This window comes from Pseudomonas sp. MPC6, assembly GCF_006094435.1.
GTDB lineage: Bacteria > Pseudomonadota > Gammaproteobacteria > Pseudomonadales > Pseudomonadaceae > Aquipseudomonas.
On record NZ_CP034783.1, the window covers coordinates 4,453,595 to 4,510,838 of the forward strand.

Below are 57,244 nucleotides of genomic sequence, written 5' to 3' on the forward strand. Positions count from 1 at the left end.
CCGTTAACGGGAGCAGGGACGCTGTCGAAAAAAGCATAGCCGAGACGAAAGCGCTTGCGCAAGCGCTTTCCTAACTTTCCAAATTCCCTCCATCGACAAAGGAAAGCGCTTGCGCAAGCGCTTTCCTTTGAACTATGTTTGTCGAACAAGAACAACCGATGAGCGGTTTCACCACTTCTCAAATCGGTAGATAAGGAGTCAACCGCTATGCTGAATACCGGATCTGAAAGCCCTCCCCCTGCTCTATTGGAAATGCGCGCCATCTCCAAGTCATTCAATGGCGTACGCGTCCTGCATGACATCGACCTCAGTATCTTCCCCGGACAAATCCACGCGCTAATGGGCGAAAACGGCGCCGGAAAATCCACGCTGATGAAAATACTGTCGGGGGCCTATATCGCCGACAGTGGCACTATCCGAATCGATGGATGTGATATTCGACATTACGGCCTCAATGATGCGAAGCGTCATGGCATCTCGGTTATCTATCAAGAGCTCAGCTTGTGCGCGAACATGAGCGTGGTCGAAAACATCTACCTGGGTAGAGAAATTCGTCGATGCGGCGTTATAAACCACAAGGCTATGACCGAAGGCGCGCAAGTTGTACTAAAGCGACTTGGCGTCACATTCGATCCACACGCGCTAGTCGCTACATTGTCGATTGCGGACCAGCAACTGGTTGAAATCGCCCGTGCAATTCATGCCGATACGCGAATCCTGGTGATGGACGAGCCTACAACGCCGCTGTCTTCAAAAGAGACTGAAAGTCTGTTTACCCTGATTCGCCAGTTACGTGATGAAGGTGTCGCAATCATTTATATCAGCCATCGAATGGCTGAAATATACGCGCTGTCCGATTTTGTTTCGGTGCTCCGGGACGGTCATTACGTGGGTTCGCTGGACCGTGGCACGCTATCGGCCGAAACCCTGGTCCGAATGATGGTGGGGCGCGATGTCTCCGGTTTCTATGCCCATGAGCGTGCTTCGTGTACTTATGAGCAACCGATACTGCGCGTTCGCAACCTGACAGACGGATACAAGATCAAGGATTGCAGTTTCGAACTTTACGCGGGCGAAATTCTCGGGATTGCAGGACTGGTGGGTTCAGGGAGAACGGAACTTGCCCGATTGATCGCAGGTATCGATGCGTACGCCGGGGGACACCTTGAACTGGATGGCGAAGTTGTAGCCATACGCTCCCCTCGCGATGCAGGCAATGCAGGTATCGCCTATCTGACAGAAGACCGTAAAGCCTTGGGCCTCTTTCTCGATATGAGTGTCCACGACAATATCAATGTCTGTGTGTTGGGAAGTGATGCTTCATTGACGGGTGTTGTGGACCGATCGGCTGGAACCGCACGCGTTAAACAGGCCATTCAGGCACTCAATATCAAAGCCTCCCCGGACATCAATGTCGGCGCGCTGTCTGGAGGCAACCAACAAAAGGTTTTGCTGGCTCGTCTACTTGAAATGAAGCCCAGGGTGCTGTTCCTCGACGAGCCTACTTCGGGAGTCGATATTGGAGCCAAAACAGAAATATATAAAATAATCAATGCATTGGCCGCCTCCGGCGTTTGTGTAGTGATGATTTCAAGTGAACTGCCAGAGATTGTCGGAATTGCTGACCGTGTGTTGGTCATGTGTGAAGGAAAACTTGTCGCCGAACTCGGTGGCCGCAGCGGTCTTGATATCACACCTGAAACCATTATCGCGTTTGCCACAGGCAGCGACAGCTTGACTCTAGCCAACGGAGACTTAGTCCAATGACTTCCCCATTGCAACGCAAAGTAGCAAGTGACTTCATCACCCCCAATGCACGGAACATCGCCGGACCTGGCGCACAGGAAAAAATGCGTCAACTGATGAGGGTGGCGGGCATGCTCCCCGTATTGCTGCTCCTGTGTGTAGGCTTCAGCCTGATGAGCGACAGCTTTTTCTCGGCGCAAAATTTTTCGATCATCAGCCAACAAGCCTCTATCAACGTGGTATTGGCATCCGGTCTGACTTTCGTGATTTTGACCGGGGGTATCGACCTCTCGGTGGGTTCGATCCTGGCTGTTTCCGCAGTAGTGGCGCTACTGGTATCGCAGGTCCCGGGGTTGGGCTCCTTGGCCATCCCTGCGGGGCTTGGAATCGGACTGTTGCTAGGGCTCGTCAATGGCGTGTTGGTCGCTTTCGGCAAGCTGCCTGCTTTTATAGTCACGCTGGGCGGATTGACGGCGATGCGTGGGATCGCACGCCTCATTGGCGAAGACAAAACAGTGTTCAACCCCGATCTGTCGTTTGCCTACATTGGTAACGATACGTTGTTCGGGGTGCCATGGCTGGTCGTGATCGCATTGGTCGTCGTGACGCTGTCGTGGCTCATTCTTCGTCGGACCGTTTTAGGCGTACAGATTTACGCAGTGGGCGGCAATCCTGAGGCCGCACGGTTATCGGGGATCAAGGTCTGGAAAGTCCTGCTCTTCGTCTATGCCATATCCGGTTTGCTGGCCGGTGTGGGGGCCATCATGACTTCCGCTCGATTGATGGCTGCCAACGGACTGCAAATGGGCCAGTCCTATGAACTCGACGCTATTGCCGCCGTTATCCTGGGAGGCACACGTTTCACCGGAGGCGTCGGCACCATCGTCGGCACGCTGATTGGCGCCCTGATCATCGCGACACTTTCCAACGGCCTGATATTGCTTGGGGTTTCGGATATCTGGCAATACATCATCAAGGGTGTCGTCATTATCGGGGCGGTCGCACTCGATCGCTTTCGGCAGACCGGCGCACGCACTTGAACCCTGTAAAACCCCTCTAATATTCCAACAATAAGAGACTGTACTCATGAAGAAAACGATATTGGCCGCGGCTTGTGCATGCCTGGCATTTAACACCGCTCAAGCGCAAGAATTGAAATCCGTAGGAATAACCGTTGGCTCGTTGGGGAATCCTTATTTCGTTGCGATGGTAAATGGCGCCAAAGCGCAGGCCTTGCAAATCAATCCAGCCGCAAAATTTACCTCAGTCTCGGCCGACTACGATTTAAACAAGCAGTTCACCCAGATCGATAACTTCATTTCATCGGGTGTCAACCTGATTCTTGTCAATGCCGTCGACCCTGTGGCAATTGCGCCTGCGATTGCGAAAGCGAGAAAGGCCGGCATCGTGGTTGTGGGTGTAGATGTCATGGTGCAAGGTGCCAACGCTACAGTACAGACAGATAACGTCGAAGCCGGCAGGATAGTCTGCCAGTACATTGCCGAGCAACTGGGTGGCAAGGGTAACGTTATTATCCAGAACGGAACGCAAACTTCCGCAGTCCTGGACCGGGTCAATGGTTGCAAGAGTGTTTTCGCACAGGCACCCGCTATCAAGGTATTGTCCGATAATCAGGATGCCAAAGGCTCGCGCGAAGGTGGCTACAGCGTGATGCAAGGCGACCTGACCCGCTTTGCGAAAGTCGACGCGGTATTCGCCATCAATGATCCCCAAGCCATAGGTGCAGACCTGGCAGCAAAGCAACTCAAGCGTAAAGGCATCATTATCGCATCGGTGGATGGAGCTCCCGATATAGAGACAGCACTCAAGAGCGATACACAGATCCAGGCCTCTGCGTCTCAGTCCCCTTGGGGCCAGGCACAACAGGCCGTCACGATGGGCAATGACCTGCTCAATGGCAAAGCCCTGGAAAGCACAACGGTACTGCTGCAACCCTCGCTGGTAACCCGGGCCAATGTCTCGGAGTACAAAGGCTGGCAAGCTGATCATTAACGGTTGAACCCAGCGGTATAAGGATCCTCAGCCTGTGATGCAGGGAATGGCTGCTGCGAGGTGCTCGCAGCAGCCTGAGGAAAGACAGAGCGACGCCTGCTGACGAGAAATCTGGCATGTATACCTACGCAAACACCCTTGTAAGCACAGCGCTACTCGACTACGTCAAGGCACTGCCTGGCGATCGAGTTGTCGTTGCGTTAGCGGGACCGCCTGGTGCCGGTAAATCCACCGTCTCCGAGGCCTTGGCACAGGCCCTTAATAACAGTATGCCGGGGAGCGCAGCGGTCATTCCCGGAGATGGCTTTCATTACGATGACGCGGTTCTCGGATCCTTGAACCTCTTGGATCGTAAGGGTTCCCCCGATACATTCGACGTGGGTGGCTTCAGGAATCTACTGCTGCGGCTTCGTGCGAACAACGAACCCACGGTTGCCGTTCCGGTATTCGATCGACGCCTGGAGATATCCCGTGCTGCAGGACGACTGGTTTCCTCTGAAGTGAAATATCTCATCGTGGAAGGCAACTACCTTCTATTGAACTTCGCCCCATGGTCGTCGTTGAGAAACTGTTTTGACGCGACGATTATGCTGCACGTCGATCGCAAAACCCTGGAGGCGCGACTGCTTGATCGATGGAGGTCATTCGGTTTCGATGAATCGGCCGCGTATGAAAAAGTCTGTCGAAACGACCTTCCGAATGCCGAACTTGTGATGTCAGCCAGCAGCGAAGCCGATTTTGCGCTCACCGATGAACAACCCACTGGCTCTCCTTGAGAAACAATCATGCCGTTGACCAACAGCGGCGCTTGATCTGCTATCCGCCTTGCCACAATTGATTCAATGACAACCTGTAGCGAACCTTTAAAGAGCAAATGACTATGTATCTGGTATGTGGCGAAGCCCTGTTCGATTTCTTCAGTGAAAACGACGCTGGCGTTCAAGCTTCAAAAGTGAACTACAAGGCCGTTGCTGGCGGCTCACCGTTCAACGTCGCCGTGGGACTGCGGCGCCTGGGCATCGATGCAGCACTGTTCGCCGGGTTGTCCACCGACTACCTGGGCCGGCGCTTACGGCAAGTACTGCAGGAGGAAGGCGTGCGCCCGGACTACCTGCAGGACTTCGATGCACCGACCACCCTCGCCATGGTCGCCGTCGGTGCCGACGGCTCGCCGCATTACAGCTTCCGCGGCGAAGGCTGCGCCGATCGCCAGCTGTTGCCAGGGCACTTGCCTGAGTTGGGCGCTGAGGTGCGCGGGTTGCATATCGGCTCGTTCTCGTTGGTGGTGCAGCCGATTGCCGATACCCTGCTGGCGCTGGTCCGCCGGGAAAGCGGCAAACGCCTGATCAGCCTCGACCCCAACGTGCGACTCAACCCGGAGCCGGATATCGAGCGTTGGCGCGAACGCATCAGCACGCTGGTCGAGCATGCCGACCTGATCAAGGTCAGTGACGAAGACCTGAACCTGCTCTACCCCGGGCGCGACCCGCAGAACGTGATCGAGGGTTGGCTGGAGCACCGCTGCCAACTGGTATTCCTCACCCGCGGCGGTCAGGGCGCCACCGTGTTCAGCCGCCGCCATGGCACCTGGTCGGTGCCGGCCCGTGCCGTGGCGATGGTCGACACCGTGGGCGCCGGTGACACCTTCCAGGCGGCATTGATCGCTTGGCTGACCGAGCAGCAGCTGGATTCGGTGGAAGGCTTGCAGCGCTTGAGCCGCGAACAGATCGACGCAATGCTCACCTTTGCCGTCAGCGCCGCCGCCCTGACCTGTGGCAAGACCGGGCCGGACTTGCCTTTGCGGCATCAGTTGGATTGACATCTGGTCAGGGTCGGCGCCGCGGGCACTGCGGTCTTCGCGGGGGTCTCCGGCCTGGCCTGGGGTGAATCTGTCCATAAAGACATTACAGGTATCATTTGATAACTCATCACATTTGCGTATGATATGGATTCTCATTAACAACAAGCCAAATGTGAGTGCACATGTACACCCCCATCTCCCTGTGTTCACAAAACACCGTTCCGCCCCGCGCGCAGCTGGCTGTGCGCCCCCTGGCCCTGGCCGTGCACATGCTGGCAGCCGGTATCGCCTTCGCGGCGCCATCCGCGCAGGCGGCGGAGCAAACTGAGCAAACAGAGACAGGGAGTGCTCTGACCCTGGCCCCGATCGCTGTCACGGAGACGGCCGTTCGCGAGCGCAGTGCGGTCACCGAAGACACGCACTCGTACACGACCGCGGCGGCACGCACGGCCACGCCGTTGAGCATGTCCCTGCGGGAGACGCCGCAGTCGGTCAGCGTCGTCACCCAGCAGCGCATCCAGGACCAGGACCTGCATACGATCCTCGACGTGGTCAACAATGCCACCGGTGTCTCGGTCAACCGCTACGAGACCAGCCGGGCGCAGTTCAACGCCCGCGGCTTTGAGCTCAACTCGCTGATGATCGATGGCGTGCCCACCCTCTACGAACAGCCCTGGAGTTCGGGGGAGATTTTCAGCAGCCTGGCCATGTATGACCGCGTTGAAGTGGTCCGTGGCGCCAACGGTTTGATGACCGGTGCCGGCGACCCCTCCGCGTCCATCAACATGGTGCGCAAGCGCGCCAGCAGCACCGACCTGAAGGGCTCGCTGGAACTGAGCGCCGGCTCCTGGGACACCTATGGCGTCGAGGCTGACGTGTCCAGCGCGCTGAACCAGGAAGGCACCATTCGCGGGCGTTTGGTCGCGGAGAGCAACGAGGGCGACACCTGGATCGACATGAACTCGAACAAGCGCCAGACCGTCTACGGCACCATGGACATCGACCTGACGCCCGACACCACGCTCTGGTTCGGCTTGAGCCGGCAGGAAAGCAACGCCGACTCGCCGATGTGGGGCGGCCTGCCCGTCTGGTACGCAGATGGCGGTCGCACCAACTGGAGCCGCTCGAAGTCGACCTCCGCCAAGTGGAGCAAGTGGGACACCACCTACGAGACCTACTTCGTCAATCTCGATCACACCTTTGCCAACGACTGGCAAGTCAACCTCAGCTACAACCGTGGCGAGCGCACCGGCGACTCTTCCCTGCTGTACCTGTCGGGCAATCCCGGCCGGAACGGCAGCTCAGGCATGTCTTCGTTCCCGGCGACCTACAAGACCGAGACCACCCAGGACGACTACGCCATCCGCTTCAATGGCCCGTTCAAGCTGTTGGGCCGCGAGCACGAATTGGCCTTCGGTTATGTGGACAGCAAGCAGAAGTTCGACGCCGACTCGCTCGACGCGCAAACAGGCTTTGACGGCGTTGCCGATTTCGATGCCTACAGCGGCAACTTCGCCGAGCCGGTATGGGGCCCGCGGACCGACTACGGCTACAGCGAGACCCGGCAGAAGGGCCTCTATGCAGCCACCCGCCTGAACGTGACCGACGATTTGAAAGTGATTCTCGGCGCCCGTGAAAGCTGGTACGAGAAGACCAGTGATGACATCTTCTCGGACGTGAGCAAGGTCGATGTCGACCATGAGCTGACGCCTTATGCAGGCATCGTCTACGACCTCACCGACAACCTCTCGGCCTATGCCAGCTACACGGAAATCTTCCTGCCGCAGTCGGTACGCGACAGCAGTGGCCAGACATTGGAGCCGATCGTTGGCGAGAGCACCGAAATCGGCCTGAAGGGCGAGTACTTCGACGGCCGCCTGAACGCCTCCGCGGCCATTTTCCAGATCAAGCAGGATAACCTGGGCCAGAACACCGGCCAGCTGATCGATCCTTCGAACCCGGTCGGCGGCTTCGCCTACGAGGCCAGTGAAGGCGCGACCAGCAAGGGCTTCGAGCTGGAAGTGTCCGGCGAACTCGCGACCAACTGGAATGCATCGGTGGGCTACACCCAGTTCACCGCCGAAGATGCCAACGGCGACAACGTCAACACGCTGTACCCGACCAAGTTGCTGCGCACCTTTACCACCTACCGCCTGCCAGGGGCTTTCAACAAGCTGACCGTCGGCGGCGGGGTCAACTGGCAGGACTCGATCTACACCTACGCCACCAACCCCGCAGGCAACTCCGAGAAGATCCAGCAGGACGCCTACGCCCTGGTCAACCTGATGGCCCGCTACGAAATCACCGAAAACCTCTCGGCCCAGGTGAATGCCGACAACATCACCGACCAGAAGTACTTCGACATCTTCGATGCCTACGGCGCCCTGACCTACGGTGCACCGCGCAGCATTACGGCTTCGGCGAAGTACCGCTTCTAAGGCACCCGGTCGGGTGGCGCTGCGCTGCTCTGCCCGAGATGAACCCGACGAAGAAAAACCCAACACCGGCCTGGCGCCGGTGTTGTGCCAATTCCCTGTAGGAGCCCGGCTTGCCGGCGAAGGCGTCTTCACGGCCACCGCAAGACTCAAGGCCGCCTTCGCTGGCAAGCCAGCTCCTACAGGGATTTTCAGTGAATACGAAATCGGTGAACCACACCGATCCCCTGTAGGAGCCCGGCTTGCCGGCGAAGGCGTCATCACGGCCACCGCAAGACTCAAGGCCGCCTTCGCTGGCAAGCCAGCTCCTACAGGGATTTTCAGTGAACACAAAATCGGTGAACCACACCGATCCCCTGTAGGAGCCCGGCTTGCCGGCGAAGGCGTCATCACGGCCACCGCAAGACTCAAGGCCGCCTTCGCTGGCAAGCCAGCTCCTACAGTTGATTTTCAGTGAACACAAAATCCGTGAACCACACCGATCCCCTGTAGGAGCCCGGCTTGCCGGCGAAGGCGTCTTCATGGCCACCGCAAGACTCAAGGCCGCCCTCTGCTTGTGCAGCACAACGGCAGCAGGAATTCGCGAGGGTAGGACAAAATATAATGATACGTTATAGAATAACATTAAACGCCCTATCGGTTATCTACCGACAGCGCTATCCACCCCCCTGCCTGCGACTTTCCATGACCCACCTTACCCAAATCCCCCCCACCACAAACGTCAGCCAACGCCTGATGTCCATCGATGCCCTTCGGGGATTGGTGATCATCTTTATGCTGCTGGATCACGTGCGCGAAACGTTCTTCCTGCACCGTCAAGTCGCCGACCCGATGGCCATCGACACCACCGACCCGACGTTATTCTTCAGCCGCACACTCGCCCATTTATGTGCGCCGGTATTCGTTCTGCTCACGGGCCTGTCAGCCTACCTGTACGGCGAAAAGCACCGAGGCAAGCACGATGTGTCGCTGTTCCTGTTCAAGCGTGGCCTGTTCCTGGTGCTGCTGGAATTCACCCTGGTGAATTTCGCCTGGACATTCCAGCTCCCGCCCACCGTGATCTACCTGCAGGTCATCTGGGCGATTGGCGTCAGCATGATTGCCCTCGCGGCACTGGTCTGGCTACCTCGGCCAGTCCTCTGTGTCCTGGGCCTGATCATCGTCGCCGGACACAACCTACTCGATCCCCTGCACTTCCCGGTCGGCTCGGCGATGCACATCCCTTGGGCGATCCTGCATGATCGCGGCTGGCTCGAATTCTCGGACAGCCTGCGCCTGCGCAGCTCATACCCGGTACTGCCATGGATCGGCGTGATCGCCCTGGGTTACTGCATCGGCCCCTGGTTCTCTCGCGCAGCCTCCACCCCCGTGCGTCAGCGCTATTTGCTGCTGGCAGGCGCCGGCGCATTGATCGGCTTCGTCGCCCTGCGCCTGCTCAACGGTTATGGCGAGGCGCACTGGCTGGTCTATGAAAGCACCCCGCACACCGTCATGAGCTTCTTCAACATCACCAAATACCCCCCTTCCCTGCTCTTCCTGTCGCTGACGCTGGGGGTGGGCCTGCTATTGCTTCTTGCCTTTGAACGGGCGCAGCAACGCAAGTGGATCGGCACCTTGACGGTGTTTGGCGCGGCGCCGATGTTCTTCTACCTGCTCCACCTCTACGTACTGAAAGTGATGTACGTGATCAGCGTGGCAGTGTTCGGTGCGAACCAAGGCAACTACTTCGGCTTCGACAGCATCTGGGCGGTGTGGCTGACGGCGGTGCTGCTGGCTGCAACGCTGTATCTGCCAGTGCGCTGGTTCGCCGCATTGAAGGCGCGGCGGCGCGATATCGGCTGGCTTAAATACTTTTAACGGGACACAGGTGGCGGGGGCGCGCGCTGGCAAGGCGTTTGCCCACACCTTTTTTTACGACGCTGACCAAGCAGCTGTCGGCCGCCGCTGCACAGCCTCGGTCGATTGCTGCCCTTCGCAACAGGCAGGAATCGACCAACAGCGGCACACCGACAAGGTGGGTCAATATCTCCAGAAAACCGGAGTTACCAGTACTAACACCGTCAGGATTTCCAGCCTTCCCAGAAGCATTCCCACGGTCAGCAGCCATTTGGCGGCATCCGGTAATGATGAGAAATTACCTGCCGGCCCAATGATCGCGCCAAGCCCTGGCCCGACGTTACACACTGCGGTAGCTGCGCCGCTCAATGCTGTTGTCCAATCAAGTCCAATGAGCGCCAAGCCCAACGCGATGGCGGCAATTGTGATGGTGAAGAAAAACGAGAAGGTCAACAGCGAGCGCAAGATCTCCTCGTCGATGGGATGACCGTTGTACTTCTTCTGAATCACGGCTCGAGGATGGATCAACTGCTTCAAACTACTGACCAACAGGGCGCCAGCAACCTGAAATCGGAAGATTTTAAGCCCGCCTGCAGTTGAGCCTGAACATCCTCCGACAAAGGTCAGATAGAAAAAGAGCAAGACAGCGAAGCTGCCCCATAACGTGTAGTCGCCAACCGCAACTCCGGTGGTCGTGACGATCGAGGTCACATTGACTGCCACGATACGAAACGCATCCCACCATCCGTAATCGCTGTGAAAACACAGCCAGGTTCCCACGGCCAGCGATGTAACGAGCAAGAATCCAATGAATCCGCGTACCTGGTGGTCCTTGATCAGCGCACGCCGATTGCCCCGCAATGAGGCGACGTACAAGGTGAATGGCAGGCTACCCAGAATCATGATAACCACTGCCACCCAGTGAATCGCTGGTTGCGTCCAATGCCCCAGTGAGGCATCCGACGTTGAGAACCCCCCGGTAGAGATCAACGACATGGCGTGGTTGACCGCTTCAAATGGCGTCATCCCGGCGAGCCAGAGTGCCAGGGCGCCGATGCCAGTAAGCCCCAGATAGAGCACAAGAATGTACTTGGCTGCCACATGGGAACGCGGTGTCACTTTCTCCGACCAATCTGAGGACTCTGTCTGGAACAGACGCATGCCGCCCACTCGCAACAGTGGAAGGATCGCCACAGCCATGCCGATAAAACCGATACCGCCCAACCAATGCAGCATCGAGCGCCATATCAACAAGCCGGGAGATGCGCTATCCAGACCGGTGAGTACAGTCGAACCAGTGGTTGTGATCCCAGACATCGTTTCAAAGAATGCGTCGGTGTAGCCGATATGGCTGATAAACACCATTGGCAACGCTGCGAATATGCACACAACCACCCAGCTTGCGGTCGTCAGCAGGTACATATCCCTGGGACGAAGCTGACCAGTATCCGGGCGCCCCCGCACGATCATCAGGAGGCCACAGACGAAGGAAATCAAACTCGACCAGAGAAATGCCGACAGATCGTCGCTACGCCCATAGACCACCAGTGTGATCATGGGAATGGCCATGCATACGGCCAGCGTGATCAGAAAAATACCTAAGATGAAGCCGACAAGCCGAATTGCTGAGAAGGACATAACAGGTGCGTTCCAAATTACCACCGCGCAGTATCGGATGCCCAACCTGAAAGTCCCGTAAATTTTGCGTAAAACTTTTACGAGCAACACCAGCCTTGCCTACTTCGAAATTCATGAAGAGAACCGGGCTGAAGAAGACACCGAGTACAACAACAACCTCCCGCCCAACGCGCTCGTGGATTGGGCCTACGTCGGCATCAAGGCAAAAACCAAAGGCTATGAAGCCGAGATCTCCGGCGAACTGGCACCGGGCTGGCAAGTTCAAGCGGGCTACACCCACAAGGTCATTCGTGATGACAGCGGCAAAAGTTTTCCCAGGACCCGTACTGGCTGGTCGACCTGATGGCGCGTTACCAGGTGAGCAAAAACCTCTCCGCCTCGGTGAACGTCAACAACGTGCTCGACAAGAAGTACTTCACCAATATCGGGTTCTAGAGATCGTCGTACTACGGGAATCCGCGGAACGTGATGGTGTCGACACGCTGGGATTTCTGACGTCCTGCCCTCCTCTGCAAATAGCGTCCGATCAATTGCTCAGGACACTGGACCGTGGTCTTGGGCTCCGGACCGCTACTCAGTAGCTGCAAGATTTGCATGACTTCGCCATACATGCCCGATAGTAGTTCTGAGCTTCTACCGCGATGGACTTGTCGGTGATACTACGGTCCCTGCGCACCTTGGCAGCGGTAGGATACTTCTGGTTGGTCTCGGCATTGCAATCGCCCACCACTTTTCTGTCTTCCGGCGTCAACTCATCAAGTGGTTTGCCTTCACCCGCCTTGGGAAAGACGACTCTGCCGAACACCAACTGTGGTTTCACGCCACCGTGTTTAATCGCCCACGCCTGCAGTTCAGCCTCATCGAGTATTCCCGGATACCTCGAATGCACATTGACCCTGCCTTTATTGGGCACGATATCGATAGTCGCATTGAACATCTGATGCGCGTAGTCATGGAATGCCGGCCGTGCAAACTCGGGCATTTCATAGCGATCGTCGAGGATCTTGAACCCGACACCATTGGTCAATAGCGCCTCCACCGAGACCTGCGCCAGGTACTGATGCAGCAGTGCAGTATCCCGGCGCTCGCGCGCCTGCTCATATTGAAGGAAGACTTGCGGCAGGTTGGGTGCGTTACTGGGGGTTTCTCGCAAGAGCTGACGGGCCCGCAGATAGCCTGGAACCACCGTTTTCATGTCTTCGGGAATATTGTCCTGGACCCTTTCCCGGTCGTTTCGCCATTTTTGCATCGTGCAGCTGTTCTGGCAGGCCTGCTGTTCGGCGAAGGTGCCGTAACACACGCAATCGGCCTGAACCAATACCGGTGCGCCGAAGCAAAGCATCAGCAGCATGGCCTGCCAGAGCTTGTGGGGGATAAGCTGGGGGGTGTGTGAATCGATCATGGTTTCCGTCCTCGCCTCTGCACGAGCGTGGATGATCAGTCCAGATGCGTGGGACAGCGATTGCACTAGACCGGTTGCGGATTTAGAGCGACGAGCCGCAATGTCGCGACGATGACCTTACGTGCAGGAGGTTCGATCCACTCGATGATTGAGTGTAGGTGAAAGAAGGGACTGGCAGATTTTTTAGGGGGCTACTATTTAGATAGGCCCTGTAGCTTCTAAAAGGAGCGCACGATGAACGACGAACAGGTAGCACCCGAGACGCAAGGCGTTACGGTGAAGTTACTGGCAACGGTTGACCTTGGTCCTGAGATTGAGGGCATGGCAGGCCGCCAACTCAGAATGCGTATGGTGACTATCGAGCCCGGAGGCGTCTTTGGCCCGATTCACAACCATAAAGACCGGCCAGGCACCGTCTATATCCTGCAAGGAACGATCACTGATCATCGAAATGGAATTGCCAGGGACTATGCGCCGGGCGTGGGCTGGCCTGAGGACAGGAATACCACACACTGGCTTGAGAACAGGGGAACGGTTCCAGCGGTGGAGATATCGGTTGATATTGTCAGGCAAGAGTGAGCGCTGGGCCAACTGAATTGCACTGGGGTTTATGACTTCCGTACTGGCTGGGCGACTTGATGGCGCGCTACCAGTTGAGCAAAAAACCTGTTCGCCTCAGTGAACGTCAACAACGTGCTCGATAAGAAGTACTTCACCAATATTGGGTTCTACAGATCGTCGTATTACGGAGATCCGCGGAAGGTGATGGTGTCGACACGCTGGGATTTCTGACTTCTTGCTCGCATCTGCAAATAGCGCAGCAGGCAACAAAAAACTCATTCCTGTGGTGCGGTCATCCCCCAGCAATCTTTAACCGAGGCTACGAAACCTGCACAATTGCCGGCTTTTTCTCGACAGGAAGTCCGACCATGCAACGGATTGTGATTCTCGGCAACGCCGGTAGCGGCAAATCCACCCTCGCCCGCGCCCTCGGCAGACGCCTTGGCCTGCCCGTGGTGCACCTGGACACATTGTTCTGGGAGCCTGGCTGGGTCGAACCCGACGCTGAGCAATTCCGTGCGCGGGTCAGTGAAGCGATTGCACCGGATGCCTGGGTTTGTGAAGGCAACTATGCGCGGCGTACATTCGATCTTCGCCTGCCTCGCGCCGACTTGATCATCTGGCTCGATACGCCGAGGCTCATCTGTTTAACCCGGGTGATCGTGCGCAGTGTAATGAACCGCCCTCGCGCTGATCTGGCTGCAGGTTGTACGGAGAAGATTGACCGGGCGTTTTTGAGCTTTCTGAATTTTGTGTGGAATTTTGATCGTGGTTATCGTTCGGGCATTGAGGCGGTGCGGTTGGCTGTGGGGCCACATATTCCTACGATGCATTTGTGTGGTGACCGGCAGATTGCTGCATTTTTTGATGGCTGCATCAGCTGAAACCCTGTCTTGAGTAGATGGACAGCAGCAATCGCCACCGGTGGTAATACTGAGACAACCACGCTCGTATGGGATGAAGGACGAGCAGAATCGCACTCCATCAAGAACGTCCGGTTTTAGGTCGGTTGCAACCCTGTGCGACAGGCAGCAACCGGCCAAAAGCAGCCGGTCCACATTAGTTTAGACAGCGCCTGTTTTCTGAGTACAGGTAAAGACGCAGCCACACACCGCGATACCGGATGCAAATGCTTTAACCTCAGCAGCCTCATTCCTGTCGCATGACGAGAAGCGTGAAAACGAGCCCTCAACTACTCTTGGTATAGACACGCTTCGTGCAAATCCAGTAATGTCTCAGGCGAATTTAGTCTCGTACTTGATCTAGCAAAAAAGGCTGTCCGTCCTTGGTGCACTGCACCTTTATACGCTGATCGAAACGCTGAGTATCTCATGCTAGACACGGAAAGCGAGAGAAGCAAATAGTGCATACACTACGCCCATTCTGGAAGTTGCTTACCAGTTGGCGTCTACTTGTATTTTTATAAATAACGGCTAATCAGAAATGGCAAAAACTTCCAAAGGATCAATGAGAAAGATTGAAGTCTCATGCGTTGCATGGATTGACCTCCTTGCCTACGGTTCTCAAATCAGTGCCTCCGGTTTCAATCCGGCTCATGAATCTGCAAACTCTGCGATTCATCGCCTTGATCGTCTTCACCAAGCAGTAAGTGAGAAGGCAAACCGTTATTTTCCGACTCTTGCAATGAATGATGGAATAATCGCGTACCGCGATCTTTCCCCTCGATCACACAGCGTGACATATGACTTTTTAAATCGAAGCATCGATCTTTTTCACCATATAAACAATATTGACATGAATGAGCTAGGCCACCCTGGGGCTCGTATGGTGGTTGCCCCTGGATTCCGTGTTAGGCGAACCTTAAGCTTTGAAAAACACCTGAACGAAGGCAGAGGAAAAAGGATCAAGGAAAAACTTCGCGAAGGTTCCATAACACCAGAGCAAGCGGTCAACGAAGCACTGAAATCGCGACAGTTCTTCGATTCAACCCCAGAACTTCAAGGTAATTTTGCCTTAACTCGTGCTTATCTTGCTGACGAATCAGGCTCTGCCGCAGGTCTTGGTGGAGCTAACTGCTTTATCGACCTTAGTCTGTTCTCAAACCCGCATCCGGACTGGATTGCCTTCTCAAAAACTATCGAGTGGTCATCACGTGGCATGGCGGCTACCTTTGGCTGTCTCGATAAACTCGATCATGAAAAGGCCTCGTCAATTCAAAGCAAAGGAATTTTGGATGCATTCGAGATTGCTAAGACGCTCAGTGATGACCCTGACATTGAGGTCAAGCTGCGGCAAGAGCAATTCAGAATCGTCCGGTAGTGCAGTAAATTTAATCATTCACTCAATCACTAACTTGAGATGAAAGAAAGCCCACCACTTTACCAATTGTTTCTCCGACTACCTTCGGACTACCACGAGAATGAATAAACGAACTATACAAACATTCCTACAGTACGGTGTGTCGACTATCCTGGCCGAGAAAGCAAATCAAGCGGGGCTCACAGCCTCTAAGGCGCGAGCCCTCAGCCGGAAGGATATGGAGTTAAAGTACGGCTTGTCTGGGAACGAGGCGAAAGCTCTCTCTATTGCTGTCCGGCGCTCTGCAATAGACTCAGGCGTAGTGCAGTTGCTGCTTGAGCGCAGTAACTTCGTTTGCTGCGTATGTAAGGGCGTGAAGAGTCCCGCTTACATCATTCATCACATTGTTGAGTACGAAAAAACACAGGACAACAATTACAAAAACCTTGTCGTTCTATGTCCGACTGATCACGATCTAGCGCACCAAGGAGGGCTCACGCTCCGCCTGACCGACGATCAGATTCGCAGGGCGAAGACTTCCTGGGAAAAGCAAGTAGAATTGGCAAATGCTCAACGTGCCGCGCAGAAAATCGAAGTCAGCGATGACGCAATTGACTACGTAAACGTGAAGCGTATCGAAGAACTCTGTGTCCGACTTTTCAAGAGAATTCCGCAAACAGGGCTAACGGCCAGTCTCAAAGCGGCTGGCATCCTGAAGAAGGATGGCTCGTTTGATCAAAAGCACGTTCAGACTAATCTCTCAGGAGGTCGATACCTCTTTGACTACATTACGCACCAGGAGACAGAGCACTATAAGCAGCTGATGCAGGAAATCGCGAAGGTAGTCGATTTCATTGACTTAGGTGCGGCCGTATCAACGAGGTTGACACAGCTCAAGGGAGCTGAAGGAAAGTATGCCTTCTTCATCGGTGGAGTCCATGCGAAAGGGCCTGATCTACCAATAACCGCATCTACGCCTGCAGTGGTGATGTTCTACTCGCGGAAGAAACATCGCATTGAGTGGATTCTTGATCCAATCTTCTTGATGTCGATGTCCGCTATCGCTCGGATAGGCGGCACGAACCGTTACATCATCTATTGCTTGGTTCGAACGGTGGAGAAACTGGAAGATGGATCGGTGTTGGTGAAGGCGAGCCCCCTTCTTATCGCACAGCCGACAAAGTACGTCGACAAGACTCCTGCGATCAGTTATCAAAAAAGGTACGAGTGATATATCGCAGATGGGCTAGTCGAGGAGGACGTTTGAATCACTCCCATCTGAACGCTGGCAGCTACAAACACCTTGGGGTTGGAAGAAAAACATGTTGCTTGGTTCTCGACCACCGACTAGCGAGGCGATGCAAGGCAACTCGATGTTACTACCTGCTGACCGTGCGGCTGTTGGCTCGTCGTTTAGAAAGAGCATGGGTCTTCATGTGCTAAGAAGGTCTGACTTTGATAATCACGACCGAGCGCAACCGACCCAAAGCGGCCCTTCGCGAAGGGCCGCAATCGGCCAGAAGCAGTCATTCCACGACCAGAAAAAATGGTACGATTCAGATCTCGGTATTAGTGTGTTTTGTGGATATGTAAGCCCGCCAATGCTGACCAAGCGTTTTATTTCTGATTTGAAAGACACCTGGTAAGGCGGCAGGTGCTTTTTCTATCGCTGCATTATAGTCAACCATAAGAAGCAACACGTCGGACTCTGTGTACTTTCTCGCAGCTACGCTCTCTACGCGCTTGAATATTTCATCAATAGTAGTGGCGGAATTTCTATATGCTAAAAGCAACCCTAGTATGTCCGATGAAATTAAGAACACCACTGCTGCTATTAGTGCGCGCGAAAGATCTATTAAAGTTTCTGAAATTAGGGATGAAATCGCAACTCCACAAGCGCAAATTATGGACAGCATTAACACTGTAAATATGATGGTCATGATCTTGGCGCTAAACCGTTGCAGATCACGCGTCCAGTATGCGGACTCTTCTATCAGCTCTGATAGGCGCTTATAGCTTGGGGGTTCTCTGCTTGCGAAGTGATCCTCTTCTCGCGCACGCGGTCGGCCCAATGTAGAAATTTCGAAACCATCAATAATTCGTAATTTCTGTCCTGCGGGAGGAACCTTATCAAGTCCACTTATGAGTAAGACGGCCCGACGGGCCTGATCTCCAGCCGAACGATGTCGTTGCTGGCGCTGACTAAAGTGTACCCAAAGGAGCATGAGCAAAAGGCCAGCCCCAGCTGCGTGTAAAAGATATTTGTTGCCAATTAGATAGACTGAACATGCTGCAACCCAAGCGATTGCAAGCTGGGTGAATATCATTTTTATCTGAATGCGCTGGGCCTCATCTAGCTCACTGCGCTGATGAGTAAGTAAGTGGTCTACGCTGAAGGAACCCTCAACTTTATGTAATACAGATTTTATAAAAAATGTTTTCTTATGTGTATATTTATCAAGGTCATCGCAATGGGCCCTAGCGAGATTTTGCTTTAGCTCAGTGTATTCTTTTACTAGGCCTTGATCTGCGGCAAGCTCGTCTCGAAAAACAAGCATGTCTTGCCCCCATCGATCATTTGGACGGCATATGTGGAGATGAAAGCCATCCGAGTTGTCAGGTTGGCATTTGGTAAGGAAGTATCTCGGCGCCTCCTTATCGTACTCCTTCATGCGATAGCCAATTTTTTTTAATTTTTCTAAAATTTTTTCGACTGTCGACCAATGGTGAACTGAAACCAATATATCGATTATGGGCTTGCTTGGTAGGCCATCGACAGCTGTAGAGCCAACATGGTCGATAAAAAATTTTTCGCGTGTTGCAATTGCGCGAATAGCTTCGGCCTCTCTAGTGAACGTTTCTTTCCAAGCGAGGTCATGTTCGAAAATACTGATCACCTGCGTTGCAGATTCGAAACTGCAACTTGATTCAGGAATACTCATGAAAACACCTTGGTTTGAACTATATTAACTTTCGTGAGCTTTTTCGCCCGCGGCGTACCGACCTTTCCGCCTTTGAATTTACGCCGCAATAATCAACTACTGCCTTCACTTCAACCTCTATGCTTGATGGATATCAGTGGGGCCTGATTGCAGGGTGCCATGATGAATTAATGGTGTCTAGCCTAGCGATGGAAATGAACCGGGGTCTGCCCGGGGTCCCAGACGAGGCGCGGCGATTGATGCTGAACGAATACCAGGACGCATCGAGTGCGGCCTTAAAGGTCGGCTATGAAAACTCTTTCCAGTGAAATCGTGAATGTGCCCGGTTGTTTGGCGTGCGCGCCTAAGCGAGATATCGCGATAATGCGCGGCCAATCCGTCGACGCTTGTTTGCGCAACAACGGCGGATAAACGATTCCACATTTAGATACTTTCCATTTTGACTGACCGTTTCTGGCCGATTCCTGCCTGTCGCCACCGTCGGCTTTGGGCCGACAGTCAACACCGAAAAATCGCGAGACGAAAGCTCTGGAATGCGCTATTCGGCATGAGCGAAGTCTCATGCTCTATCTATGCCGAACCATTCCCCACGTCCGCCGGGGGGCAGCCTCGCTTGGGGAGACGCCTTGAGCATTGCGTACAAGAACTCCTTGAATAATTGCATTCGTCATGCCGGCCGATCCGGCACGCCGGATACTCGTCACATGGCGCTGGCCGAGTGCAGAAATCAGCCGTGCAGCAATGTTCAATCAAGCAAATTAAACACCCACGAAAGGCGCATGTTTAATCGTCCTACTGCTCACTTCCTGAAAGCTACAACACCTTGCGCCGTTGCCTACGGTTACGCCAGAATCCGCCGGCTTGTGCGCCTCTGCCCCGCTCGGTAACTTGATTCCCGTCACTGCCCATCAGTGATCGGGTTTAGCAGCCCGGGGTTATAAGTAAGGTACACAAGCTCTTGTCAGTCAGGCATTCCCATGCCTGCACTTGATGGTGGTTGTGCGCAGGGCGCCTTTGGGCGCGCCGGCTTTGCTAGCTTCCCCGGTCTGCTAACCTGCGTACAGCTGCCTCCCTCTCGTTTAGCAGCAGGAGGGCTGGCACCCAATCACGGAAGTCAGCTTATGTTTAAAGTAACGCCGAACCCGCCAGACACCGATCCGGCATCCCCCTACGAAAGCCCCGACTCAAACAAACTCAACGAAGCCGCCGAAAGCGCCCTCCCCCCCCACGCCCCCTCGACCGCCGACATCAAAGCCACCGCACGCACACCCAGCACCCTGTTCACCGTCGACCCGCACGCCACAACCGAAACCCTCGCGGTCTATCTGGTCGAGACGCTGGCCTCGGTCGACGTGATGGTTCATCACCTGGTGGATCATCTGGACGGCGGATCGCGCCACGCCCTGCTGGGTATTTCCAACAGCATCATGCTCGCGGAAATCACCGCGAACCGGATGCTGGATCAGATCGATCCACCCACTTGAGGCAGAAGCAAACCCGTCCGGTATCGATCTACAACCGTGAGCGTCCACACCTGTCTTTGAAATACAAAACGCCCGATGCGATGCATCGGGCGTTAGGGTGAAACGGGTGTAAACCTATTTCAGGACCAGACAGATTACAGCTTCGTCACAAAAGTCCGAGCCTGATACAGCACAAAGCTGCTAAGCACAATAATAACGGCGACTGCGAGCATGTCGGCGCCCGGAAAACCCCAGAAATCAGACATAGTGCTTCCTTAGTGATAATAGTAAGTGGCAACAACCATCAGGCCAGCGCTGTGTCGCGCATGCGTTGGCGACCAAAGTCGCTGACCCTGAACTTGAACAGCACTCGGCCGGGACCGAAATAGGCCTGATCATCCAGCGTCTCCTCAACACTTTCGATGATGCCGCTGGAGAACAGGTCCGTCAGGGTGACGCGGGTGTTGCCGCGCCAGTAGGCACCGCAAATACCGTATTCACTCATCAGCGCATCGGTGATTTGCCAGTCCCAGATGCCGACGTCCTGCTGATCGTTGATCAACTGGAGAATGCGGCCCTTCATATGCAGCTTATTCATGGCTTGCTCCAACCATCACGAGTTAACAGCATCAACGGCGGTGCCAGGTTTTTTGCTGTCGGTTGATACGGCGCGCACGACTTCGAGCACCTCATCACTTTCGGTGAACATCACAAACCCGCCCGCCACAAACAGCACCAGACCAGCCAGGAAGTTCCACTCGGGAAACTTCAGCGTGAAGGCGGCGAGGAAGATCACCGCAAACAAACCATACAGCGCGGCAATTGCTTGCCCGCGGCCGACGCCAATCAGTGGGAACGACTTGTACCAGGAGACGTAGCAGAACCCGAAAGTCACGCCCGCTAACGTCAGCCAGCCGATGGCCGCCCAATTGAATGTGGCGACCACCAGTTCGACTACCGGTTGATCGGTAAACAAATAGATGGCCGGCAAAATCAGTGCGACCCAATACAGCACTTCGGCGGTAAAACGCACTGTAATGCCTACATCCGGGTCGGCAACGTCGAGCCCGCGACCGGCGATTGCGCCTTCTACACCCCAGCCAATTGCAGCCATTGCACCGCCTAGATAGCCCAGCCAGCCGGCGTCACCGGTGCCGGTGATTTCAGCAATGATGCCGGGTGCATACACCGTCACACCGCCGGCCAGGATAATAAAAATACCCACGGCTGCACGCCGGGTGATTTTCTCCTGGTACCAGAGCCTGGCCAGCGTTGCGCCGATGATGGGGTACATCAATGCGGAGATGGCCGCGAAGGCCCCGCCGATATAACCGATCGCCAGATACGAGCCGAAGATGGCCATCGGGCCGCCAAAGATGGCGCCGATGAAGAACCACTTAGAGATGTAACGCATCTGTTTGATGGTGCGAACGTACTCGCCCCACTTGCCCAGCACCCCGTTCCAAACGAACAGGAAGAACAACACGGCAACGGCGTTGAAGGTGGTCAACACGGCTGCCGCCAACATGAACTCGGCATTGGTGTCGTACTTCAGGTCTGCATAAGGCGCTTCGAACCAGACTGCGGAGCCTGGAACGTACCAGGCCCCCCAGAGCACGGCGCACCACAATGCCCACGTAAAACCCCAGCGGATGCTGCTGGTGGTGAAGCGCGACCGTGCCTGGCTCAGGCTTGGCTGATTCATGTAGATGCCGTTGCTGGCTTCGATTGCTTGTCGTGCAGGAAGGCTTCCAGTGAATCGTCCATCGCATCCATCCACGGCGTGTGATGCACGGGCGCCAGGGTGCCGGTCAGCGTGGAGCGGTAGCTTTTGTTGCGATAGCCGAGGATATCGGCGGCTTTGTGATGCTCCCACTCCTTGAAGATATCAGCCACGGCGAGAACATCGAAAGGCGGGTAATCGGTTGGCTCAAGCAGGTCGAGTATGTAGGCGGCCTGATAGTCGATGGCTTCAAAGGGATCGGCCACTTTCTCTTCGCGGGCCACCCATTCACGGCTGTCGCTGGCCATGGCTTGTTCTGCTGGCAGCTTGATACGGCCAAGCATAATGTCCCGGGCATACCAGGCCTGGGCATCGAACATGTTGAAGGTGTAGTACTGATCCTGCATGCCGAGGAACATCAGCTTCGGATTGGCCAAAGACACGATGCCTTTATACAAGCCTTCCGGGTACAGCCGGTTGCGCGTGGTCAGCGTCAGCTCGTTGGGCAGGAACGGGAAGTGATGCCGATACCCGGTGCACAGGATGATCGCGTCGACCTCTTTGCTGGTGCCATCCTTGAAATGTGCGGTCTTGCCGACCACATGGGTGAGCAACGGTACTTCGGCAAAGGATTGCGGCCAATCAAAGCCCATAGGCTTGGTGCGATAGCTGAAAGTAACCGATTTGGCGCCGTACTTGTGGCACTGCGTGCCGATGTCTTCTGCCGAGTAACTGCTGCCAACCAGCAGCAGATCTTTGCCTTGAAACTCGCACGCATCGCGGAAATCATGGGCGTGCAATACGCGACCGGGAAACTGCTCCAGGCCTTTGAAGTAAGGCGCGTTGGGGGTCGAAAAGTGCCCGGTGGCGACGATGACGTGATCGAATTCTTCGGTGATCAGTTGGTCCTGCTTGAGGTCGCGCACGGTGACCGCGAACTTGCCGGTGCTCTCGTCATAGGCAACCCAATGCACCGCTGTATTGAAGCGGATGTGCTGGCGCACATTGCTTTTGGCGACGCGGCCGATGATGTAGTCACGCAACACGGCGCGTGGCGGGTAGGAGGGAATCGGCCGGCCGAAGTGTTCTTCGAAGCTGTAATTGGCGAACTCCAGGCATTCCTTGGGGCCGTTTGACCAGAGATACCGGTACATGCTGCCATGGACGGGCTCGCCATGCAGATCCAACCCGGTGCGCCAGGTGTAATTCCACATGCCGCCCCAGTCACTCTGCTTTTCGTAGCAAACGATCTCGGGGGATTCAGCGTCGTCGCAACGAGCGGCTTCAAATGCACGTAACTGTGCCAAGCCGCTAGGGCCGGCGCCAAGAATGGCAACTCTAAAAGTCATAAAGACTCCTTCTTCAGGCGGTTCATCGCACGCGGGATCTTGTTGGCCCTGGCGACGACTGAGCGCGGAAAAGAGTGACGCTCGTACCGGTAACGGTCGGGCCATCAAGCTCTGGGTGATGCGCACTGAAATCGGCTTAACCGATGGCGCAATGTGATGAAGGCTGCATCTGTCGGTGAAACAGAAGGCCGGGGGTGGGCAGGCCACCAATGAAGCGCGGGTTCTCGAGAAAACGCTGGAAGGCAGCGTTCGATCCGGTCAAACAGGAGAAGAAATGCTTGAACCGGTCAGAACCTTAACACACCTGACGTAGGGAGAGGGCTTTTTCCTGAAAATAACCATTTCGGCAGGATCGGTACCGTTTTTTAGTGCAGCAGCGAGCGTGCGGGCTTCGGCCAGCTCCAGGTCACTCAAGGGCACGGCACTGCCTAAATGCCCTACAAGCGCATTGAGCATTTTTTTGAAATCGGCGTCCCAGTTGGCCGAGCCATTGTCGTTTGCTGCTCCAGAGGATGGCACCGTATCTCGATAGAGTTCACCTCCGAACGCATAGCGTCCTCGACTTGCGAACCTGCCTCCAACAAGATCTGAGCGATTTTCGCAGTGGCCTCAATGTCGGCGTTGGACGTCGTGAGCAGTGCGAGGTGCAACAGGCTGTATCCCTGCCGACTTCCAGCTTCTGTATTGGCGCCTCGGTACGTGACGCGAAGCGATCCTCAGGATACGGGTGTGCATTCCACTAACAGAAGCAGCCGCGGCTCTATCAAACTATCAAGCCCCCTACCCTAACGGCCGCTTACTCGACCTCTTCGTAAGGCCGCCCCCCATAGTTCTCCGCAATGTTGACCAACCCAGCGAGCGCGTTGAAGACTCGCTCCCCCACGAACTGAATCAATCGGAACCCACTGCCTGCTATTGCGTTACGCTGGGTTGGCCATGACGGCACCAACAAAAGGGCCAGGTATGCAATTGCATGAAGCGATAGATTTGAAAGAAGCGTATTCGGTCAGCGGCGCCAACAAGGCGGTTCAGGAAGGTTGGAAATTATTGGCCATTGCACCCGGTGCGAATGGCGTGACTTACGTCCTTGGCAAGGCGGCCGAGAAGGAAAAACCCAAGCTGCCTACAGCGGACGAAATCGCACGAGCCAACAACCGAGGGTAACGTCGCGTCGAGTAACGCCTTTCGTATAAAAAGCGCCAACACTTCAGTCGGGGGCGGGGCCGAATTTTGCTTCGGTTGACCATGTTTCGGTCAGCTCAAGCGCCGAGAAAGGGACGACGTTCGCTGTCCACTTTCTGAAAATCCATAGTTAAAAAACATCGCTCATCCAGCGATGTGTAACCCTTATTCAAGACGGCGCAGGGGACTGATCCAGGATGAACAGGTCCCCTTCCACATCCGTATCGCCGTGTTTACGACTCTGCGCCGCGGAGTCGTAGAGGATCAGCAAAACCTCCCCAGGCTGCTCACCCGTTTCGAACAGACACAGGGCCTCAGCGTGATCGTTGCCTTGCCCGTAAGGCACCTCCAGCACCTTCTCCAATTGATCCGTAAAGACCACGCTTTCCTTGTCGGACGCGAAACCGCCACGCCAGCGGAAGATCGTTACCGGACCGTCCAGGTCCATGGTGGGACCCGCCAGGATCAGCAGGTCGTCACCGCTGGTGCACAGGTCACGAAAGCCCAGGCCATTCAGCGCGAAGAAGTGCTTGCGGTAGCGGCGGCCATCCGGACCGATCTTCTTGAGCACCAGCGTGTCAGTCGAGTCGTCGTTCGGCTCGGGCTCGATCTCCAGCAGCACAGCCCAGCCGCGAAGGACCGGGCCACGCAGCCCCAGCAGAAGGCGCGAGCCGATCACCGCCAACCCTTCGATATCGAAGCCGTTGTCTTTACCCGGGATACTCAGGAAGTCGCGCAGCTGAGGATCTTCAGCGATTGCCGTGGTCAGGTCGTTACCGACCTCGCTGCCACGTAGCTGCGCCGCCGTACGTCCATCGGCGTCGACCTTCCTGGCGAGTGCATAGCCGTCGTTCTGCTGTACCACAGGGATGCGGGCCAGCAGAAAGCGATTGCCGTCCGCCTCTACCGTCGACAGGCGCTTGATATTTTTCTTTGCAGGCGTGCCGGCCTCGGCGTTCTTTCGCTTCAGACTATGAGAGCCCACCACCCAGAGGTAACCACTGTCATGGGCATAGGCCAAGCCCTCGATATCGATCTCGGCATCTTGCTTGGGCAGGGGCAGATCCAGATACTCCAGGAGCTGAAACGATTGGTGCTCATCGCACCTTACGACGTCGCCGGGCGCAGCATCCTGGATGTTCAGACGTTCCAGGCTCGTGGTTTCGTCGTTGGCCACCCACAGTGTGTCACCAATCTGCTGAGCGACCGAAAGGCCATCGCGCAACGACGCAAACGCCGGATCAAAGCTCAATATCGCTGCATTGCTTCGGTCGCTCATGGGCGGTCTCCTGTTTTTATGGCGTGGTGCGCGGGTCTTTCAGAAGCAGATTTTCTGCGATGTACCGGTTTGACTTCAGTTTCTGAAGAGTGCGCAGCGCTCCTCGGCTGCTATCGATTCCTACTGCGCTCGTAGGCTGCCAGAACGGTGCGCTCCGATTGCACCAGATAGGCTTCGAGCATCTGGGTTGCTTCCTCTGGTCGCCCTTCTTCGATACAGCGCAGGATTGAAGCGTTCATGTCGATGAAAGGCATATGCAGGAATTCGGGATCATTGAGCAGGCCGAAGGCCAACCGCAGTTCGGCCGATATCTGCCCATAGAACACCACCAATCTCGGGCTGTCGGCCAACTCGACGATCGCCTTGTGGAACATCATGTTCGCGGTGCCGACTGCCCTCCAGTCCTTGGCTTCACGCGCTCGTACGCCGACCTCCACTGCTTCACGCATATGCAGTGTTCCCGGATGCAGCGGGTAACCCTGGGCGATCGCCTTGCATTCGATAAAGCGGCGTACGCGATAGATGTCAATGATCGACGCCATATCCGGTTCCGCGACGGTCACCCCTCGATTGGGCTCATGCTTGAGCAACCCCTCACGGGTCAGGACCCGGAACGCTTCTCTCAAGGTGTTGCGGGAAATCTGCAGGGTTTCGGCCAGGGCCGCTTCCGACAGCCGCTGGCCCGGAGCCAATTCACCTTCGACCAGCATTCTGCGGACCTTCTGGGTAATGGATTCTCCCAGCGAGCGAGGAAGGGCAGGTGAAACGTCGTTCATATGCGATCCAGAGTCAGAAAAAGTCATTTTGATGTTCCATCAGAGCTACGTGCATGGCAAGGAGCAAGGGTGCCGTGTGCATCATTAAGTAACACGCAGGAGTGATAAGGTTACAAACTGGTGCGCATTGTGGACCCATGACGTATGGATTGTTCAACAATCAAATAGCCATGCATCAACACTTCCAGCCCGATGATTGAATCTTGGCACGCTCATTGCTCAGTCAAACCATCTCCAACCGTAGGAATGATGCCGTGACACAGACAGCCGTGACACAGACCGCTCAAGATTTTACAAAGGCGCGACGCTCTTCCCTGATCGCCGCCATTTTCATGATGGCGACGTCTGCCATCGGCCCTGGCTTCATCACCCAGACCGCCACGTTCACGGCCAAGATGGGTGCGGCATTTGCGTTCGGTATCCTGGCATCGATTCTGATCGACTTCGTGGTTCAACTTAACGTCTGGCGTATCGTCTCCCTGACCCGAATGCGTGCCTCGGATCTGGCCAACAAAGCGATTCCAGGCAGTGGTTACGTGCTAGCGGTGCTGGTGATCTTCGGCGGGCTGGTGTTCAACGTCGGCAACATCGCCGGTGCCGGGCTGGGCCTGAACGCGCTGATGGGGCTTGATGCCAAATGGGGCGGCAGTCTGAGCGCCCTGCTGGCCATCGGCATCTTCCTCTCGCACCGCGCCGGATTGGCCGTCGACCGGCTGATCGTCGTGCTGGGCCTGGTGATGATCGGCATGACGCTGTTCGTGGCCTTTGCCTCTAACCCGCCACTGGGTGAAGCCCTTTACCAGACCGTACTTCCGGACCAGATCAACTTCGCCACCATTACCACCATTGTCGGCGGCACGGTCGGCGGTTACATCACCTATGCGGGGGCTCACAAACTGCTGGACCGCGGGACTACCGGGGTCGAAAACCTCGGGGCAGTGACCAAGGCAGCCCTGAGCGGCATCCTGGTCACCGGTCTCATGCGCTACATCCTGTTTCTCGCCATCCTCGGCGTTGTTGCCAGCGGCGTAGTCATCGACACCTCGGGCCAGGGCGCCAATCCGGCCGCACAAGCCTTCCAGGCAGCGGCCGGGCAGATCGGCCTGCGCGTCTTCGGTCTCATCCTCTGGGCCGCCAGTATCACCAGCGTGATCGGCGCCGCTTACACCTCGATTTCCTTTATCACCGTGTTCAAGCCGAACATCACCGAGCAGGGTCGCAACCGCGCCACCACCGTGTTCATCGCCCTGTCGCTGCTGATCTTTGTCCTGATGGGGACTGCGCCTGCCGCATTGCTGCTGTTCGCGGGCGGTTTCAACGGCCTGATCCTGCCCATCGGCCTGAGCCTCTTTATCTACGTCGGCTGGCGCCGGTCCGATCTCATGGACGGTTACCATTACCCACGCTGGCTGCTGGTGCTGGGCGCCGTGACCTGCCTGCTGACCTGGTACATGGCAATCAATTCCGTCGGGCCGATCTTTGCCTTCCTCAACATTGCCTAAGCCCGATAACGAACCAGGAGTCACGTCAATGCCAACGATAGATATCAATAGCGATTTGGGCGAAAGCTTTGGCGCCTGGAGCATGGGCGACGATGCCGCGATGCTCGATGTCGTGACCAGCGCCAATGTCGCCTGCGGTTTTCACGCCGGCGACCCAGCCGGTATCCTGCGGACACTGAAAGCGGCAGCGGCCAAAAACGTCACCATTGGTGCCCATGTCGCTTACCCGGACAAAGTGGGCTTTGGCCGACGCAACATGGACGTGGCCAGCGATGAGCTGACGGCCGATGTGATCTACCAGATCGGCGCGCTGCAGGGCCTGGCCAAGGCCGCCGGCACCTGCGTGCGCTATGTGAAGCCCCATGGCGCCTTGTACAACACCATTGCTCACGATCGCCGTCAGGCGCTGGCCGTGATCGCAGCCATCCGCGCGATCGACGCCAACCTCATCTTGGTGGCCTTGGCCGGCTCAAGCCTGATTGAACTGGCCCGTAACGAGGGTTTGCAGTGTATCGCCGAAGCGTTCGCTGACCGTGCCTATACGCCGCAGGGCACCCTCGTCTCGCGCCGCGAACCAGGCGCCGTACTGCACGATCCCAAGCTCGTCGCCCAACGTATGCTGCGCCTCGTTGAAGACGGCACCATCGAAGCGATCGATGGCAGCACGACCAGAATCCAGGCCGACTCGATCTGTGTGCATGGCGACAGCCCGGCAGCGGTGGAAATGGCCCGCGAGCTGCGCCGCGTGCTGGAACAGGCCAACATGTCCTTGCAGCCCTTTGCCGGAGGTCGTCGATGAACGCCCTTGATCGCGCTCGTCAGCTGGCCATCGCCGCTGGCCGTGAGGCACGCGCCGCCTACCGTGGCGGTCTGGTCACTCCCACCGCCGGTATCGCACCGGGCATGACCCAAGCGAACCTGATTGCCTTGCCGCGTGACTGGGCCTATGACTTCCTGCTGTATGCCCAACGCAACCCGAAAGCGTGTCCGATCCTTGACGTCACCGATGCCGGAAGCCCAAGCACCCTGCTGGCTGAAGGCGCCGATCTGCGCACTGATCTGCCCCTGTACCGCATCTGGCGTGACGGGAAGCTGGTGGAGGAAGTCAGCGACGCCACCAAAGCCTGGGCCGAACACGACGACATGGTGACCTTTCTGATCGGCTGCAGTTTTACCTTTGAAACGGCCCTGCAAGAGGCCGGCATTGAAGTGCGGCATATCGCCGATGGCTGCAACGTACCGATGTACCTGACCAACCGTGCCTGCCGTCCGGCCGGACGCCTGAAAGGTGACATGGTGGTGTCCATGCGACCGATCCCCGCCGATCGCGTGGCCGAGGCCAGCGGCATCTCCGGGCGCTACCCCTCGGTCCATGGCGCCCCGGTGCACATCGGCGAGCCTGCGTTGCTTGGCATCCAGGACCTGGCTCGGCCCGACTTCGGCGACGCCGTACGCATCGAGCCGGGAGAGATCCCGGTGTTCTGGGCGTGCGGAGTAACGCCTCAGGCGGCGGTCATGGCCTCGGGCGTGCCCTTCGCAATCACCCATTCGCCCGGCCATATGTTCATCACCGATGTGCCTGACAGCACGTACCACGTCTAGGAGTCTGCTGTGCGTTTTCTACCGGTCAACCTGGACGCCCTGCTCGTCGAATTGAACGACCTGGACGAGACCCTGGCATTGTTCGACGCCCTGACGGCAGAGCCTATTGCGGGCGTGGAAGAAATCATTCCTGCCGCACGCACCCTGCTGATCCAATTTCGCCCCAGCGCCATTGCGCGGCAGGCGCTCGTCAATCGTATCGCTGGCCAGGACCTGAGCCAGCGCCGCGCGATCGAGCAGCGCCGGGTGGAAATTCCCGTCCACTACAATGGTGAAGACCTCGACGAGGTCGCCACGCTGCTGGGAATCAGCCGCGCCGAGGTGGTCCAGCGCCACACCGCCCATGACTACAGCGTGGCCTTCTGCGGATTCGCTCCGGGCTTCGCCTACCTGACCGGCGGAGCGGGTTTCCAGGTGCCTCGCCGCCAAACTCCGCGCACCCGCATCCCCGCAGGTGCGGTGGCCCTGGCGGGGGAATTCAGCGGTGTTTATCCGCAAGCCAGCCCTGGTGGGTGGCAGATCATCGGCGTCACGCCATTGCAGATGTGGGACCTGAACCGCGCTGAATCGGCCCTGCTGCGTCCCGGCTATAAAGTGCGTTTTACCGATGCCGGCCCGCTCCCGGCGGGCGGCCTGCCCGCCCCCACGATGCCGGCAAGTGCCGGCGCGCCCAGCGGTGCCTATCTGCAAATCATCACCCCCGGCTTGCACTGCGTCTTGCAGGACATGGGCCGTCCCGGCCAGACCGGCCAAGGCGTATCCCGTTCCGGCGCGCTGGACCTCGGCGCCCTGCGGGCGGCCAACCGCGCAGTCGGCAATCCCTCGGACATGGCCTGTGTGGAAGCGGTACTCGGTGGCCTGAGCTTCATCTGTCATGGCCGTGCGGTAATAGCAGTCACCGGCGCGCAAACCCCGGTCACCATCACCAACGCTAGTGGCCTGCAATGGTCTGCCGAAAACTACCAGCCCATCGAGCTGGAGGCCGGTGACAAGGTCAGCCTGGGTTCACCGTTGGCAGGGTTGCGCAGCTACTTGTCGATTCGCGGCGGCTTTGAGGTCGCTCCGGTGCTCGGCAGTCTGTCGACAGATACCCTCGCCCAGGTCGGCCCCCCTGCTCTCGCGGCCGGTGACCAGCTGGGTTTTACCACGCTTACGACAGGCACCAGCGTATCGCTGAACGAAGCACCCGCCTTTGATCTGCCCACTACCGCCAACATCGTGACCCTCGACGTGGTCATGGGGCCGCGCACGGACTGGTTTACCGAAGACGCCATCGCGCGTTTGAGCAGCCAGCTCTGGCGCGTCACCTCACAGTCCAACCGCGTCGGTATTCGTCTGGCCGGTGAAACACCGCTGGAGCGCAGCAACCACCAGGAGTTGCCCAGCGAAGGCACTTCCGTCGGCGCCATCCAGGTTCCGGCCAGCGGCCAACCGGTGCTGTTTCTCGCCGATCACCCGTTGACCGGTGGTTATCCGGTGATCGCCGCAGTCGCCAGCTACCACCTCGACCTGGCTGGCCAGATACCGGTCAATGCGCAGATTCGCTTCAACCCTGTGGATGGCTTCCAAGAGATTGAACCCCTTACGCAAGCCTCCTCTTCAACTGCCGACGTGAAAAAATTCCCATGAAAAAATTACTGATTGCCAACCGTGGTGAAATTGCCGTCCGCATCGCCCGCGCCTGCCGCGACTATGGCGTGCAGTCTGTCGCGGTCTATGCCGACGCGGACATCGACGCCCTGCACGTGCGCCAAGCCGACGAAGCCTACTCACTCAATGGCCAGACCCCGGCCGAGACCTACCTGGATATCGGCAAACTTATCGCCGTCGCCAAACGCAGCGGCGCCGATGCCGTGCACCCTGGCTATGGTTTTCTGGCTGAAAGGGCCGACTTCGCCCGGGCGGTGATCGAGGCAGGGCTGATCTGGGTCGGTCCCAACCCGGAGACCATCGACGTGCTCGGCGACAAGGTCGAGGCGCGAAAAATTGCCCACCTGGTCGGTGCGCCGCTGGTGGCCGGTACGCCTGGCCCGGTCGAAAGTGCCGCCGAAGTACTGGCCTTTGCCGAACAGCACGGCCTGCCCATTGCCATCAAGGCGGCCTTTGGCGGCGGCGGACGCGGGATGAAAGTCGCCTGGCGCATGGATGAAGTGGCTGAACTGTTCGCCTCCGCCGTACGCGAAGCGCAAGCGGCCTTCGGTCGTGGCGAATGCTACGTCGAACAGTTCCTCGACCGTCCCCGGCACATCGAAGCGCAGATCCTCGCCGACAAACATGGCAAGGTCGTCGTCGTCGGCACGCGTGACTGCTCCTTGCAGCGGCGCAACCAGAAGCTGGTGGAGGAAGCGCCTGCGCCCTTTATCAGCGACGAACAGCGCCAGCGTATTCATCAGTCCGCTCAGGATATTTGCGCCAAGGCCGGTTACGTCGGTGCCGGCACTGTGGAGTTCCTGCTCAGCCAGGACGGCACCCTGTCGTTCCTCGAGGTCAATACCCGCTTGCAGGTCGAGCACCCGGTGACCGAAGAGACCACTGGGGTCGATCTGGTGATCGAACAATTGCGGATCGCCGACGGTTTCCCGTTGTCCTTCAGTGAGACGCCGACCCCGCGTGGCCACAGCTTCGAGTTTCGCATCAACGCGGAAGACCCGGGCAAGGGCTTCCTGCCCACCCCTGGTCAGATCACCGATTTCCTGCCACCGTCTGGCCCGGGTGTGCGTCTGGACAGCGGCGTGATCAGCGGCTCGCGAGTGCCGAGCACCTTCGATTCGATGATGGCCAAACTGATCGTCACCGGCGCCACCCGCGAACAGGCTATCGTCCGCGCCCGTCGCGCCCTGGCTGAATTCAACATTGAAGGCATCGCCTCGGTCCTGCCGTTCCACCGGGCCGTGATGGACCATGACGACTTCACCGGTGCCGATAAATTCGCCGTGCACACGCGCTGGATCGAGACCGATTTCGCCGAACAGATCACGCTCGCCCCACGTGCTGCCGTATCGGCCGATCCTGGCATCCTGCGCACGTTCGTCGAGATCGACGGCAAACGCCACGAACTGGGCCTGCCGGCTGCGCTGCTGCGCGGCGTCAGCCTGAATGCAGCGGGCACCGCCAGCGACACCACGGCCCCCTCCGAGGTCACTGATCCGCAGGCGGTACTGACGCCCGTGGCGGGGAATCTGCATACCTGGGTCGTCGAAGACGGCGAGTCGGTGAGTGCCGGGCAAGTGATCGCGGTGGTAGAAGCCATGAAAATGGAAACTTCGGTCCTTGCACCCTGTGAAGGTCAGGTGCAGATCGCCAAACAGGCAGGCGACTATTTTGAAGCCGGCGCCGTGATTGGCCGGATCAAGACCCTCAATTGATTTAAACGCTTTTCTTTTTGCAGGCATTACGCGCAACCGGTTAACAACCCGGTTGCCGCGTGCTGCCCGCAGAAAATTGTAGATATGATTTTCCATGAAAAAAAACAATAAAACCTGATCATTAAATCTGCCGTTTATCTGGAGCATAAAGAGCATGTCAATCAACAAGGCTTTTGCTATTGCGGGAACCTGCGCGCTGGTTTTTCCATCAATAGCCTCTGCCGACTTTATTGCCGACAGCAAGGCAAGTGTGGAACTGCGCAACTTCTACTTCAATCGTGACTTTCGTAACGGCCCGCCCACGGCACAACGTGACGCTGCGGCAGAGTGGGCGCAGGGTGCGATATTGCGCTTCGAGTCGGGTTATACCCCGGGCACTGTTGGCGTCGGCCTCGACGCCATCGGCATGCTCGGCCTCAAGCTTGACGGCGGTGATGGGTCCGGTGGCACTGGCCTGTTGCCGGCTGACCTCAGCTCGAAGAACGGCCGCGGTTCGCAAAGCGAGTACGCCAAGCTGGGCCTGACGGCCAAGGCGAAGGTCTCTGCCACCGAACTGAAGGTCGGCTCCCTGGCTTTCCGTTCGCCCGTGGTGTCGAGCAATGACACGCGCCTGCTGCCTTCCACCTTCGAAGGTGCACTGCTGACCTCAAAAGATATCGACAAATTGGCCCTGCAAGGGGGCAAACTGCAGCAAATCAAGTTCAACAGTTCTTCAAACTATCAGGACTTCACCGGTAACCGCATCGGCGGTGTCAGTGATGACTTCCGTTTTGCCGGTGGCACCTACAGTTTTAATAAATCTCTCAGCACAAGCCTGTTTTACGGCAATCTGGAAAACATCTATCGCCAGTACTTTGGCGGAGTAGTCTATGAAATCCCCCTCGCCGCGCAACAGTCACTGAAGTTCGACCTGCGCTATTCGAAAAGTACCGATGACGGTAATTTCCGCCCTCTCGATAACCGGGCAGCGAACGGCCAAGTGGCCTACACCCTGGGCGCCAGCGTATTCACCGCCGCCTATCAGCGAATGAGCGGTGATGACCCGTTCCCGTACATCGCCAATAGCGACCCGTACCTGGTGAACTTCGTGCAGATCAACGACTTTGCCAACGCTGAGGAGCACTCATGGCAGGTACGTTATGACTACAACTTCGCCGCGCTGGGTATTCCCGGGCTGACCTTCATGACCCGTTACGTCAACGGCGACAACGCGCAGGTAGCGGGCAGCAATTCGGGGAAGGAGTGGGAGCGCAACACCGATGTCGGTTACGTGGTCCAAAGCGGTTCGCTGAAGAATCTTGGGGTCAAGGTCCGAAATGCCACGGTCCGATCGAACTTCGGCAATGACCTGGATGAAACACGGCTGATCCTGAGTTACACATTGGCCATTTGGTAAAGCCGACGGGCTTCAACGAAAACTACGGTATGGGGATTCTGCCGCCACCGGGTACTTACGGGCAGACGGAGGCCTGGCGGCGCTGCCTGGTTGCAACGTGATGCACCAAGCGCGCGTCACAGGGATCTGGCTCAGTATTTCAAGCTGGTATCATTGAAAAATTTACAAGCTGAGCAGAAAAACATGAACCGTCGTAAAAAAATAAAGCAGCTATTAAAGGCTCACGCCAAAAAGGCCAGTGCCAAATTGGCACCCCCAAGCAAGGATAAATACATCAGTAAGGCTGACCGATTGAAACTGGCTGCTGAAGAATCCAGTCCTGACTCAATCGGTTCCGCCGAGAGCTGAGCGACGTGAAGAGCCTTTTTTGGGGGGGCGTTCACTGGTTTGGAGGCCACTGCATTTTCCAGCTTGGGCACGGTCCCTTGCAGGAGCCACCTTGCTGGCGATGATCGTTAACGATAACGCGTGCGATCTGGTTAAACGCGGCGCACTTGAGTCCATCGCCAGCAAGCTGGCTCCTACAGGTATTGCGTTATCAGTGTTTCCCGGGATTGCGTGAAGCATCAAAAAAAGCCCCGCACTTCAATCGAAGGCGGGGCTTTTTTGTCTGGCGGGCGTCACTGCACCTCGGTTACATCGCGGTATGGAAAATCTGCTCGATCTGGTCCTGATTGGCGGGACGCGGATTGGTAAAGCCGCAGGCATCCTTCATCGCATTGGTGGCCAGGATCGGGATATCGTCGGCCTTGGCGCCCAGTTCGGCGAGGCCGCTCGGGATACCGACATCCAACGACAGTTTACGGATGGCGGCGATGGCCGCGGCGGCGCCTGTTTCCGCATCCAGATGCTGGGTGTCGACCCCCATTGCGTTAGCGATGTCTTTGAACCGGGCCGGGCATACGCTGGCGTTGAAGCTGGCGACATGGGGCAGCAGGATCGCATTACACACGCCGTGAGGCAGGTCGTAGAACCCGCCCAGTTGGTGCGCCATGGCGTGGACGTAGCCCAGCGAAGCATTGTTGAAGGCCATGCCGGCCAGAAACTGCGCGTAGGCCATGTTTTCCCTGGCGCTCATGTCGTCACCCTGGGCAACGGCAGTGCGCAGGTTGGCCGAGATCAACTCCACGGCCTTGAGTGCACAGGCATCGGTGATCGGCGTTGCCGCCGTCGACACGTAGGCTTCGATCGCGTGGGTCAGCGCGTCCATACCGGTGGCCGCGGTCAGGCCCTTGGGCATGCCTGCCATCAGCGAAGGATCGTTGACCGACAACAATGGGGTGACGTTACGGTCGACGATGGCCATTTTCACGTGCCGCACTTCGTCGGTAATGATGCAGAAACGGGTCATTTCACTCGCCGTGCCGGCGGTGGTATTGATCGCGATCAACGGCATCTGTGGCTTGGCGGATTGATCCACGCCTTCGTAATCACTGATGTGCCCGCCGTTGGCGGCGCACAGGGCAATGCCCTTGGCACAGTCATGGGGTGAACCGCCGCCCAGGGAAATAATGAAATCACAGTCGCTGCGACCCAGCAGTTCAAGACCCTTCTCGACATTGCTGACCGTCGGATTCGGTTTGGCGCCATCAAACAGGGTGGAGTTGATGTCCTGCTGGGCCAGCAGGCTGGCCACCTTGGCGGCCACGCCGGCTTTGGCCAGGCCTGCATCAGTGACGATCAGGGCTTTACGGAAACCATATTTGCGGATGGCGAGCATTGCTTCGTCGAGGCTGCCAATGCCCATCATGTTCACGGATGGAATGAAGAAGGTGCTGCTCATGATAAATCCTCTTTTATTCTGGAAACCCGGAAATCCGGTGAGGTCTTCTGCTCATATCGCAGGCTGGGAGGCTCGTTTGATTGTCATCATTGACGATGTTCAGCGGGGGCAGTGCTGCATCAAGTGTTCAGGCAGACCGTGGTTAAGATGCAGAGGTGAATGGGCCTTCGCAGCCGGTATCTTTTGACCATGGGATCGAGCCTAACCCCATGGCGCCAGACTGGAAGGCTCCTTTAGCGTTCATTGGCTCCTCCTTTAGTACTGTGTGCCCCGACAACGTTGGCGCGGACGGACGTCCCGTTCGCGACGCTGCTTGCTGCCGACCCACAAAGGAGTCCTCCATGCGAATCCTGTTCATGTGCACGGCCAATAGCTGCCGCAGCATTCTTTCCGAAGCCGCGTTCAATCACCTGGCGCCGCCAGGATTCGAAGCGGTGAGCGCCGGGAGCTTTCCCAAGGGGCAAGTGCTGCCGCGCAGCATGCTCAGCCGCAGATCGCATCCCGCCCAAGTGAACACAAGCCGCGCATCCTGCTGCTCTACGGCTCGACCCGAGAGCGTTCGTTCAGCCGCCTGCTGGTGGAAGAAGCCGCGCGCCTTTTGCAACACTTTGGCGCAGAGCGGGTGTTGGGTCGTTGGATGCGCATGGTCACCATCCCCAATCAATCGTCGGTGCCCAAGGCCTACATGGAATTCGACGAGGCTGACCGGATGAAGCCCTCGGCGTACTACGACCGGGTCGGCACGCTCTCCAGAGCAAGCAGTCAGTAAAGGCCGGTGGCGCTGTCAGGTTCGCATACCGGAACCTGGTGCGCGCTGACCATGTTGTAGTTGAGCATGATGATTTCAGCCATTTTTATTCCTTTTTTTATAATCGTGCGTCCCGATTCAATATTGGCACAACGTATTGGTTTTGGCTTGTCGGCCTCATTAACCTCATCAGCGGATACTGAATACTCGAAGGGTTGCAATGGGTCGTTTTCTACCTCTCACCAAGGGCAGCTATCGGCTGTGATCATTCAGAGCGCCCATACAGCGCGAAGCACGAAGCCTCTTAATCGCATATAAGCCGGTTAGTTGATTTAAATCAGTTCGGTCTGTAACGGCAGCGTGAAAACTCAAGCGAGATTGAAAAACGTTGCCCGGATCCAGCAGGAAAAGCCGTAGCCCTCTAGCCAATAGAGGGAAGGATCGGCAACCACAGATGTTGCTTTTACCTACTACTGTTACATGGCTTGGCTGAGCAGCAATCCATGTGACTGGCAACCCGGCGATGTCGAAAAATAAAGTTGACTCAACGGTACTACGCACATTCTACGCCGCAACAATTTACGAAAAATCAGCGTACTCAGTGCAATTGCTCTTTTGGAGAAATCGCCATGAAACGAACCGTAATGCTGCTCGCCGCCTCCAGTATTTTTTTTCGTCGATCACAGCCTTTGCGCAATCCAGTCAACCCAACATCCTCGTCATTTGGGGGGATGACATTGGCATAGAAAATATCAGCTATAACAACCGCGGGATGATGGGTTACCAGACGCCTAACATCGACCGTATCGCCAAAGTAGGCTTGGGCTTCACCGACTACTATGCCCAGCAAAGCTGCACCGCCGGACGTGCGGCCTTCATCGGTGGCTCCGTCCCCATCCGCAACGGAATGACCAAGGTTGGCCTACCTGACTACCCACCGAGTCAGACGCCAGGCTCGTTCAACCTGACGAAGATGCAGAAGCAGATCGAAGATATGTCGACGGAAAAACAATAATGATGTCTACGCAATGACACCCTAAGCCGCACCCGTTTCACTGGGTGCGGCTTCTATTATTGAGAGCCGCATTCATGAAGACTATGCGTATACAAACGGTCCTGGCCGCCCTATTGGCTTGTGTACTGGCGTTTACCGCAATCGGCGCACAGTCCGCTGATCCGCTTCCCTCCTGGAACGATGGCAAAGCCAAGCAGGCCATTGTCACTTTTGTCGATAAAGTCACCAAGCCCGACTCCCCGGACTTTGTGCCGGTGCCGGAACGCATTGCCACGTTCGATAATGACGGCACGCTCTGGAGCGAACAGCCCCTTCCCGTTCAGCTGTACTTTGCGCTTGATCAAGTAAAGGCGCTTAGCAATCAACATCCTGAGTGGAAGACTCAGGAACCGTTCGCATCGCTGCTCAAGGGTGACTTGAAAGCGGCTATGGCGGGGGGCGAGCACGCGCTGCTTGAGATATTCATGGCCACCCACACGGGGATGACCACGATGGAGTTCGAGCAGATCGTCAAGGACTGGATCGCGACGGCGAAAAATCCGAAAACCGGCAAGCGCTTTACCGAAATGACCTATCAACCCATGCTCGAACTGCTCGACTACTTGCGAGGGAATGGCTTCAGGACCTTCATCGTCTCCGGTGGCGGCATCGAGTTCATGCGGCCGTGGGCCGAGCAGGTTTACGGTATCCCGCCCGATCAGGTCATTGGCAGCAGCGTCAAAACGAAATTTGAGCTGCGCGATGGTAAGCCCGTACTCGTGCGCCTACCGGAACTCAACTTCATGGATGACAAGAGCGACAAGCCGGTTGGTATCAATCAACACATTGGCCGCCGCCCGATCGCCGCTTTTGGTAACTCTCGCGGTGACAAAGAAATGTTGGAGTACACACAAGGTGGCAGTGGTTTGCGATTCGAACTGCTGGTGCTGCACGATGATGCACAACGCGAATTTGCCTATGGTCCGGCTCGTGGATTGCCAGACGTCAAACTGGGTGCTTTCCCACCCGCACTGGATGAACAGGCGAAAAAGAGCGGGTGGACCGTTGTCAGTATGAAGAGTGATTGGAAAACCGTTTTCCCAGCCGCGCAGTCCGAGGTCACAGCAATCGACATCCTCCTTGAGCCGGACAGCAAGATGTTCAAGTACTCCGACGCCAATAACGCCCGCCTGCTCGCAGTGTTCCCGAAAGGTTTCGCCCTGGATGCCGAACACCGTCCACATATCACGCTGACTCAGCGCTTCGTCCGTACTGAGGACCTTGACAAGGTCTATGCCGCTGCGGAGAGGGTTCTGGTTGGCGCCAACGTCAAAGCCATGAAGCTGGAGGCGTTCAAATACTACTACGCTCCCGCTGGAGCGCTCGGGGTCGCCGGAATTTGCGCAAGACCGACGCCAGAAATCATCAAGCTGCAAGCGGACATCATTGCCGCCGTGGAGCCTTTCACGGTTGAATCCGGCCCTATCGGTGCTTTTACTGCTACACACGACGATCCCGCCAGTGACGCGGCGCTCATCCAATACGTATCAACATTCGTCCCGAAGATGTCTGGCGAGAATTTCAATCCCCATGTGAGCACAGGCGTTGCACCTCGCGACTATCTCGACAAGATGAATGCAGAGCCGTTCCAGTCATTTGTTTTCTCGCCCGCTGGCGCAGCGGTCTATCAGTTGGGACCTTTCGGTACCGCTGCAAAAAAACTCAAAGCATGGGATCTGAAACTTTAAAACGCTAAAAGGTAGCCGTAGCTACCTGCCAGGAATCCACCACGGGTCGTTACTTCTCTGGGAAACCGGGCATGAGTGATTGAATAGCCCTCAAATTCGTAGACACATCTGAATGACTGCTTTTGGCTGTGGATTCAACCTGTCTCCACCGTCAGCTTTGGGTCGAAAGCGGCCTCTCTCGAAGGCCAGCTATCGACCGCATCAGCATTTCAATTGTCCATAGGCTCGGGCCATGACTTCCCAGGTTTTCGCGTCGGCAGGAATCAGATGCTCGATACGCAGCGACTCCATCGTAATGTCGAGAGGCATGCCAAATGTTGTAAAAGTTGACATGAATTTCAGTTCCCCGTGCCTCGAGTCGAGCCGCGTCAGCACCAACGGAGGCAGTTCGTTTGTCAACGTGGAAGCCTCTTGAGGCGTGGGGAGGCTTTTCAGAAGCGTAGCGAGCCCCGGGTTGCTCAAGGCCTCTCTCGCTGCCCTTTGCCAAGCAATCAATCTGATTTCCTCGACATTGTTAAGATGATCGCCCAACCCTCCAGGCTCCAGCAGCGTTACCAACAGATTTAGGCCTTCTGCCGCATCGGCACTCAGGCCGACCAGATCGAACAGCACTCCAGTGCTTGCATTGGCTGCCAATATTTCCCACTGACTCCCCAAGACAATCGCTGGTGCGGGGTTGTTGGCATGAAGCAGGTGAGTTATAGCATCACGAACAGCCTCCATGCCTGGCGAGGTTAGAGGTGTTGCTTCGTAGCGCGGTGCATAACCACTGGCGAGAAAGACACTGTTGCAGTGCTCTAGAGGCGCATCGAGTGCCATGAGTAGGTTATGCAGCGTGCCAGGGCTTGGCTTGGCGCGTCCTGTCTCGATGCAGCTGAGGTGGCGCTGAGAAATACCTGACATCAAGGCGAGGTCGAGTTGGCTCAATTTTGCCTGACGTCGCAGTTGACGCAACTGCTCACTTGCAGTGATGGAGGGTGTCGTTCGAGGAAAAGGTCGGGGGCTCATTGTTCGACTCTGACGGCGCGAATTGGCTGAGTCCATGACCTGTGAGGTCATTGATCTCGTCGTGACAATATCACTACCTTGTCAGCGTTGATCATCGCTTCTTGCTCAAGGAGGACAAATGAAAAGACCCTACCTCTCACTCGCCACATTGGTGATTTTTTCCTCGTATACGGCGGGTACCATGCTCGTTTCCGATCAATCGCTCATCGACTTCGGCCTGGAGTTAATATCCAGCCCGGACACTGCCCAAGTAGTTATTGACCTTTACCTGCTCGGCGTCATCGCCTGCATCTGGATGTATCGGGACGCTCGTTCCAAAGACCGATCTGCGGTCTCTCTTGTGCCTTACTTTCTGATAACGGCAGTCTTCGTATCGATTGGCCCATTGCTTTACCTCGTTATCAACGGATTCGCCAAGAAGAAGCTGCCTACGGATACCACCGGTTACAGCATCAATATTTCGCGCAATCTCGACTAACAGGAATGAGGAGGAAGTCCGTTGGCGTTTGGCAATTCCTTTGTTTCCAGGTGTCCTGCCAACACGCCTTACGTGATTGAATGGGCGCCCATCGATGCGGCAGCAACTCCGTAATCTCACTCGCCCGCTGCGTCGGGAGGCGAGTCAGGGTGCCAAAACGAACACGGGGATATCTAGTGGTTACGACAATGGGCGAACTGGCGATACGTCAGATCTCAGCGCTTCCTCCGGAAATCCTGGTACTTGAAGCGGAAGCAGTTACAGAAGGTTTGAGGTTTCTCACGCGCTTGGTTGCAGATTGGAAAAGCGGGTCAAATCGATTCGATCAACCAGGTGAATGCCTTTTTGGAGCCTTCCGCAACGGGCAACTGATCGCCATCGGTGGTCTTTCATATGATCCACGTGCTGGATCGGACATCGGGAGGCTACGGAGGGTATACGTCGCGCGTGCATCAAGGGGTCAGAATGTGGGTAAAGTCCTGGTGCAGCAGCTTTTGGAATATGCGGCTCAACGATTCCGTGTCGTACGCCTGTCCACGGATACACCGGAGGGAGCCGCATTTTACCTTAGCTGCGGGTTCCTAGAGATAAAGGATGAGTTTGCTACTCATGTAAAGTCATTAGTCGATGCCACGTAACCAGGGCGAACTCATCTACGAAGCGCTTCATCTGAGGTGAACATCGTGGCCAGAGCACTTTGGTTCCCGAAAGCCTCGACGACTACGTTAGCGATACCAATCCAGTGCGTGTAGTCGACGTTTTCGCCGATGAACTCGCCTGGCGTTACTTCGTTACTGGAGTTCAAACACCAAGGTTGGTCATGACGTCGCGTTGTTCGATCAAGCAAATTAAACATCCACGAAAGGCGCATGTTTAAGCGTCCTACGGCTTACGTCCTGAAAGCTACAAAACCTTGCGCCGTTGCCTACGGGTACGCCAGAATCCGCCGGCTTGTGCGCCCCCGCCCCGCTCGGTAACTTGATTCCCGTCACTGCCCATCAGTGATCGGGTTTAGCAGCCCGTCGTGACGAAGCGCATTTGCATCCTGCAGTCAGGTCATTTCATGCCTGCACTTTATGGTAGCTGTGCGCAGGGCGCCCTCGGGCGCGCCGGAATCGTCTCCGCCGGTCTGCTAACCTGCACACAGCTGCCACCATTCGTTTAGCAGCGACTTGGTGACGGCTCCATGTTTTGGAGCGTACAAAGATGATTAAGCCTTCACCCAATCCGCCAGAAGCCGATCCGGCATCTCTCTACGAAAGCCCCGATTCAAACAAACCCAACGAAGTCCCCGAACGCGCCCTCGACTCCCACGGCCCCTCGACAGCCGACATCAAAGCCACCCCACGCACGCCCAGCACCCTGTTCACCGTCGACCCGCACGCCACGACCGAAACCCTCGCGGTCTATCTGGTCGAGACGCTAGCCTCGGTCGACGTGATGGTTCATCACCTGGTAGATCATCTGGACGGCGGATCGCGCAATGCCCTGCTGGGCATTTCCAACAGCATCATGCTCGCGGAAATCACGGCGAACCGGATGCTGGATCAGATCGACCCACCCGCCTGAGGCAAGCGCGTCCGCGATGCGGGCTATGCAGCGGTCTCTTCTTTATTGGGGACCGCATTTCAGCGAAGTAAAACAAATAGATCCGTCGCCTTAATTGGTCCCCTTAATTGGCAAAACAAACAGATCCACCCCTCAATTGATCTGCACAACAACCGGACCTTCCGTAACGATCGGCGGCTCCGCGTGGATATCTGACGCATTTTTCTGAATCCACTCACGTGCGACTTTCAAGCTCGCATCGCTGCCGGCCTTGTCCGTGCAAACAGTCACCGCCGTACCACCATCACCCGTATTCAGCAGTGTGTAGCTGACGAGGCCGGGCACAGTCCGCAGGGCAGTTTCGACGTCGGTTTTGCGCTCTTCCAAACGCTCGAAAAGCCGCCTTGCTCCAGTACCCAAGTAGGTTCTTATCACCGCATACATAGTCGTCTCCTTTGAGAGCAGCGTCTCGATGCCGATCCAGATCCGCTGATGGCCGCTCTCACCCAAGTTTCAATTCACCCCGATTCATTAAGCTTAGCCACACGCCGGCGACGAGCGAAATGCAACGACCACCGGCCGCAGTAGCCGTTTTCTGCCGCCGAAGAAAATCCTGTGCGCGTACATTTTCGATCAGAACAACAATCAATGGAGATATCTCTGCTCTACGAAAACGTCGACACCGCCGTCATCGATGGCGAATCCCTGCCCTGCATTCCGTTTGCCCCCTTATGCGGATAACGCCCTGCTCAAGTACTGCCTGTGGAACTGCTTCTGCCGCCGCCGGCTTCAGGTCGCTGGCAATGTCCCAACATGCTAAGAAATTGTCCCACCATGCCCATAGCGCCGCGCTTGTGCTCCCTAAAATGAGCCCGAGCTTCCTGCTCTGCAATACGCCAGATCAGGGTTGAAGATTGCTCGCGCCAGCAGTACTTCCACGAGCGCCGTCTTCTCGCTCACTACATCTTCGATGAAAAAGAAACGCCGCCATCGGCCGAGGGAGATCCTGCGCATGCCCAAGCTTGTTCGCGCCGCCGTCTTGACCAAATACCTGGAAGTCACCCAGGACCTGGGATTGAACCCGCGTGACGTGCTGGCAGTTGCTGGCCTGAACAAGGCTCAACTGCAAAGCCCGGACTATCGCATTCCGATTGATGCCGCCGTGCGCCTGCTGGAAGATTCGGCCGCTGCCAGCGGTTGTCAGACCTTAGGCCTGCGCATGGCCGAGTCACGCCAGCTTTCGGACTTCGGTGTCGTCAGCCTGCTGCTCAGCCAGCAGCGCACCCTGCGCGACACCTTGCAGGTGATGGAGCGCTACCGTCATCTGATGAACGATTCCTTGGGAATCTTCGTTGAAGAGGCCGGCCGGGTGGTGATCATTCGTGCAGAGATGGTCACCGAATCCTTGCTGCCCAATCGCCAGGCCACGGAGCTGGTCATTGGCGCGCTGTTCCGCTTGTGCTCGACACTGCTCGGCTCGAAGTGGCGCCCCTACGGCGTCAACTTCATGCACCAGGCGCCAGACAGCCTGCACCTGCATCGGCGCCTGTTCGGCTGCAATCTGGAATTCGGCAGCGAGTTCAACGGCATTGTTTGCTCCGACGCCAGTTTCGATATGATCAATCCCAATGCCGACCCGGCCATGGCCCGTCATGCCCAGGACTACATCGATTCGTTGCAGCGCGATGACAGCACCTCGATGCTGTACGAGGTGCGCAAGGCCATCTACCTGTTGTTGCCCATGGGGCGCGCCACCCTCGAGCAGATCGCCCTGTCGCAGGGCATGAACGTGCGCACCTTTCAACGCCGCCTGCAGGACGACGGCGGTGTCTTCAACGACCTGATCAATGACGTGCGCCGCGACCTGGCGCTGCGCTATCTGGAGAACCCGAACAACTCGATGAGCCGCATCGCCGACATGTTCGGCTTCTCCATGGCCAGCTCCTTTACCCGCTGGTTCGTCAACCAGTTCGGCATGCCACCGGCGGCGTGGCGTAGCGCGCAGAAACAGTACATCGAGTAGGAGGCGGCTTCACAGCCGCTGTCCTCTCACACCACCGTACGTACGAAAAGCGGATAGAGGCGGCGCAGTGGGGTAAGACGGCCCAAATCGTCAAAGCCCAATACTTGCACGGAACGCTGTGACGTATATCCGACAGGCATAAACAGGAAGGTCGCGCGAATTACCCTGGGAGATCTGCCCGTTTGCCATTGTGCTACCGAGCGCCGCGAGGTGACGGGATGAACGTGCAGAAGTCAGCCGAGGCCGTAGTAAGTGACGGGTAACCGCGCCACCAAGGGCCGAACGCCGCCAGTAGGCGCCAGAGTCTCGTCGAATGTCTAAAAGCAGAAATTTCTCCGAGGGAGACAGCGCCAGTCGCGGCGCTACGCGCCATGCCTGGCGCACCCACAACAAAGCCCGCTGACCGCCACCGGTTCAGCGGGCCTGCGATCAGGCCTGGCGTGGTGACGCGGTGGGGTGCGGGGCGGGGGCGATGACACCTAAGTTATTTCTTACATTCAGATAGCCGATATCGTGAGCATCGGCGGCTGTCAGGACGGTGGATTTCACCATCCCTATTCCATGAACACTGGCCAGAGCGACAACGGCCAGCAAACATAAACCCAATACCAAACGCTTCACTGGTTTTTCCTTGGGTTCCGACGCTGCGAGTTTCGATACAGGATCGACTTACGGACGTTAGTCCGTTTTCACGTCCAGTACGCATTCCATGGCACCGCTCTGCAGCGTACGATGTTTTCTGAGAACGACTTCAAGTGCGCGGTCAACGGGCAGTACGGGAACGCCGATGCCGATAAAGATTGGAATGGTGGTAATGAACAGCTGCTGCAATTCCCCGGCGTCGGCAAAACAGGCTGCCGTTTTGCCGCCACCGACCAGCCAGACATTCTTGCCCTTCGCCGCCTGCCTGGCCCTCGCCGCGATGGCCCCGGCATCACCGAGTACGAAGGTGATATCCGAATTGGCGGGGGCTGACAGACTCCGGTTGCTCATGACAAAGGCGGGGACATCCTGGTAGGGCCAGTAATCGGGAGCGTTCGACATGATCCACTCATAGGTCTGTGACCCCATGACCACTGCTCCGACCGTCTGATAGAAATCATCATAGGCCGTTGCGTCATCCCCCAGCGCAAAGTTCTCCAGCCAATCCAGTTTGTGTTGTTGAGTGGCAATATAACCATCCAGCGTGGCAGCTACGTAATAGACCAGAGTCGACATGTGTTTTCCTTGTAATCATGCAGGAGGGAAATGACCCGAGGACGCTGGAGATGTCGACGTCGTGGAAGCGCTGCCTCAAGGTACCGGCGGCCTCCCACTCTGCTCGAGTGAACGCCGTCCTGATGCCGTGGAATAGGTGAATATTCAGTCTTATGGAAGACTTTATTCATTGAGGTGAATATGGGCGTGTCCTCCCTGATTGCCCATGTTGTGGGTTATCCGATCTTCTATTTCGAACCGCGTGGGCACGATGTTCCAAAGCGCCATTCTGTGTCTTCCTGACAAGGGCGATGTACTGCCGACCCTGATGGCCAAAGACATGAGCCTGTCATCAAATAGCACAGCAACTTCTAATAACTCACCCTATATCAAGCAGTTTTCTTCAAGCAATAAAACCAGGGAACATTTCAAGCACCATTCATGAATACAGGAAGTTTCATACCCTAATCCTCACGTTTTCTGTAAGAATTTTCTTACTGGCACAACTTGATACCTGAATTCAGTATTTATTGTTATGACGTGGCATCCGGATGGAAAAATTTAGTATGGAGCCGGCAGCTACAATTAAGCTATTTCAAACAGCTACAAAACCAAGCATCGAGTAGGAGGCGGCTTCACAGCTTCCTGTTCGTCAGGTCAGCATTTTGCCTCGGGCTTCCTTCAGATTCGCATTCGCCCGCGACACCCTTGCCTCTGGCTAACACTTCCCCTTGCCGGGTGTGTAGAGGACTTTCACCTCCAAGTGGTTGCGCTTGCGCGCAACGCGCCATGCCTGGCGCACCAAAAAAAAACCGCAGCTTTCGCAACGGGGCTTTTGGTGTTTCTGGTCAGCGCTTAATGATGCTCACGGGGCGCGCGGAATATCACGTCCGGCCAGCGCTCTTCCATCAGCGCCAGGTTGACCCGGGTCGGGGCCAGGTAGGTCAGGTGAGCGCGAGGTTTTCCACGGCCTTGACCCGGAATTCTTCGAGCTTCTTCTTGTCGCCGCAATCGATCCAGCGCGCGGAATACACGGTGATCGGCTCGTAGGAGCACTCGACCTTGTATTCCTCTTTCAGGCGGCTGGCGACCACATCGAACTTCAGCACACCGACGGCACCGAGGATGATGTCGTTGCTGCGCTCGGGGAAGAACACCTGGGTCGCGCCCTCTTCCGCCAGTTGCTGCAGGCCCTGGCGCAGTTGCTTGGACTTGAGCGGATCACGCAGGCGCACACGACGGAACAGTTCCGGGGCGAAGTGCGGGATGCCGGTGAAGGCCAGGACTTCGCCTTCGGTGTAGGTGTCGCCGATCTGGATGGTGCCGTGGTTGGGCAGGCCGATGATGTCGCCAAGCAACGTTCAATGAGACTCAAGTGTCGCGCAAAGAAAATGAAACAGCCTTACAAAAAAGCCAGATTTGTCTGAAGGAAATTTCCGAAAGATCAAATAAAAATCATAAGTTCTTGAAATTTCAAGCCTCAAAAAATATACATACACCTACACAACATCAATCTCAAAATCACACAATGTCTTTACACTCCGGGGTACTATGAAAAACGCAATATCACCTACAAGAAGTGAAAATTTTTCTGAATGGTATCAACAAGTCATCTGTCAGTCTGAATTGGCTGAAAAATCTCCTGTTAGAGGCTGCATGGTCATCCGCCCTTGGGGCTATGGCATATGGGAGCAGATTCAACGAGAGCTTGACCAAAAATTCAAGGATACAGGCCATGTGAATGCATATTTTCCGCTTTTGATCCCATTATCCTTTCTTCAAAAAGAAGCAGAACATGTCGATGGTTTTGCCAAAGAGTGCGCAGTCGTAACCCATCACCGTCTGGAACAGACTGCAGATGGAAAACTCACTCCCGCAGGTGAACTGGAAGAGCCTTTGATCATAAGGCCTACCAGCGAAACGGTGATCGGAGCCTCCTTTTCACGCTGGGTGCAAAGTTATCGGGATCTGCCGCTACTCATCAATCAGTGGGCCAACGTCCTGCGCTGGGAAATGCGTCCCAGGATCTTCCTGCGCACGTCAGAGTTCCTGTGGCAGGAGGGCCACACCGTTCACGGCTCCAGTGAAGAGGCCTTGGACGAGACGATGAAGATGTTGGATATCTATGAGCGGTTTGCTGTCGAGCATCTGGCCATACCAGTAATAAAAGGCGAAAAGTGCTCATGGGAACGTTTCCCGGGCGCTGTCAGTACCTACACCATCGAGGCGATGATGCAGGACGGAAAGGCCTTGCAGGCGGGAACTTCACACTTTCTGGGACAGAACTTCGCCCAGGCGTCAGACATCCGCTTTGTGAACAAGGAAGGGGTAAAAGAGCTGGCCTGGACCACTTCATGGGGCGTTTCCACGCGTCTGATTGGTGCCATGATCATGGCCCATGGCGATGACGACGGACTGGTGATTCCACCGCTAGTGGCACCGACGCAGGTCATCATTGTTCCGATCGTACGCAGTGAACAGGATGCCGAAGCCATTCATGCTTACTGCGACAAGTTGCAGAAGCAGATCTCCCGAAAAAAACTGAAGGGACAAAATCTGCGTGTAAACGTTGATAAGCGGGACATGAATGGCGGCGAAAAAAAGTGGTATCACATCAAGCGCGGAGTGCCTGTTCGGGTCGAGGTCGGGATAAAGGAACTGGAGCAGAACATGGTTTCTTATTCCTGCAGAGACAACAGCAAGAACACGTTAAACGTTGAGATAATTAGCTTTGTTAAAAACCTGCCAAAAATCCTGCAGACTATTCAGACAGGCATGCTTGAAAGTGCCAGAAAAAAGCTGTCGGACAACACCGAAACAATTACTACACTTGACAACTTCAGACAAGCTTTCAAACGCAAAGACAAACTCAACACATTCGTTCTCGCCCCCTTCAGCGATGACGAGAAAGTTGAGAAAGCCATCAGCGAACTGGGTGTAACAGTTCGATGCATTCCACTCGCTCAACCCAAGGTAGCAGCCACCTGTTTGTTTACAGGTCAGCCCACCCAATCCTGGGCCCTATATGCGAAGTCATATTGATCCTTGATCACCACCAGCCCCGTTTGCCAGGGGCGCGTGAGCATCCCCATGACCAAGGGCCGTGCTGTTGAACCGCAGCTGGCTCAGCACGTATCCATTACATTCCGCTCCCTGTTTTCAGAAGCCTGAAGGTAGCTCTGACGGCGCATCCTGCCCTAAGCTTCCCAGGACACAATCGTGCGAAGTTGGGACACGAGGGAAATCATGTATACCCTGACGCGCAGTGCCAGCCTTACCGACTATGAGCAGATTGCCCGTTCAGTGGGGCTCGATCCTTTTCGTATGCTGCGGATGGCCAAGCTGCCGGCCGGCGCCCTCGACGATCCGAATATCATGATCAGTAGCGATTCGGTCGGGTGGCTGCTGGAAGAGTCAGCCCGATTGTCCGGCCAGGAGGCTTTCGGCCTGCTGCTCGCCGAAAAGCGACACCTTTCCAACTTTGGCATGCTGGCGCTGCTTATCCGCGAAGAGCCAACCCTGCGCGCCGCCTTGCAATCCTGCTTTCGCTATACGCGACTGCATAACGCCGGTGTGCAATTGTGGCTTGAGGATGCAGGCGATCTGACCCTGCTGCATGTGGGTGTGAACATGCAGGGCCATCATGGCGTCTGGCGCCAGGCGATTGAACAGGCAACCGGCATTATCCTGCGCACCTTGTGCATCCTGAGCGGCTATACCTTCCGGCCGGTCAGGATCAGTTTTACTTACGAGCCCCCCTCCAGCCTTGAAGTACACCACCGTGTGTTGGGAACCGCGATCGAGTTCTCTCAGGAATTCAATGCCATCCTGTGCCGCGGGCGCGACCTGGATATGGCCATACCTGAGGCGGACCCGGCGCTGCATCGCGAAGTGAAGCGATCGCTGGACATGCAATTGGCTAACCTGCCCGACGAGCCGGCGCAGCAGGTACGACAGATCGTCAAGATGCTGCTGCCAAGCGGACTGTGTTCTGTCGATGCGGTTGCCCAGCATCTTGGCATGCATCGACGCACCCTCAACCGCCACCTGGCCACTGAGGGTGAGAGTGTCACCACGATCATCAACGCTGTACGGGCTGAACTCGCCGAAGAGTATCTGGCCAACAGCAAACGCCGATTATATGAGGTGGCCGAACTGCTCGGCTTTTCCTCGGCCGGCGATTTTTCACGCTGGTTCCGCAGCCAGTTTGGCAAGACACCTTCGAATTGGGTCGCGTCCTATCAAGAGAGCAAGGCGGCTAAATAGCCGCCTTCGAAAAACACTAAATAACGAAACGCCCGCTGAACGATTTAGCCAATCTGTTGTGTCGACCGGTTGAATCCACAGCCAGAAGCAGTCATTCGGATGCGCCTGGAAAATCCGACAAGGAGACACGAGGATCAAATGGACTTCATCTTGGATGTGGTAGTTCATCGCATTGGCGTTTACGTGCTGGGCTTGATGAGTGGCGGCCGTTTCAAAGGAGAAAGTGGTTTTGCCCGGGGTTGGGCAGTCGCCGTCGGTGGCTTGATACTGCTCTTTCTATTCGCGGCTTTCATAGCCTGGCTCATCTATACCAGTAGCCCGTAAACTGATGCCTGCTAGAGGTCGATTGCTGCCTATCACGACGGGCCGCAACCGGCCAAAAGCGGTCATCGAAAACCATCAAAAGCTTCATCAGCGAGTAATCGGGCCATTGAGCAGCCAAGCTGAGGTGTCCAGGAAATCAGGGGCATTTTTGTCCGACGCCCAAGCTCTGCGGCCTCAGTCGGTTTCATATTGGTCGTCATGCATGCACCTCTCCAACTTGCGCCGCCGAACACAAAAATTATGCGCAGTCCTGGCGCAAGAGTGAAAACGATTCCAGATAAGCGTGCTCAAGCCTTGAGTGATTGGGCTTAAATACCTTAGGCTGCCATTCAGTCATACCTATACCTTTGGGAATGTACAAAAATGGATCTTTTAGCCAATGTCCCAAGTTGGGATGAGATTGAGCGAAACCTCGATTGCAAGTTTGGCGAGCTAAATCAAGGTATCAGTCAGGGCTGGCAAAACGCTCAGGATGGGTGGGACGGCTTCACTCGACGCGTTAACACCCAATTTGACCGTACCAATGGTCAACTGGGTGGAGATAGGATTAACGCTGTTCGAGAGGCGCTATACCGGGCAGACCCCATAATCTTGATGAATCTTAAGCAACGCTGGGCATCCATCGAAATCGATCAAGTTCTTGACGTGCTACGACAGTTGGTCAAAGAAGTCTCGATGATATTAGGCGGCAGCATCGCTATAGGTTCAATCATTGGCGGTGCTGCTGGCGCAGCAGCATTTGGGGCCGGCGCGGGACCGGGAGCGGTTGCAGGCGCCGGAGTAGGCTTGCAGATCGGCAATCTCATTCTGATGGGAATGGGATTATCAGCCATCGCTGAGTATTTCTATAGAGGCCTTCCCGGCTGTCTAGCGACGCTGCAGGACGGTATCGTAACTGCCTGGCACTCTGTTGACGGCAAGCCTAGCGGGATCGATCCCACCGGAGGTTCGGAGGCCAGAAGACAGTCAATGATCGACCAAGCCTCAAGGCAATTGGCGATCGGACAGGAACAACTTGTTCAATTATTATTGACCGCCATCGTAACCTATTTGATGCGAGGGCAAATTAAGGCCGGGATCTCTGCCAGTATAGAAACTCGCGCAATGCGCAGCGCAAGGCTTCAAGCAGAAATATCGAACAGGCAACTGGCTAACTGGTTGGCGAAGATTGAACAGAAACTTTTGGCCCAGCCTGGATTGCAACCGACAGACATGGTAGCGCCCGCAAAGGCAAGAGCCGATATAGATCATCCGAAATGGGATAATACCAGGTTCCGCACAGACGGCGATTTCGGCTATCTTCCCCCACTTAGACAAAATTACGTAAGGGAAGTACATGAGTTATAAGTTTCTGTAAGCAAAATGAAAGCCAAAAACCAGAACTTTGAAGACATTGCAAGATATGCTCATGAGGCCAGGACAAATCTGAAACTAAAATATCGGGAGTACACCCCACCAAACCTACTGGAAACTATTGATGCCCGAAACATGGCAAAGTACGGGAATAAAATTGGCCCAACATTTGAAACACTGATCAGCAAAGGAAAATCTTTCAAACAAATCATCGAAAGCGCAACCAGAGCTGGTGGTGGAGACATATTCTGATGAAAAACAAAATAATACCAAGTGAATTGACAATTGAAAAAATGTACTCCGGCCGATCGTGTCTGAACCTGACATCGAGTGTCGACTGGGAGTGTTTTCCTGATTATGCAGAGTTTATTCTTGGACTACTTGGGGGGTCGATCATCAGCAAGTCTGACGGAGCTGATGTGCGTATTTGGGAGGTACTAATAGACAACGAGTACTTCTTCCTCGCATTTGACGATTTCCCAGTAATGATTACGCTAGAATCGAAGAGTCTGCAGGGAGACGATTATATACCAGCCTTCAAGGCCTTACTCGCTGAGAAGTCCTAACCTTGAAACCAATCCAAACGGACTGAGTACGGATAAATAATTGACACGCACAAAACAAAGGATGAGCCATCTGGCAGGAATGATGATGAACTACACCATGCCCCCTCCCACCCAGGCAAACAGGAAAAATGCGGACGTTGTAAGAATGCCTGCTTATGGCCGGTTTCTGTCTGTCCCCACCGGCCGCTTAGGGTCGGATCAAGCCCTTCGCGGCCGGCAACAGTCGGCAAAAGCAGTCACTCACACAGTCAAGCGATCAACAGTAACGCTACAACCCTTTCTCCACAGTTATTTTTTCAATCAGGTGCATCCAGTTAACCCTCCCGCGGGTAGTACAGGTAGTAGCCATAGCTGCTGAACTGACCACTTTCTGGAGAGATTTGCATGAACGCTAAACGATACCTGTGCTTTGTTAGTACTGCGCTTGCAGCTACCTGCTTGTTGGTCAATGTGCCAGCTGCCTATGCGCAAACAGACCTGCCCGACACCATCAAGGTCCCGGACGGTCACAAGATCGCGCTGGAGACCGTGGGGACGGGCGAAATCACGTATGAGTGCCGCGACAAGGCTAACGCCGCTGGCCAGACTGAGTGGACTTTCGTCGGCCCCAAAGCGGTACTCAATGATCGCAACGGCACACAGGTCGGCACTTACTTCGGACCGCCCGCTACCTGGCAAGCCAAAGACGGCTCTAAAATCACAGGGACACAACTGGCAGTTGCCCCCTCAGGCACCGGCGACCTCCCCTATCAGTTGGTCAAGGCCAACCCTGCTGAGGGTAAAGGCGCGATGAACGGTGTCAGTTACATCCAGCGGGTGGCCATTAAAGGGGGCGTAGCGCCCATGACCGAATGCTCCGCCGCAAACAGAGGCAAACGGGAAGTAGTGAAATATCAGGCTGACTATATTTTTTGGGCAGCCAACTAAGCCAACGACCCAGTCCAGGTTGTCGGCGCACAAGTCGTCTACTCTTCTTCGATGCAACCCCAGCCCTATGGCTGGGGAATTTACCACCTGCTGATGGCTGAAAACCTTGTCCTTGCCTGAGCCCTGTTTTGACTATGAAGCCTGCCTGAGTGCTTGCGCCCGAGGCGAGCAGCAGGCACTGCGGGAATTGTATGAGCAGGAAAGTGCTCGTCTTTTGGGTGTTGCCAAGCGCATCGCTCGTGATAACGCCCTGGCCGAAGACATCGTGCACGATGTCTTTATCAAGATTTGGACCCGTGCCGCCAGTTTCGATCCAGCGAGAGGCTCTGCGCGTGGCTGGATTTTCAGCGTAACGCGGCATCTGGCGCTCAACTTCATGCGTGATAGCGCCAGGGAGGTACAAGTAAGTGAACAACGGGAAACAGCACTGCAAGATTCAGCGTCCGTGGAGGCATCGCTGGAGAATGTGGATGCCTTCGATTATCGAGCCCGTTCAGGGCGTATTTATGTGTGCCTCGAGCAACTGGAGCCGGCACGTCGCAACTGCATCCTTCATGCGTATGTCGACGGCTATTCGCACTCAGAAATTTCACAGAAACTGGGCGCACCGCTGGGGACCGTCAAAGCCTGGATCAAACGCAGTCTGGTGGCATTGCGGGAGTGCATGGGATGACCATAAGCCCACAGGATGACAGCCCCGACAACATTGAAGAGCTGGCGAGTGAGTATGTGTTAGGCACGTTGTCGGCAGCGCGTCGTAGCGAAGTACAAAAGCGTCTTGCTCATGACGCCGATTTGCGAGCGGTTGTGGATGCATGGGAACAACGTTTGCTTGCGTTGACCGAACTGGCTGAACCGCAAACACCTACGGCATTACTCTGGGGGCGTATCGAGCGCAGCTTGAACGGCATTGACCGGCGAGCATCACGAGTGACGGCCACCGCGCAGCCAATCTCATGGTGGAACCTTCTGCCGCTATGGCGTGGGCTGGCGGGGACAGGTCTGGCCGCAGCGTTGTTGCTCGGAACAATGCTGCTGACACAAACAGCTCCGGTGAAACCGACCACCTACCTGGTCGTTCTGGTAGCTCCCCAGAACCAGGCGCCCGGCTGGGTCATTCAGGCCAGCAGCCCAAGAGAAATCCAGCTGATACCGTTGGGGGTCGCTCAAGTCCCAACCGACAAAGCACTTGAGTTCTGGACCAAGGGGGATGGCTGGCAAGGTCCGGTATCCCTTGGACTGGTCAAACCTGGGCAAACGCTTTCTGTCCCCTTGGATAGATTGCCGCCGCTGGAGCCCAACCAACTCTTTGAGTTGACTCTGGAAAACCCCAATGGATCGCCGACTGGGAAACCCACAGGACCGATTCAGTTCATTGGACGGGCCGTTAAAGTGATCTGAGCGAGCGCTTTGGATGAAAAGGCCGCTGAGGCGGCCTTGTTCGCCTCTCACATCTCTACCTGAGTGCCCAGCTAAATCAACTGTTCAGAGGCAATTTGAAATACTTCAGGTTGCTGTTGGCGTTTTTCAGCAAAACCGTGAAGAAAGCACACCGGTGGTCACTCGCCCTGTATGACTGCTGTGGGGCGCTTATGGCCAACAGCTACCTGTAGTAGTTCGATACACCACATAAACAGGACTGACAGCACTTTCACAACCTTGGACACACCCAACTCCTTTGACCCCCGATCGGCTACCAAGTGGCTAGCGGTCAGTGAACTCAACCGCGCGGGCGGCAGATGCCCTCGCAGCCGACTATGCTTTCGCGGGCGCAACGCGCTCGCTGCGTTGCTCCTTCGGCCATCACATGGAAAGCAGGTCTATGAAACCGATTAGGTCTTTTGCTCCCGCTGTTGCCCTCGCCTCACTCATATCCACCGCCAGCTTTACGGCCCATGCAGCCGATGTGCCGCTGGGCAGTACTGCTCTGGAGAGACATATCATTACGCACGTACTGGCTGTCGATGCGGCCAACTATCAGGTCACTGTGGAAGGTCCCGACAAAAGCCAGGTACCCATCCAGCTCACCGACCAGGCCAAGGCCCTGCACAACCTGAAGGTCGGTGATAAGGTCGATATATATGTTATCCGCTCGGTTGCCTACACGCTCGACACTGATGTTAATAGCGATAGAGGTGTCAGCACCAAATCAGCGATTACCCGCGCCGACAAGGACAACCCTAATCCGGGCGGTGAGGCGTTTCGTCAGGTCAAGGTCACGTCGAAGATCACCCACATTGACTTGAAAAAGCATGAAGTGACCTTGCTTCCTCCAGAAGGAAAAGTGAAGGTTGTCAAGGTCGAGGACCCCGAGCTCCAGGCCCGCATGAAGAACCTCAAGGTCGGTCAGACGGTCGACGCCACCTACACCGAAGTGCTGGAAATCAAAACCTCACGCTAGCAACGTGCGCTGACCAGAGAAGGCCTCGCCGAAGACAATCTGCACAGTACTGTGCTTGCACACTCTGGTTGGCGATCCGTCCTACCGTGCCGACCGGGACCGGTTATCCCCGGTCCCGGTCAAACACAAACAGTCGTTGATGACAGCATCTGACAAAAGACCGCAGTTCAGATTTGTCTATAAAGCCAAGGTGATTTCAGTTTCCTGGATGCATCCGACTGGCTGCTTTTGGCCGATTTCTGCCTGTCGCGACCGGCAGCTTCACGTCCTGAGGAAGTCAGTCAACCTTAATCGAGGTTCTTCAGGAGCGCCGCGCTTCCTCAAGGCATTCAAATAGGTGGTTTCATCGTAGAGGGTCACAGCTCAATTTCATGACGATGTTTGCGTGATATGAATGCGATTGTGCTGGTGGCAGCCAGCTGCGTTTTTCCAGTTTCTAGGCCATAGGTCGATTGGAGTAGGCATTCACAAACGGAAAAGGCTCTCTAGCTAGACGACACGGAGCAAACGCCCGTATGCTCTCGATTCCTTATCTGCATGGAATCCTTCGTGGACCCCAGCCCCGCAACACACATCCGCTGTCCAGATTCTGAATTTGGTCGTGCCACCAAATGATCGAAACTATCCCTACCCTCATTCTTGGCATCCTGGTCATCCTGGCGATCATCGCTGTAAACGGCTATTTCGTTGCGCAAGAATTTGCCTACATGGCGGTTGACCGTACCAGGCTCTCAGCATTGGCTGCTGCCGGTGATACGTCGGCAAAGCGCGCATTAGCCGTCACGAACCGCACAAGCTTTATGCTGTCGGGTGCCCAGCTTGGCATTACCGTAACAGGCTTACTTGTTGGTTATGTCGCTGAGCCCTTGGTTGGTGAGCCATTAGGCTTTCTGCTCGCAGGAACCGGTATTCCGCCCGACGCCAGAGTGGCCGTCGGTACAGGTATGGCCCTAGTTGCTGCTACGATTATCCAAATGATCGTGGGTGAGCTTTATCCGAAGAACCTTGCCATTGCGAACCCTGAGCCCTTGTCGCTCGGGCTTGCCCGCTCCACGCTCTTCTATATGTCGGCCTTCGGCTGGCTAATCAGTTTCTTCGACAAATCTGCCAATCTTCTCCTGAAGTTACTGCGTATTGAGCCGATTCATGACCTCGACGTGAGCGCCTCGGCTACCGATCTACCGCACATAATCGCGAACTCGCGTGACAGTGGCGACCTACCACGTGAGCTTTCACTCATGATGGATCGCATCCTCGACTTCCCGCAACGCAACGTCGAGCACGCTATGGTGCCCAGATCACAAGTCGACTGGGTTGAGCCAGATACGACGCTCGAAGAGCTGCGAGGGCTAATGGCGCGTGCTCACACCCGATACCCGGTGATTGACGATGATGATTCCCCTGTGGGTGTTGTACATCTCGCCGACGTGCTTGCACGTCTTTCCACGGGAAACAGTAATGAGACCGTTGCGTCGCTGATGAGACCTGCCAAGGTGCTGCCGACGCTGATGCTGCTGCCAGATGCTCTTGATCAGTTGGTTCAAACAACCGATCAGTTAGCTTGTGTTATCGACGAGTATGGTGGTTTCGCTGGAGTGCTTACGATTGAA

Annotated in this window: 52 protein-coding genes and 7 pseudogenes (1 of these 59 only partly in view); 44 read left to right on the top strand and 15 right to left on the bottom strand. The window is 56.0% G+C overall.

Annotation, left to right across the window (positions count from 1 at the left end; translation table 11 throughout):
- Positions 1–207: 207 nt before the first annotated feature.
- From ELQ88_RS22605 to ELQ88_RS22640, 8 genes are all read left to right on the top strand, one after another.
- Positions 208–1,767, top strand: coding sequence for a sugar ABC transporter ATP-binding protein (locus tag ELQ88_RS22605; RefSeq protein WP_138967878.1), 1,560 nt, complete (start codon positions 208–210; stop codon positions 1,765–1,767).
- Positions 1,764–2,786 (top strand): ribose ABC transporter permease, encoded by a 1,023-nt coding sequence (locus tag ELQ88_RS22610; RefSeq protein ID WP_138967880.1) that lies wholly within the window; start codon positions 1,764–1,766, stop codon positions 2,784–2,786. Before ELQ88_RS22605 ends, ELQ88_RS22610 begins: the two co-directional genes overlap by 4 nt.
- Before the next feature lie 46 nt (positions 2,787–2,832).
- A complete protein-coding gene (locus ELQ88_RS22615) occupies positions 2,833–3,759 on the top strand; it encodes an ABC transporter substrate-binding protein (protein ID WP_064678481.1) in 927 nt (308 codons plus the stop codon).
- A gap of 116 nt (positions 3,760–3,875) precedes the next feature.
- The gene (locus ELQ88_RS22620) at positions 3,876–4,535 is read left to right on the top strand and encodes a nucleoside/nucleotide kinase family protein (RefSeq protein WP_138967882.1); all 660 of its coding nucleotides are present in this window, start codon (positions 3,876–3,878) and stop codon (positions 4,533–4,535) included.
- Between the two features lie 104 nt (positions 4,536–4,639).
- Positions 4,640–5,578, top strand: coding sequence for a carbohydrate kinase (locus ELQ88_RS22625; RefSeq protein ID WP_138969565.1), 939 nt, complete (start codon positions 4,640–4,642; stop codon positions 5,576–5,578).
- Between the two features lie 164 nt (positions 5,579–5,742).
- Positions 5,743–7,998, top strand: a complete 2,256-nt coding sequence (locus tag ELQ88_RS22630; protein WP_138967884.1) for a TonB-dependent siderophore receptor — start codon at positions 5,743–5,745, stop codon at positions 7,996–7,998.
- 13 nt (positions 7,999–8,011) lie between these two features.
- The gene (locus ELQ88_RS22635) at positions 8,012–8,452 is read left to right on the top strand and encodes a hypothetical protein (RefSeq protein WP_138967886.1); all 441 of its coding nucleotides are present in this window, start codon (positions 8,012–8,014) and stop codon (positions 8,450–8,452) included.
- 227 nt (positions 8,453–8,679) lie between these two features.
- Complete coding sequence (locus tag ELQ88_RS22640) at positions 8,680–9,852, top strand: DUF1624 domain-containing protein (RefSeq protein ID WP_138967888.1); 1,173 nt, start codon at positions 8,680–8,682, stop codon at positions 9,850–9,852.
- 162 nt (positions 9,853–10,014) lie between these two features.
- Here the strand turns inward: ELQ88_RS22640 and ELQ88_RS22645 are convergent, their stop codons facing one another.
- A complete protein-coding gene (locus ELQ88_RS22645) occupies positions 10,015–11,469 on the bottom strand; it encodes a TrkH family potassium uptake protein (RefSeq protein ID WP_138967890.1) in 1,455 nt (484 codons plus the stop codon).
- Between the two features lie 85 nt (positions 11,470–11,554).
- Between ELQ88_RS22645 and ELQ88_RS22650 the strand changes: the two are divergent.
- A pseudogene (locus ELQ88_RS22650) lies at positions 11,555–11,904 on the top strand (TonB-dependent receptor); the annotation flags it as partial.
- A 139-nt stretch (positions 11,905–12,043) separates the two neighbouring features.
- Here ELQ88_RS22650 and ELQ88_RS22655 read toward each other — a convergent pair.
- Positions 12,044–12,871 carry a hypothetical protein gene (locus tag ELQ88_RS22655; protein WP_138967892.1) on the bottom strand — a complete coding sequence of 276 codons (828 nt, stop codon included), beginning with the start codon at positions 12,869–12,871 and terminating at the stop codon, positions 12,044–12,046.
- A gap of 234 nt (positions 12,872–13,105) precedes the next feature.
- On the opposite strand from ELQ88_RS22655, the gene ELQ88_RS22660 reads away from it, so the two are divergent.
- The 5 genes and pseudogenes from ELQ88_RS22660 (at position 13,106) to ELQ88_RS22680 (ending at position 16,922) form a co-directional block, all read left to right on the top strand.
- Positions 13,106–13,450 carry a cupin domain-containing protein gene (locus ELQ88_RS22660; protein ID WP_138967894.1) on the top strand — a complete coding sequence of 115 codons (345 nt, stop codon included), beginning with the start codon at positions 13,106–13,108 and terminating at the stop codon, positions 13,448–13,450.
- Between the two features lie 38 nt (positions 13,451–13,488).
- Positions 13,489–13,663 (top strand): annotated as a pseudogene (locus ELQ88_RS22665) (hypothetical protein); the annotation flags it as partial.
- Positions 13,664–13,800: 137 nt separating this feature from the next.
- Positions 13,801–14,316 carry an AAA family ATPase gene (locus ELQ88_RS22670; protein WP_138967896.1) on the top strand — a complete coding sequence of 172 codons (516 nt, stop codon included), beginning with the start codon at positions 13,801–13,803 and terminating at the stop codon, positions 14,314–14,316.
- 559 nt (positions 14,317–14,875) lie between these two features.
- On the top strand, positions 14,876–15,712 hold the full coding sequence (locus ELQ88_RS22675; RefSeq protein ID WP_138967898.1) for a hypothetical protein: 837 nt from the start codon (positions 14,876–14,878) through the stop codon (positions 15,710–15,712).
- Between the two features lie 100 nt (positions 15,713–15,812).
- A complete protein-coding gene (locus tag ELQ88_RS22680) occupies positions 15,813–16,922 on the top strand; it encodes an HNH endonuclease signature motif containing protein (RefSeq protein ID WP_138967900.1) in 1,110 nt (369 codons plus the stop codon).
- 325 nt (positions 16,923–17,247) lie between these two features.
- Here the strand turns inward: ELQ88_RS22680 and ELQ88_RS22685 are convergent, their stop codons facing one another.
- A complete protein-coding gene (locus ELQ88_RS22685) occupies positions 17,248–18,633 on the bottom strand; it encodes a GrpB family protein (RefSeq protein WP_138967902.1) in 1,386 nt (461 codons plus the stop codon).
- A 1,121-nt stretch (positions 18,634–19,754) separates the two neighbouring features.
- Between ELQ88_RS22685 and ELQ88_RS22695 the strand changes: the two genes are divergently transcribed.
- The gene (locus tag ELQ88_RS22695) at positions 19,755–20,117 is read left to right on the top strand and encodes a DUF6124 family protein (protein WP_138967904.1); all 363 of its coding nucleotides are present in this window, start codon (positions 19,755–19,757) and stop codon (positions 20,115–20,117) included.
- Between the two features lie 283 nt (positions 20,118–20,400).
- Here the strand turns inward: ELQ88_RS22695 and ELQ88_RS22705 are convergent, their stop codons facing one another.
- The 4 genes from ELQ88_RS22705 to ELQ88_RS22720 form a co-directional block, all read right to left on the bottom strand.
- On the bottom strand, positions 20,401–20,694 hold the full coding sequence (locus ELQ88_RS22705) for a hypothetical protein (RefSeq protein ID WP_128869869.1): 294 nt from the start codon (positions 20,692–20,694) through the stop codon (positions 20,401–20,403).
- 15 nt (positions 20,695–20,709) lie between these two features.
- Positions 20,710–21,801 carry a DMT family transporter gene (locus ELQ88_RS22710; protein ID WP_138967906.1) on the bottom strand — a complete coding sequence of 364 codons (1,092 nt, stop codon included), beginning with the start codon at positions 21,799–21,801 and terminating at the stop codon, positions 20,710–20,712.
- Complete coding sequence (locus ELQ88_RS22715) at positions 21,798–23,168, bottom strand: NAD(P)/FAD-dependent oxidoreductase (protein WP_138967908.1); 1,371 nt, start codon at positions 23,166–23,168, stop codon at positions 21,798–21,800. Before ELQ88_RS22715 ends, ELQ88_RS22710 begins: the two co-directional genes overlap by 4 nt.
- A 258-nt stretch (positions 23,169–23,426) precedes the next feature.
- Positions 23,427–23,687 carry a hypothetical protein gene (locus tag ELQ88_RS22720; RefSeq protein ID WP_138967910.1) on the bottom strand — a complete coding sequence of 87 codons (261 nt, stop codon included), beginning with the start codon at positions 23,685–23,687 and terminating at the stop codon, positions 23,427–23,429.
- Between the two features lie 444 nt (positions 23,688–24,131).
- Here ELQ88_RS22720 and ELQ88_RS22725 point away from each other — a divergent pair, with 444 nt between their 5' ends.
- A complete protein-coding gene (locus ELQ88_RS22725) occupies positions 24,132–24,332 on the top strand; it encodes a hypothetical protein (RefSeq protein WP_138967912.1) in 201 nt (66 codons plus the stop codon).
- A 187-nt stretch (positions 24,333–24,519) separates the two neighbouring features.
- Here ELQ88_RS22725 and ELQ88_RS22730 read toward each other — a convergent pair whose 3' ends face one another.
- Together ELQ88_RS22730 and ELQ88_RS22735 are read right to left on the bottom strand one after the other, a co-directional pair.
- Positions 24,520–25,629 (bottom strand): DUF3616 domain-containing protein, encoded by a 1,110-nt coding sequence (locus tag ELQ88_RS22730; protein ID WP_138967914.1) that lies wholly within the window; start codon positions 25,627–25,629, stop codon positions 24,520–24,522.
- A gap of 110 nt (positions 25,630–25,739) precedes the next feature.
- Positions 25,740–26,405: a GntR family transcriptional regulator gene (locus ELQ88_RS22735; RefSeq protein ID WP_128871892.1), complete on the bottom strand. Its 666-nt coding sequence runs from the start codon at positions 26,403–26,405 to the stop codon at positions 25,740–25,742.
- A 269-nt stretch (positions 26,406–26,674) separates the two neighbouring features.
- Between ELQ88_RS22735 and ELQ88_RS22740 the strand changes: the two genes are divergently transcribed.
- From ELQ88_RS22740 to ELQ88_RS34980, 8 genes are all read left to right on the top strand, one after another.
- On the top strand, positions 26,675–27,907 hold the full coding sequence (locus tag ELQ88_RS22740; RefSeq protein WP_138969566.1) for an NRAMP family divalent metal transporter: 1,233 nt from the start codon (positions 26,675–26,677) through the stop codon (positions 27,905–27,907).
- 28 nt (positions 27,908–27,935) lie between these two features.
- Positions 27,936–28,706, top strand: coding sequence for a 5-oxoprolinase subunit PxpA (locus ELQ88_RS22745; protein ID WP_138967916.1), 771 nt, complete (start codon positions 27,936–27,938; stop codon positions 28,704–28,706).
- On the top strand, positions 28,703–29,509 hold the full coding sequence (locus tag ELQ88_RS22750; RefSeq protein WP_138967918.1) for a putative hydro-lyase: 807 nt from the start codon (positions 28,703–28,705) through the stop codon (positions 29,507–29,509). Before ELQ88_RS22745 ends, ELQ88_RS22750 begins: the two co-directional genes overlap by 4 nt.
- 9 nt (positions 29,510–29,518) lie before the next feature.
- On the top strand, positions 29,519–31,138 hold the full coding sequence (locus ELQ88_RS22755; RefSeq protein WP_138967920.1) for a 5-oxoprolinase/urea amidolyase family protein: 1,620 nt from the start codon (positions 29,519–29,521) through the stop codon (positions 31,136–31,138).
- The gene (locus ELQ88_RS22760) at positions 31,135–32,874 is read left to right on the top strand and encodes a biotin carboxylase N-terminal domain-containing protein (protein ID WP_138967922.1); all 1,740 of its coding nucleotides are present in this window, start codon (positions 31,135–31,137) and stop codon (positions 32,872–32,874) included. Before ELQ88_RS22755 ends, ELQ88_RS22760 begins: the two co-directional genes overlap by 4 nt.
- 154 nt (positions 32,875–33,028) lie before the next feature.
- Entirely contained in the window at positions 33,029–34,270 is a 1,242-nt protein-coding gene (locus ELQ88_RS22765; RefSeq protein WP_128871856.1) for an OprD family porin, read from the top strand.
- Positions 34,271–34,360: 90 nt separating this feature from the next.
- On the top strand, positions 34,361–34,618 hold the full coding sequence (locus ELQ88_RS35065) for a DUF2986 domain-containing protein (protein ID WP_346342809.1): 258 nt from the start codon (positions 34,361–34,363) through the stop codon (positions 34,616–34,618).
- 91 nt (positions 34,619–34,709) lie between these two features.
- Positions 34,710–34,832: a hypothetical protein gene (locus ELQ88_RS34980; protein WP_267464308.1), complete on the top strand. Its 123-nt coding sequence runs from the start codon at positions 34,710–34,712 to the stop codon at positions 34,830–34,832.
- Positions 34,833–34,904: 72 nt separating this feature from the next.
- Here the strand turns inward: ELQ88_RS34980 and yiaY are convergent, their stop codons facing one another.
- Positions 34,905–36,053 carry an L-threonine dehydrogenase gene (yiaY, locus tag ELQ88_RS22775; RefSeq protein ID WP_138967924.1) on the bottom strand — a complete coding sequence of 383 codons (1,149 nt, stop codon included), beginning with the start codon at positions 36,051–36,053 and terminating at the stop codon, positions 34,905–34,907.
- Between the two features lie 341 nt (positions 36,054–36,394).
- On the opposite strand from yiaY, the pseudogene ELQ88_RS22780 reads away from it, so the two are divergent.
- The 4 genes and pseudogenes from ELQ88_RS22780 to ELQ88_RS22795 all read left to right on the top strand — a co-directional run.
- Positions 36,395–36,535: pseudogene (locus ELQ88_RS22780) on the top strand (arsenate reductase ArsC); the annotation flags it as partial.
- Between the two features lie 11 nt (positions 36,536–36,546).
- A pseudogene (locus ELQ88_RS22785) lies at positions 36,547–36,792 on the top strand (hypothetical protein); the annotation flags it as partial.
- Between the two features lie 688 nt (positions 36,793–37,480).
- On the top strand, positions 37,481–37,816 hold the full coding sequence (locus ELQ88_RS34785) for a sulfatase-like hydrolase/transferase (protein ID WP_346342825.1): 336 nt from the start codon (positions 37,481–37,483) through the stop codon (positions 37,814–37,816).
- 74 nt (positions 37,817–37,890) lie between these two features.
- Positions 37,891–39,543, top strand: coding sequence for an HAD family hydrolase (locus ELQ88_RS22795; protein ID WP_138967926.1), 1,653 nt, complete (start codon positions 37,891–37,893; stop codon positions 39,541–39,543).
- A gap of 201 nt (positions 39,544–39,744) precedes the next feature.
- Here ELQ88_RS22795 and ELQ88_RS22800 read toward each other — a convergent pair whose 3' ends face one another.
- Positions 39,745–40,551, bottom strand: coding sequence for a helix-turn-helix domain-containing protein (locus ELQ88_RS22800; RefSeq protein WP_228761554.1), 807 nt, complete (start codon positions 40,549–40,551; stop codon positions 39,745–39,747).
- Between the two features lie 118 nt (positions 40,552–40,669).
- Between ELQ88_RS22800 and ELQ88_RS22805 the strand changes: the two genes are divergently transcribed.
- From ELQ88_RS22805 to ELQ88_RS22815, 4 genes and pseudogenes are all read left to right on the top strand, one after another.
- The gene (locus tag ELQ88_RS22805) at positions 40,670–41,029 is read left to right on the top strand and encodes a DUF2834 domain-containing protein (RefSeq protein ID WP_138967930.1); all 360 of its coding nucleotides are present in this window, start codon (positions 40,670–40,672) and stop codon (positions 41,027–41,029) included.
- A gap of 188 nt (positions 41,030–41,217) precedes the next feature.
- Positions 41,218–41,667 carry a GNAT family N-acetyltransferase gene (locus tag ELQ88_RS22810; protein ID WP_228761555.1) on the top strand — a complete coding sequence of 150 codons (450 nt, stop codon included), beginning with the start codon at positions 41,218–41,220 and terminating at the stop codon, positions 41,665–41,667.
- A 59-nt stretch (positions 41,668–41,726) separates the two neighbouring features.
- Positions 41,727–41,804, top strand: a pseudogene (locus ELQ88_RS34790) (hypothetical protein); the annotation flags it as partial.
- 431 nt (positions 41,805–42,235) lie between these two features.
- Positions 42,236–42,598, top strand: coding sequence for a DUF6124 family protein (locus ELQ88_RS22815; RefSeq protein ID WP_128871850.1), 363 nt, complete (start codon positions 42,236–42,238; stop codon positions 42,596–42,598).
- A gap of 132 nt (positions 42,599–42,730) precedes the next feature.
- Here the strand turns inward: ELQ88_RS22815 and ELQ88_RS22820 are convergent, their stop codons facing one another.
- Positions 42,731–43,021 carry a hypothetical protein gene (locus tag ELQ88_RS22820; protein WP_138967934.1) on the bottom strand — a complete coding sequence of 97 codons (291 nt, stop codon included), beginning with the start codon at positions 43,019–43,021 and terminating at the stop codon, positions 42,731–42,733.
- 568 nt (positions 43,022–43,589) lie between these two features.
- On the opposite strand from ELQ88_RS22820, the gene ELQ88_RS22830 reads away from it, so the two are divergent.
- Positions 43,590–44,600: an AraC family transcriptional regulator gene (locus ELQ88_RS22830; RefSeq protein ID WP_138967936.1), complete on the top strand. Its 1,011-nt coding sequence runs from the start codon at positions 43,590–43,592 to the stop codon at positions 44,598–44,600.
- Between the two features lie 429 nt (positions 44,601–45,029).
- On the opposite strand, the gene ELQ88_RS22835 is transcribed toward ELQ88_RS22830, so the two are convergent.
- From ELQ88_RS22835 to prfC, 3 genes and pseudogenes are all read right to left on the bottom strand, one after another.
- Positions 45,030–45,221, bottom strand: a complete 192-nt coding sequence (locus ELQ88_RS22835) for a hypothetical protein (protein WP_138967938.1) — start codon at positions 45,219–45,221, stop codon at positions 45,030–45,032.
- A gap of 57 nt (positions 45,222–45,278) precedes the next feature.
- Positions 45,279–45,818, bottom strand: coding sequence for a dihydrofolate reductase family protein (locus ELQ88_RS22840; protein ID WP_138967940.1), 540 nt, complete (start codon positions 45,816–45,818; stop codon positions 45,279–45,281).
- A gap of 834 nt (positions 45,819–46,652) precedes the next feature.
- Positions 46,653–47,149 (bottom strand): annotated as a pseudogene (prfC, locus tag ELQ88_RS22845) (peptide chain release factor 3); the annotation flags it as partial.
- A gap of 199 nt (positions 47,150–47,348) precedes the next feature.
- On the opposite strand from prfC, the gene proS reads away from it, so the two are divergent.
- The 11 genes and pseudogenes from proS to ELQ88_RS22905 all read left to right on the top strand — a co-directional run.
- Positions 47,349–48,839: a proline--tRNA ligase gene (proS, locus tag ELQ88_RS22850; protein WP_138967942.1), complete on the top strand. Its 1,491-nt coding sequence runs from the start codon at positions 47,349–47,351 to the stop codon at positions 48,837–48,839.
- A 204-nt stretch (positions 48,840–49,043) separates the two neighbouring features.
- Positions 49,044–50,063, top strand: coding sequence for an AraC family transcriptional regulator (locus ELQ88_RS22855; RefSeq protein WP_138967944.1), 1,020 nt, complete (start codon positions 49,044–49,046; stop codon positions 50,061–50,063).
- 138 nt (positions 50,064–50,201) lie between these two features.
- Positions 50,202–50,387: a hypothetical protein gene (locus ELQ88_RS22860; protein ID WP_138967946.1), complete on the top strand. Its 186-nt coding sequence runs from the start codon at positions 50,202–50,204 to the stop codon at positions 50,385–50,387.
- A 363-nt stretch (positions 50,388–50,750) separates the two neighbouring features.
- Positions 50,751–51,599, top strand: a pseudogene (locus ELQ88_RS34180) (DUF6861 domain-containing protein); the annotation flags it as partial.
- Positions 51,600–51,749: 150 nt separating this feature from the next.
- Positions 51,750–51,992 carry a cell wall-binding protein gene (locus ELQ88_RS22875; RefSeq protein WP_138967952.1) on the top strand — a complete coding sequence of 81 codons (243 nt, stop codon included), beginning with the start codon at positions 51,750–51,752 and terminating at the stop codon, positions 51,990–51,992.
- Positions 51,992–52,306, top strand: coding sequence for a DUF3630 family protein (locus ELQ88_RS22880; RefSeq protein ID WP_138967954.1), 315 nt, complete (start codon positions 51,992–51,994; stop codon positions 52,304–52,306). Before ELQ88_RS22875 ends, ELQ88_RS22880 begins: the two co-directional genes overlap by 1 nt.
- Before the next feature lie 384 nt (positions 52,307–52,690).
- On the top strand, positions 52,691–53,233 hold the full coding sequence (locus tag ELQ88_RS22885; protein WP_128871861.1) for a DUF3455 domain-containing protein: 543 nt from the start codon (positions 52,691–52,693) through the stop codon (positions 53,231–53,233).
- Between the two features lie 112 nt (positions 53,234–53,345).
- Positions 53,346–53,906, top strand: a complete 561-nt coding sequence (locus tag ELQ88_RS22890; RefSeq protein WP_138969567.1) for a sigma-70 family RNA polymerase sigma factor — start codon at positions 53,346–53,348, stop codon at positions 53,904–53,906.
- Positions 53,903–54,634 (top strand): anti-sigma factor, encoded by a 732-nt coding sequence (locus ELQ88_RS22895; protein ID WP_138967956.1) that lies wholly within the window; start codon positions 53,903–53,905, stop codon positions 54,632–54,634. Before ELQ88_RS22890 ends, ELQ88_RS22895 begins: the two co-directional genes overlap by 4 nt.
- A gap of 421 nt (positions 54,635–55,055) precedes the next feature.
- Positions 55,056–55,634, top strand: a complete 579-nt coding sequence (locus tag ELQ88_RS22900; protein WP_138967958.1) for a hypothetical protein — start codon at positions 55,056–55,058, stop codon at positions 55,632–55,634.
- A 611-nt stretch (positions 55,635–56,245) separates the two neighbouring features.
- Positions 56,246–57,244, top strand: partial view of a hemolysin family protein gene (locus tag ELQ88_RS22905; RefSeq protein WP_128871864.1) — the 5' portion only. Its footprint extends 378 nt past the window's final position; the window shows 999 of its 1,377 coding nt (coding positions 1–999); the start codon lies at positions 56,246–56,248; its stop codon lies beyond the right edge, outside the window.

What these genes read in the sequence shown, in the direction of transcription:
- ELQ88_RS22745 (WP_138967916.1), top strand. Translation starts at nt 27,936, where the DNA reads ATGCCAACGATAGATATCAATAGCGATTTGGGCGAAAGCTTTGGCGCC.
- ELQ88_RS22900 (WP_138967958.1), top strand. Translation starts at nt 55,056, where the DNA reads ATGAAACCGATTAGGTCTTTTGCTCCCGCTGTTGCCCTCGCCTCACTC.
- ELQ88_RS22885 (WP_128871861.1), top strand. Translation starts at nt 52,691, where the DNA reads ATGAACGCTAAACGATACCTGTGCTTTGTTAGTACTGCGCTTGCAGCT.
- ELQ88_RS22715 (WP_138967908.1), bottom strand. Translation starts at nt 23,168, where the DNA reads ATGACTTTTAGAGTTGCCATTCTTGGCGCCGGCCCTAGCGGCTTGGCA.
- ELQ88_RS22895 (WP_138967956.1), top strand. Translation starts at nt 53,903, where the DNA reads ATGACCATAAGCCCACAGGATGACAGCCCCGACAACATTGAAGAGCTG.
- ELQ88_RS22625 (WP_138969565.1), top strand. Translation starts at nt 4,640, where the DNA reads ATGTATCTGGTATGTGGCGAAGCCCTGTTCGATTTCTTCAGTGAAAAC.
- ELQ88_RS22805 (WP_138967930.1), top strand. Translation starts at nt 40,670, where the DNA reads ATGAAAAGACCCTACCTCTCACTCGCCACATTGGTGATTTTTTCCTCG.
- ELQ88_RS22705 (WP_128869869.1), bottom strand. Translation starts at nt 20,694, where the DNA reads ATGAATAAGCTGCATATGAAGGGCCGCATTCTCCAGTTGATCAACGAT.
- ELQ88_RS22680 (WP_138967900.1), top strand. Translation starts at nt 15,813, where the DNA reads ATGAATAAACGAACTATACAAACATTCCTACAGTACGGTGTGTCGACT.
- ELQ88_RS22730 (WP_138967914.1), bottom strand. Translation starts at nt 25,629, where the DNA reads ATGAGCGACCGAAGCAATGCAGCGATATTGAGCTTTGATCCGGCGTTT.
- ELQ88_RS22860 (WP_138967946.1), top strand. Translation starts at nt 50,202, where the DNA reads ATGGACTTCATCTTGGATGTGGTAGTTCATCGCATTGGCGTTTACGTG.
- ELQ88_RS22695 (WP_138967904.1), top strand. Translation starts at nt 19,755, where the DNA reads ATGTTTAAAGTAACGCCGAACCCGCCAGACACCGATCCGGCATCCCCC.
- ELQ88_RS22640 (WP_138967888.1), top strand. Translation starts at nt 8,680, where the DNA reads ATGACCCACCTTACCCAAATCCCCCCCACCACAAACGTCAGCCAACGC.
- ELQ88_RS22610 (WP_138967880.1), top strand. Translation starts at nt 1,764, where the DNA reads ATGACTTCCCCATTGCAACGCAAAGTAGCAAGTGACTTCATCACCCCC.
- ELQ88_RS22810 (WP_228761555.1), top strand. Translation starts at nt 41,218, where the DNA reads ATGGGCGAACTGGCGATACGTCAGATCTCAGCGCTTCCTCCGGAAATC.
- ELQ88_RS22830 (WP_138967936.1), top strand. Translation starts at nt 43,590, where the DNA reads ATGCCCAAGCTTGTTCGCGCCGCCGTCTTGACCAAATACCTGGAAGTC.
- ELQ88_RS22655 (WP_138967892.1), bottom strand. Translation starts at nt 12,871, where the DNA reads ATGATCGATTCACACACCCCCCAGCTTATCCCCCACAAGCTCTGGCAG.
- ELQ88_RS22765 (WP_128871856.1), top strand. Translation starts at nt 33,029, where the DNA reads ATGTCAATCAACAAGGCTTTTGCTATTGCGGGAACCTGCGCGCTGGTT.
- ELQ88_RS22630 (WP_138967884.1), top strand. Translation starts at nt 5,743, where the DNA reads ATGTACACCCCCATCTCCCTGTGTTCACAAAACACCGTTCCGCCCCGC.
- proS (WP_138967942.1), top strand. Translation starts at nt 47,349, where the DNA reads ATGAAAAACGCAATATCACCTACAAGAAGTGAAAATTTTTCTGAATGG.
- ELQ88_RS22840 (WP_138967940.1), bottom strand. Translation starts at nt 45,818, where the DNA reads ATGTCGACTCTGGTCTATTACGTAGCTGCCACGCTGGATGGTTATATT.
- ELQ88_RS22615 (WP_064678481.1), top strand. Translation starts at nt 2,833, where the DNA reads ATGAAGAAAACGATATTGGCCGCGGCTTGTGCATGCCTGGCATTTAAC.
- ELQ88_RS22820 (WP_138967934.1), bottom strand. Translation starts at nt 43,021, where the DNA reads ATGTATGCGGTGATAAGAACCTACTTGGGTACTGGAGCAAGGCGGCTT.
- ELQ88_RS22800 (WP_228761554.1), bottom strand. Translation starts at nt 40,551, where the DNA reads ATGAGCCCCCGACCTTTTCCTCGAACGACACCCTCCATCACTGCAAGT.
- ELQ88_RS22795 (WP_138967926.1), top strand. Translation starts at nt 37,891, where the DNA reads ATGAAGACTATGCGTATACAAACGGTCCTGGCCGCCCTATTGGCTTGT.
- ELQ88_RS22675 (WP_138967898.1), top strand. Translation starts at nt 14,876, where the DNA reads ATGGCAAAAACTTCCAAAGGATCAATGAGAAAGATTGAAGTCTCATGC.
- ELQ88_RS22670 (WP_138967896.1), top strand. Translation starts at nt 13,801, where the DNA reads ATGCAACGGATTGTGATTCTCGGCAACGCCGGTAGCGGCAAATCCACC.
- ELQ88_RS22750 (WP_138967918.1), top strand. Translation starts at nt 28,703, where the DNA reads ATGAACGCCCTTGATCGCGCTCGTCAGCTGGCCATCGCCGCTGGCCGT.
- ELQ88_RS22875 (WP_138967952.1), top strand. Translation starts at nt 51,750, where the DNA reads ATGAAAGCCAAAAACCAGAACTTTGAAGACATTGCAAGATATGCTCAT.
- yiaY (WP_138967924.1), bottom strand. Translation starts at nt 36,053, where the DNA reads ATGAGCAGCACCTTCTTCATTCCATCCGTGAACATGATGGGCATTGGC.
- ELQ88_RS22735 (WP_128871892.1), bottom strand. Translation starts at nt 26,405, where the DNA reads ATGAACGACGTTTCACCTGCCCTTCCTCGCTCGCTGGGAGAATCCATT.
- ELQ88_RS22815 (WP_128871850.1), top strand. Translation starts at nt 42,236, where the DNA reads ATGATTAAGCCTTCACCCAATCCGCCAGAAGCCGATCCGGCATCTCTC.
- ELQ88_RS22855 (WP_138967944.1), top strand. Translation starts at nt 49,044, where the DNA reads ATGTATACCCTGACGCGCAGTGCCAGCCTTACCGACTATGAGCAGATT.
- ELQ88_RS22710 (WP_138967906.1), bottom strand. Translation starts at nt 21,801, where the DNA reads ATGAATCAGCCAAGCCTGAGCCAGGCACGGTCGCGCTTCACCACCAGC.
- ELQ88_RS22725 (WP_138967912.1), top strand. Translation starts at nt 24,132, where the DNA reads ATGCAATTGCATGAAGCGATAGATTTGAAAGAAGCGTATTCGGTCAGC.
- ELQ88_RS22880 (WP_138967954.1), top strand. Translation starts at nt 51,992, where the DNA reads ATGAAAAACAAAATAATACCAAGTGAATTGACAATTGAAAAAATGTAC.
- ELQ88_RS22760 (WP_138967922.1), top strand. Translation starts at nt 31,135, where the DNA reads ATGAAAAAATTACTGATTGCCAACCGTGGTGAAATTGCCGTCCGCATC.
- ELQ88_RS22660 (WP_138967894.1), top strand. Translation starts at nt 13,106, where the DNA reads ATGAACGACGAACAGGTAGCACCCGAGACGCAAGGCGTTACGGTGAAG.
- ELQ88_RS22620 (WP_138967882.1), top strand. Translation starts at nt 3,876, where the DNA reads ATGTATACCTACGCAAACACCCTTGTAAGCACAGCGCTACTCGACTAC.
- ELQ88_RS22645 (WP_138967890.1), bottom strand. Translation starts at nt 11,469, where the DNA reads ATGTCCTTCTCAGCAATTCGGCTTGTCGGCTTCATCTTAGGTATTTTT.
- ELQ88_RS22685 (WP_138967902.1), bottom strand. Translation starts at nt 18,633, where the DNA reads ATGAGTATTCCTGAATCAAGTTGCAGTTTCGAATCTGCAACGCAGGTG.
- ELQ88_RS22605 (WP_138967878.1), top strand. Translation starts at nt 208, where the DNA reads ATGCTGAATACCGGATCTGAAAGCCCTCCCCCTGCTCTATTGGAAATG.